Below are 41,054 nucleotides of genomic sequence, written 5' to 3' on the forward strand. Positions count from 1 at the left end.
ACCTGGACGATCTCCAGGCGGTCGGGCACCGGGTGGTGCACGGCGGCGCCGAGTTCACCGGGCCGACGGTGATCGACGACGAGGTGGTCGCCGCGATCGAGCGGCTCGTGCCGCTGGCGCCGCTGCACAACCCGCCCGCGCTGGCCGGGATCGCGGTGGCGCGCAAGCTGCTGCCCGGGGTCGCGCAGGTCGCGGTCTTCGACACCGCGTTCCACGCGACGATCCCTCCGGAGGGCGTGACCTGGGCGATCGACGCGGAGCTCGCGGCGCGATGGCAGATCCGGCGGTACGGGTTCCACGGCACGTCCCACGCGTACGTGTCCCGGCGCACCGCCGAGCTGCTGGGGAAGCGTCCCGGCGAGGTCAACGTCATCACCCTGCACCTGGGGAACGGCGCCAGCGCCTGCGCCGTGGAGGCGGGCCGCAGCGTCGCCACGTCGATGGGCATGTCACCGCAGGGCGGGCTGATCATGGGCACCCGCAGCGGCGACCTCGATCCGACCGTGATCTTCCACCTGCACCGGGTGGCCGGCATGCCGCTGGACGAGATCGAGCGCTCGCTCACCCGGCAGGCCGGGCTGCTGGGTCTGACCGGCGACAACGACATGCGGGCCGTCCAGCGCCGCCGCGCCGAGGGCGACGAGGCCGCCACCCTCGCCTTCAACGCCTACGTCCGGCGCATCCGGGAGTACGTCGGCGCCTACGCGGCCGTCCTCGGCCGGGTGGACGCGGTGACCTTCACCGGCGGCGTGGGCGAGAACAGCCCCCAGGTCCGTGCCGCCGCCGTCGCCGGCCTGACCACCCTGGGCCTGTCGCTGGACGAGGCCCGCAACGAGGCCGGCGACGAGATCATCTCCGCCGACGGGTCACTCGTCGCGATCTGTGTGGCCCGCACCGACGAGGAGCGGGAGATCGCCACCCAGACGCGCGCGGTAATCGGCGACCGCTGACCAGAACGACTCGTCCGGCGCCTCCGGCGCGAAGAGCCACATCAGGTCCCGGTAGGTGGGGTCGCCCTTGATGGCGCGGGCGTCGCGGTACGGCACCTCGTCGGTGATGTGGTACCAGTGGTAGCCGTGCGGGGCGAGCGCCTCCATCAGCCGGTCCTCCCCACGGCCGTGCAGCACCTCGCACAACACCCACGGCTGGTGCTCGCGCAGCGTTCCGGCCGCCCCGAGCAGGACGTCGGGCTCGGTACTCTCGGTGTCGATCTTCAACACGGCCGGGACGATGCCGGTCCGGCCGACGTACGCGTCCAGGGTCTCCACCGCGACCTCGATCTGCCGGGTCGACTCGCGGAAACCGGCCGCCAGCGAGTTGGAGCTGTCCGAGGAGTCCGACAGGTAGAAGGTCGCCTGCCCGCAGTGGTCGCTCAGCGCGATCGACTCGACCCGGATGGTCAGGTCGTTGTCGGCGGCGACCCGCTCGACCACCTCGGCGAGGACCGGGAAGGGTTCGAACGCCACCGTGTCCCGGCCGGTCACCCCGGCCGCCAGCGCGGCGTACAGGCCGACGTTGGCGCCGATGTCGAGCACGGCACCCGGCCCGGCCGCGCCGATCGCCGCGAGGAAGCATGGGACGGCCGACGACTCGTACCCGGCCAGACCATGCTCGGCCAGCTTGCGCGGCACCAGCAGATCGGCCGGCGCGGTCATCGTCAGTGTCCGCGGCGGCGTCACCGGCAGCGGGATCGGCACCGTCCGGTGGCCTGCAACCGGCCGAGCCGGTGCCGGGGTGCGCCGGCGGTCCCGCCAGATCGCGGCCACGTTCCGCGGCACCTCGCGGGGGTGCTTCACGCCGTCGACGAGGGCCCGGGTCAGGCGGTACGAGGCCGAACCCTCCACCGCCGACATCCGCTTCCGGGCCCGGGCCAGTTTCGTCCGCGCCGCCGCGGCCTCCGCCCGCGCGGCGGCGAGATCGGCGGCCAGCCGGGTGGCCCGGTCGCCGAGCGCCTGCGCGCGGTCCCGCAGCGGGAGGGTGACCAGGTCACCGAGGACGAGCTGATTGGCGATCCAGAGCCGGGTGGCGACGGTGTCGGCGCCGGGCACCTCCGACTCGACCTCCGCCACCCGCTCGGCGATCAGCGCGGTCCGGATGCCGTACCGGCCGGAGTGGTCGACGGGCAGCGCATGGCTCAGCCGGGCGAGCCCGAGGTTCAACTCCTCCAGCACCTCCCGGCGCGAGACGGCGTCCCCGCACAGGATGAGCGCCTCCGTACCCAGGGGAAGCGCCCGCAGCAGGTCGCCCAGGCCGGGGCCGGTCGAGCAGAGCACCAGGGTGCCCGGCGTGACCTCGGCGTCGGCAGTGGCGAACGGCACAGCGTCCGGCACCATCAGGTGCCGCCGCAGGTCCTCCGGGCCGGCCGTCGCGTCGACGATCCGTTCCACGCCCGTGAACAGGGAAAACAGGTCACGTACGAGCATGGAGCGAAGGTCCTCTCAGGGGGTCGACGCTCCATCAACCGCTGAGGTGGGCCGGGGGTTACCGGTTCAGGGCGTGTCCTACAGCGCGAGCCAGAGGATGAGGGCGATCACGGCGGCGAGCAGCACGACGCCGCCGAGGATCAGCGGGAGCTTGGAGGCGGCGGGCTGCTCCGGCTCCTGCGGGGTGTTGGTGAAGGCGCGGAACGCCTCGGTGTTGCCACTGGGATCAATGGTCTCGTCAGGCATGCGCGACACCCTAGCGAAGCTGCGCATCCGGCGTCACGACCTCGGCGTCCGTACGGGACGTCCGGACATATGCGGCGGATATTCCCCCCTTCGTGGGCGTGTCGGCTTACCGTCGAGTCATGGGACGGATGGTGATCACCGCGGCACTCTGTGCAGTTCTGGGGCTCAACGCCTGCGCCGACGCCCCGCCCGGGTCGGCGCAGGCGTCCCCGATCTCATCGACCATGGCAGCGCAACCGGACGCGACCGCACCCGGGCGTGTTCCGGTGGGTGTCCGGGAGGTCACCTGGCACCGCGGCAATCGCCCGCTGCGCACCCTCCTGCTCTTTCCGGCCGTGAACGCACCCGGCAATCCGGTCCCCTGCCCCGCGCCCGCCCGGATCACGCCCCAGGCCGGCGCCGCGCCACGTACCGGCAGCTACCCGCTGGTGCTCTTCAGCCACGGCCTGCACGGTTCCCCGGAGGGCTACACCCCGGCCGCCGCGAGCTGGGCGTCGGCGGGCTTCGTGGTGGCGCTGCCGGCCTACCCGTTCACCAACGGCAAGGCGGACCCGTACGTCCGCCGGGACATGGTCAACCAGCCGGCCGACGCGGCCTTCGTGCTCAGCAAGGTGATCGCGCTGGACACCACGACCGGCGACCCGCTGGCCGGGCACATCAACACGACCCGCATCGCGGCGGTGGGCCACTCGGCCGGCGGTTTCACCACGACCGGGCTGTTCCGTGCGGGCCACGACCCGCGGCTGGTGGCCGGCGTGGTGATCGCCGGGTGGATGGCGCCCGGGAGGTTCGGCGGCCCGCCGGCCCGGCTGCTGTTCCTGCACGCCGACAACGACAAGGTCATCCCGATCGGCGACGGGCGTGCCGCGTACGACCAGACGCCCTGGCCGAAGACCTTCGTGGCGCTGCGGGGGGCGACGCACGCGGCGTTCATGCGCCCGGACAAGCCCGGCTACGCCGACATGGACCGCGAGGTGACCAGCTTCCTCCGCAGAACCCTCCAGCAGTTCGACCCGACCTGACCCCGCGCCGCCGCGATCGTCATCCCGGCCTTCGCCCGCCGGCTCGCCGCCTGACCTGACCCGCGCCGCCGCCGCAACGACCCGACCGGGCACGACCGCGCCGCCGTCATCGGGCGAGTCGGCCGGGCACAATGGGCCGGGTGCCCCAGCGTTTCCTGCTCGCCCTGACCGTGATCGTCGCCCTGGTCGCCGGCTGCTCCTCAGGGAGCCGAGAGACCACTGCCCCGGACACAGCTGCCCAGAGCACGATCGTCCCGGGCACGACCGCGCCGGGCGCCACCGCCCCGCCGCCCCCCGACAAGTCGGATAGATCGGGCACTGCCCCGACGGCCGAGCTCCCGATCACCTCGCGCGAGCTCGACTTCGCGCGCGGCAAGGACCGCCCCCTTCCGACGACCGTCTGGTATCCGACCGAGGGCGAGAAGCCGTTCCCGCTGGTCGTCTTCAGCCACGGCCTGACGTCCGAGCCGGAGGCCTACGCGGCGATCCTCAAAGCCTGGGCGAAGGCCGGATTCGTGGTGGCCGCCCCGAAGTTTCCTCACACGAAGTACCAGGCCAGGGACTACGACCCGGTCGACGTGATCAACCAGCCGGCCGACGCCTCCGAGGTGATCACCCGGATGCTCGCCTACGGGAAGAAGCACGGCGACCTGATCGACCCCACCCGGATCGCCGCCGCCGGCCACTCCGCCGGGGGCATCACCACCATCGGCCTGCTCAGCGCCAACCGCGACGACCGCCTCACCGCGGCCGTCGTGCTCTCCGGCCGCCAGGTCCTGCCGATCCCCTTCCAGGGCGACGCGGTGCCGACCCTCTTCGTGCACGGCAAGCTCGACAAGACCGTGCCCTTCAAGGACGGCAAGGCGGCCTTCGACGCCGTGCGCTGGCCGAAGGCCCTGCTCACCGTCACCGAGGGCGGCCACGTCGCGATCACCAAGGAGTTCCCCCCGGTGATCGCCACGACGACCGACTTCCTGCGCTACGCCCTCTACGGCGACGCGACCGCCCGCGGCCGCCTCGAGAAGGACGCGACCAAGGGCGGCCTGGCCACCCTGACCGACCGCCTCTGACCCCGGCGCTCTCAGGTCAAGACGCACGGGCCGACACGGCGCGCGGGTCAAGGACGCGCAGGTCAACAACGCGCGCAGGTCAACAACGCGCGTGGGTCAACAACGCGCGTGGGTCACCAACACGCGTGGGTCAACCGCGTGGGTCAACAACGCACGGGCCGACAACGCGCGGGCCGACAACGCGCGCGGGTCAAGGACGACGACCTCAGCGCGTGTGGTCGAGGACGACCTTGCCGAAGACCTTGCCGGAGTGCAGGTGCTCGAAGGCCTCGGCCGCCTCGGTGAAGCCGTAGGTCGCGTCGACCACCGGCCGCACGTCCTGCTCGGCGAGGAACGCCAGCAGCGACCGCAGGTCGTCCGCCGTGCCCATCGTCGCGCCCAGGATCTCCAGGCGCATGGCGAACACCCGGCGTAGGTCGACCGTGGCCTGGTGGCCGCCGGTCGCCCCGCAGACCACGATGCGCGCCTCCGGTTTCGAGCTCTTCATCGAGTGCTCGAAGGTGGGCGAGCCGACCGACTCGATCACCACGTCGACCCGCTCCGGCAGCCGCCCGCCGGGCTCGACGGCGGTCGCACCGAGCGCCGTCACCCGCTCGCGTTTCCACTCCTCGCGACTGGTCGCATAGACCCGCTTGCCCAGCGCCACCGCGAGGACCACCGCCGCGGTCGCGACCCCACCACCGGCGCCCTGCACCAGCACCGCCTCGGCGTCGGCCACCCGGCCCCGCGCGGTGAGCATGCTCCACGCGGTGAGCCAGGCGGTCGGCAGGCAGGCCGCCTCGAGGAAGGTCAGCCCGGCCGGCTTGGGCAGCAGGTTGGCCGCCGGCACCGACACTCGCTCGGCCAGCGTGCCCGGGAAGTGCTCGGAGAGCAGCGAGATGGCGCGCGGGTCGGCCGCGTCGGGGACGACGGCGTGGATCACCACCTCGTTGCCGCTCGGGTCGACGCCGGCCGCGTCGCAGCCCAGCACCATCGGGAGCCGGTCGGCGGGCAGGCCGACGCCGCGCAGCGACCAGATGTCGTGGTGGTTGAGCGAGCTGGCCCGCACGTCGACGGTCACCCACCCGTCCGGCGGCGTGGCCTCCGGCAGGTCGCCGACGGTCAGCGCGGACAACGGGTCCTCGGGATTCGCCTTCGTGGCGTACGCAGCTCGCATGCCTTTGAACTTAGACCGGTTGGGCGGCGACCTGCTCGATGCCTGTGGACAACCGGCGGGCCACGCCGTCACGCTCAGCGGCCGCCGCGACCGCTGCCGCCACCGCCGGAGCCACCCGCGGGTCGAGCGGCGACGGCACGATCGCGTCCGGCCGCAGCTCGTCGGCGACCACCTCGGCGATCGCCTCGGCCGCGGCCACCTTCATGCCCTCGGTGACCGTGGTCGCCCGGGCGTCCAGCGCACCCCGGAAGATGCCCGGGAAGGCCAGCACGTTGTTGATCTGGTTGGGGAAGTCGCTGCGCCCGGTGGCCACGATGGCCGCGTACTTGTGGGCGACGTGCGGCAGCACCTCGGGCGTGGGGTTGGCCAGGCCGAAGATGATGCCGCCGCGGGACATGCCGGCCAGCGCCTCCTCGCCGATGGTCCCGCCGGAGACGCCGATCAGCACGTCGGCGCCGATCAGGGCCTCGCCGATGCCGCCGCTGCGCCCGGAGAAGTTGGTCAGGGCGGCCAGCTCGGCCTTGGCCGGGTTCAGATCCGTACGCTCCGCGTGCACGATGCCGCGCGAGTCGCAGACGATCAGGTTCGCCCCCGGCACCCCGGCCGCCACCAGCACCTTGGCGATGGCCACGCCGGCCGCGCCCGCGCCGCTGATCACCACGCGCAGGTCGGCGAAGCTCCGCCCGAGCAGCTTGGTGGCGTTGCGCAGCGCGGCGAGCACCACGACCGCGGTGCCGTGCTGGTCGTCGTGGAAGACCGGGATGTCCAGCGCCGCGTCCAGCCGCCGCTCGATCTCGAAGCAGCGGGGCGCGCTGATGTCCTCGAGGTTGATCCCGCCGAACGACGGCGCCAGGGCCTTGACCACGGCGATCAGCTCGTCGACGTCCTGGGTGTCCAGGCAGATCGGCACCGCGTCGACGCCGCCGAACTGCTTGAACAGCACCGCCTTGCCCTCCATCACGGGCATCGCGGCGCGCGGGCCGATGTTGCCCAGGCCCAGCACGGCCGTGCCGTCGGTGACCACGGCGACGGTGTTGCCGGTCCAGGTGTAGTCGTCGGCCAGGGCCGGGTCGGCGGCGATCGCCTCGCACACCCGGGCGACACCCGGCGTGTACGCCAGTGACAGGTCGTCGCGGCTGGCCAGCGGGACCGTCGCCGCGATCGCCATCTTGCCGTACTGGTGCAGCTCGAAGACGGGATCGGCGGCCAGGGCGGGGTCGAGCTCGAAACTGAAGTAGGACACGGGGACTCCCCAAGAGGCATCGTCAGAAGATGAGCATCCGGTCGGCGCGCGAGTCTGCGCGGGAACCGGCATGCGATGCGGGGGTCACCCGGTGGTGTTCCGCCGACCACGGTGTGCGGCGGATTCATCGGACCTTACTGGAGTCGTCCGGGGCGCGGCCAGTAACGCCACAAAACCCTCCCGATGACATCCGCCACTCCGTACGCCCGTGAGTCGTCGGTCACGAACTCGTTGTCGCCCCTTACCCACCAGCCGCCGTCCTGCTCGTGCACCGCCCGCTTGACGACCAGCAGGCCGGGCTTCGACCGGAACTCGGCGACCACGACGTCACCTGCGCGTACGCGGCCGCCGCGGCGTACCAGCAGGGCATCTCCGTCGCGCAGCGCGGGCACCATCGACGGACCGCGGACGAGTGCCGCGAACAGTGGTAGTTGCAACCTCACGGCATCAGTCTTCCGTCGCGTTAGGCACGTTCCGTAAGGGGTAGTGTCGTTCCCGGATCATCGCAAATTCCAAATGGAGGGCTCCTGATGCGACTTCCGCGTTTCCTCATGCCTCGCACCGTGGTCAGCGCCCACTGCGACCTGCCGTGTGGGGTCTACGACCCGGCGCAGGCTCGGATCGAGGCCGAGTCGGTCAAGGCGATCGCTGAGAAGTACCAGGCCAACACCGACCCGGAGTTCCGTACCCGGGCGATCCTGATCAAGGAGCAGCGGGCCGAGCTCGTCAAGCACCACCTCTGGGTGCTCTGGACCGACTACTTCAAGGCGCCGCACTTCGAGAAGTACCCGAACCTGAACCAGCTCTTCAACGAGGCCACCAAGCTGGCCGGCGCCTCCGGCGTGAAGGGCTCGCTCGACCCGGCCGTCGGTGACCAGCTGCTCGGCAAGATCGAGGAGATCTCCAAGATCTTCTGGGAGACCAAGCAGGCCTGAGGTACAAACAGCCTCAAGATGGGCGCGACTCCTCGCGGAGGACGCGCCCATCTTTACGGGCCTGCCGCCATCGGACGTTCAGCGGCTAGAGTCTCGTCCATCGGGAGGATGGGTACGGTGACTCAAGCGACTCAAGCACATCAGGGGCCGGCGATCGGGGACGACGTCGTGCTGCTCACGGTGCCCGCCGACGGTGGTTATCTCGGGGTGCTGCGCACCGCGACGGCCGGGCTGGCCGCGCGTCTGCATTTCGCCCTGGACGAGATCGAGGACCTGCGGATCGCGGTGGACGAGGCGTGCGCCATGCTCCTCGCGATCGCCACCCGGGGCGCCGAGCTCGAGTGCCGCTTCGCGGTGACCGACGACGCGCTGGCCGTCGAGGTGGCGGTGAGCACCGTCCGCGGCGCGCGGCTGCCGTCCGAGTCGTCCTTCGCGTGGAAGGTTCTGACCGCGCTGACCACGTCGGCCGAGGCGGAGACCAACGGGCAGCAGGCGACGATCCGGCTGCTCACCCGGCGTACCGAAAACTAGGTCTCAGAGCAAACCAGGTCTCAGAGCGAGGCCACGAAATCCAGGTGCCGCCGCGCCGCGCCGGTCGCACCCTCGGGGTCGCGTGCCTCGATCAGCGCGAGCAGCTCCCGGTGGTCCGCGTCGATCCGCCGCCAGTACCCGTCGGGCGCCGCCTCGATCAGCTCGGAGCCGCACTCGACCTGGTAGAGCGGGCGGGTGACCAGCTCGAAGAGCGGGTTCGCGGTGGCCTTGGCGACGGCCGCGTGGAAATCGGCGTGCGCCTGGATCATCACGCCGACCTCGTCCAGGCCGGGGTCGAAGAGCGTGGCCCGGATCTCGGCCAGATGCTGGTCGGTGCGGCGAGCGGCGGCCAGCCCCGCGGCCGGCACCTCCAGCGCCCGGCGCAGCTCCAGCAGGTCGGCCAGCCCGATCTCGGCCGCGTTGTTGAGCAGCGTGAGCCCGGTGGTCAGCGAGTCGGCCAGCTGTGCGGCATCCGGATGCGCGACGAAGCTGCCGCCGGTCACCCCGCGGGTGGTCACGATCAGGTGCTGGCTGGCCAGCAGGCGTAACGCCTCGCGGACGGTGCTGCGGCTGACGCCGGTGCGCACGCACAGCTCCGGCTCCGGTGGGAGCCGTTCGCCGGGCTGCAGCCGGCCCGAGGTGATCTCGTTACGCAACTCGTCCGCCAGCTGCTGATATGCGGGCGGCCGTACCGTGGATCCGGTCACTCGCTCAGGGTAAGACCAAATCGGCGCCGTGGATGCGATTAGGTCGTGTTTCAAAACCCGACCTAATCGACGCCAAGTGCACGAGTGCTTGCCGGGAGCATGGTGAGCACCCCGACCAGGAGGCCGAAGGCGATCAGCAGCCAGCCGGCCCAGGCCGGACTGGTCTGTACCAGGAAGCCGCCGGACGCGATCACGAAGAGCTGCACCACGATCGCCGGTCCACGCGCGCCGCGGGCCCGCCGGGACAGCCCCCGGGCGACCAGCACGATCGCCGCGGCGCCCAGCGCTGCCATCACGATCAGCGCCACCGCCACACCGACATGCACGTCCTCGGTGGTCAAGAGCCTGACGACGAGGTACGCGGTGAGCACCGCGAGTCCGGCGGCCTGTAGGTAGAGCAGCCGAACCGCCCAGGTCAACGTGGTCACCGGTGCACGATACCGACAGCCGCCCCGGCGCTCGCGATGTACAGTGCCGCCCATGCGAGCGTTACTGGTGGTTAATCCCAAAGCCACCACGACCAGTGAACGCAGCCGCGACGTTCTGGTACGGGCGTTGCGCAGCGCAGTCGACCTCCAGGTGGAGTACACGCTCCGCCGGGGTCATGCCACCGCCCTCGCCCGTGCGGCCGCCGAGAGCGGCGTCGATGTGGTGGTCACGCTGGGCGGCGACGGCACCGTCAACGAGGCGGTGAACGGGCTGATGACCGCCGATCCGTCGCTGAGCGGTCCGGGCGCCGCGCCGTGTTACCGGCTGCCCGCCCTGGCCGTGGTGCCGGGCGGCTCGACCAACGTCTTCGCCCGCGCGCTGGGCCTGCCCTGGGACTGGGCGGACGCGACCAGTGTGATCCTCGACGGGCTGCGCGACGGACGGCACCGGGTGATCGGTCTCGGCCGGGCGGACGACCGCTATTTCACGTTCTGCGCCGGGATGGGTCTGGACGCCGCCGTGGTGCGCCGGGTGGAGCAGGCCCGCCGTCGCGGTCGTACGTCGACACATTCTCTCTATGTGCGTTCGATGATCGCGCAGTTCCTGGCCGGCGGGGACCGCACCACCCCGCCCCTGGCGGTGGAACGCCCCGGCGAGGAGACGCAGTCCGAGATGAGCATGGTCATCGTGCAGAACACTGCACCGTGGACATACCTGGGCGATCGTCCGATCAACCCCAACCCGGACGCGTCGTTCGATCGGGGCCTTGACGTGATGGCCCTACGACACCTCTACGTCCCCAGCACCGTACGCACAGTGACGCAAATGGCTTCCCGCAAGGGCGATCCGCACGGCAAGCAGGTCCTCAAGCTGCACGACCAGGACGAGTTCACCGTGCTCTCCAGCAGGCCACAACCGTTCCAGCTGGACGGTGACTACCTGGGTGAGCGCCAGAAGGTGCACTTCGTGTCCGTCCCCGAGGCTCTGCGTGTGATCTGCTGAGATCGGGGTACCGAGGAGTAACGAAATCGATCGATCATCACGATCCGTTACAGAAATTCGGTCGAACACTCGGCTTTGGGGCCCGGACCGTACTACATTGATGGAGGCGGTAGTCATCCGGTCCTGCGGAAAGCGCGCAGAACCGGACATAGGGGTTGTGGTTCAGCTCACCCGCTCGGAGAATTTTCCGGCGCTACCCTTGACATCGCGAGAGTTCGTGAAAGCATTCACAAGCGATAAGAAGTAACCGGCTACCGCTCGCGCGCGTTCCTAATCAAGAAGCGCAGCAACGGGAGTCGAACCCAAAGCTTGCTAACGCATGGGTGATGAGGCGGATGCAGTCCGTCGGGTCACCAAACGCGTACGCATAAGAGTAAGACCGCACCGCATTTGTTTTCCCACCCACGCGAAACAAGGAGTGTTGCCGCCATGGACTGGCGTCACCATGCGATCTGCCGCGACGAGGACCCGGAGCTGTTCTTCCCGATCGGGACGTCTGGCCCCGCACTCCTGCAGGTTGAGCAGGCCAAGGCCGTCTGCCGGCGGTGCACCGTGACCGAGTCGTGCCTTTCTTGGGCGCTCGAGTCCGGTCAGGACGCCGGCGTTTGGGGCGGTATGAGTGAAGACGAGCGGCGTGCCGTGAAGCGTCGCGGCGGCCTTCGGGTCGGCGCTCCCACCGCCTGAATTCCCTACCCTCACAGCATTTGCGCCCCGGGCCGATCGGTTCCGGGGCGTCTTGCTGTTTACGGACCCGTGCCGTGCGTGACTGCTCCACTGCGGAGAAATTCGATCACCTAAAGGTTCGCGAAATGATCTCGATAAAGCCCGCGAACGCGTTTAGTTTCGATACGCGCACCGTCCGGAGTGGATCCTGAGAGGAAGATGGGAACATGACCTACTCCCCCGGCGAGGCGGCTGAGAAGACCGGCTTCAGCATCGACACGCTCCGCTACTACGAACGTATCGGTCTGTTGTCCCACATCGGCCGGACGCCCGGCGGCCGCCGTGCCTTCACCGACAACGACATCGAGTGGCTGGGCACCCTCCGCTGCCTGCGTGACACCGGCATGCCGATCGCCCGGATGCGGCGCTACGCCGAGCTGACCCGGATCGAGCGCACCGAGGCCGAGCGGCTGCGCATCCTCGAGGAACACGACGCCGAGGTCACCCGCCGCATCTCCGAGCTACAGGAACAGCGCCAGTACATCCGCAACAAGATCGCCTGGTACCGCGAGACCGCCGAGCCGTTCCCCCGCGAACAGCTCTCCCAGTCCTAGAGGTCCTAGAGCACCCGGGCTAGTTCGTCCAAGGTCTCCGGCGCCGCAGGGATCAGCACGACGCTGGTGGCACCGGCCGCGTGCCGGGCCACGATCTTGGTGCGCACCTCGTCCGCCGTGCCGGCCAAAGCCAGCTGATCCACCCACTCGGCCGGCATCGTGGCGGCGAACTCCTCCCGCGAGGAGCACCGGGCCCGGAACGACGCGAACTCGTCGGCGAACGGCAGCGGCGCGATGTGCGGGGCCCAGTCCGGCTCCCCGACCCAGGCGAGCCCCGGCCGGGCCCGCTCCCGGGCGGCCCGTCCGTCGGCGTCCACGATGGCCGCGTCGTACGTGATGACCTCCGCGTGCTGCCCGCACGCGGCGATGTAGGCCGGGCGGCCGGCTCCGCGAGCAGTACCCCGTCGGCCGTCTCGGCGGCCACCGCGAGCGATTTCGGCCCGCGGACGCCGAGCACCACCGGCGGCACCACGTCCGGGTGCTCGGCGATGACGACACCCTCGACCGACACGTAACGGCCGGCGGCCGGGCCGGGCTCGCCGCGCAGCAGCGTACGAACCGCCGTGGTGTATTCCCGCAGCAGCGTGAGCGGGCTGGCCGGCCAGGCACCCACCGACCGCATCCAGCCGGGCATCCCGTGCCCCAGCCCGGCGACCACCCGCCCCGGGAACAGCTGCGCCAGGGTGGCCAGCTCCATGGCCGCGAACGCCGCGTTCCGTGCCCCGGCGGGCAGGATCCCGATGCCGACCACGATCCGCGAGGTGACCGCCAGCACGGCTCCCGCCTGGGCGATCCCACCCCGGAAGCCGAGATCCTCGACCACCCACAAGGAGTCGAATCCGAGTTCCTCCGCCCGCCGCGCAAACGGCAGCACGTCGGAGGCGGGCAGATCGCGGGGCAGCATCACGCCGACAGTCATGCGACCACCCTAAGCGGCCATCAACCCTTCGGAGAGGGCCGAGAACACCCGCCGGCCGACGAGCTCCACGATCTCCGGCGCGTCGGTCAGCGGCGGCGCGGCGGCCACCGCACCGGCCTCCAGGGCCGCCGCGACGGCCTTGTCGTGGAGCAGGCCGGGCGCGAGGAAGTACGACGCCACGCCGACCCGGCCGGGGCCGAGGGACCGGACCGCGACGTCGGCCGTGGGTGCCGAGGCCGAGGCGTACGCGACGGTGCACGGGATGCCCAGCCGGGCGCCGAGGGCGGCGGCCGCGTCCGAGACGGTCGTGCGGGCGGCGGCGTCGCGAGTTCCCGCCGCCGCCAGCACCACCGCGTCCAGTTCCGCCGTCGGCAACCGCCGGACCAGACCATCAACGAGCAGATCGGACACCGGCCCGAGCACATCCGAGAGCGAGACGTCCAGATCGAGGGACGAGGCGTCCCGCAGCACCACGGGGATGTCCACCTTGCCGTGGTAGGCCGCCGTCAGCAGCAGCGGCACGACCACGGCCCGGCGGGCGCCCGAGCGCGACAGCCGGCGCAGCACGTCCAGCGGCCGCGGCCCGGCATGGTCCAGATAGGAGGCGTGCACCTCCCACGACGGATGAGAGGCCGCGACCGCCGAGGCCAGCGCCGACGTGGCCGCCGCCGCCCGCGGATCCCTCGAGCCGTGAGCGACGAGCACCACGCCCACTTCCGATTTCGGCCCGCGGCTCGGCGTGGCAGAAGGCGGGCGCCCTAAACGTGAAGTCCGCATTCCGTCTTCTCGAACATCGCCCAGCGACCGGCCCTGGGGTCCTCACCAGCCGTCGTCCGGCGGGTGCACGGCCAGCAGCCGATCGACCCGTACCCCTTCTTGAACAGCTCGTTGACCGGCACGTCCCAGCGGGCGATGTACCGATCCACGTCCTGCTGGGTCCAGGTGGCGATCGGGTTGACCTTCACCTTGCCCTTGCGCGCGTCGAACGCCACGACCGGCGTGTTGGCCCGGGTCGGCGACTCGTCGCGGCGCAGCCCGGTGGCCCAGGCGTCGTAGTCGGACAGGGCCCGCTCCAGCGGCTCCACCTTGCGCATGAAGCAGCACTCGTCGGGGCTGCGGGCGAACAGCCGGGGGCCGTACTCGCCGTCCTGCTGGCCGACGGTCTGCCGCGGCCGGATCGAGCGCACGTTGACGTTCATCGTGCGGGCGACCGTGTCGCGCACCTTGAGCGTCTCGGGGAAGTGCAGGCCGGTGTCCAGGAAGACGACGTCGACGCCCGGCGTGACCCGGGAGAAGAGGTGCGCCACCACGGCGTCGGCCATCGAGCTGGTCACGCAGAAGCGCGCGCCGAACGTGTCGGTCGCCCACTTGGCGATCTCCTCGGCCGGCGCGCCCTCCAGGCGAGCCGCGGCGTCGAGAGCGATGCGCTCCAGCGAGGGGGCGGCAGGAGCTCCCAGTGACACCAGGCCGAGGGAAGTAGCGGTCACGACCGTCATCGGTTCACACCCTTAGATAGCAACCCGTTGAACTTGACCGTGAAGACTCGCGCGCAGGAATGGCACTCCCACGCACCGTGCGACGCCTCGTTGGGCCGCAGATCCTCTTCCCCGCAGTAGGGGCAGTACAGGGGCGCCGATCGCGCGTCGCTCATTTGAGGAGCTCCTCGTCGGCCCGGACGACCCAGTTGGCGAACGTCTCGTCCTTCGACGACCGTCCGTCCAGGTAGTGGCGAGCGAGCTTCTCGACGTACCCGGGAAGCTCCTCTGCTGTGGTCTTGAGGCCGCGCACCTTGCGGCCGAAACCGGCGGTCTGTCCCTGCGCCATGCCGAGGCCGCCGCCGAGGTGGACCTGGAAGCCCTCGACCTGCTCGCCGTGCGCGTTCATCACGAGCTGACCCTTGAGGCCGATGTCCGCGACCTGCGTCCGCGCGCAGGCGTTGGGGCAGCCGTTGATGTGGATCGAGATGTCCGCGTCGAAGTCGGCCAGCCGATCTTCCATCCGTGCGACCAACTCCTCGCCGCGGGCCTTGGTCTCGACGATCGCGAGCTTGCAGTACTCGATGCCGGTGCAGGCCATCGTGCCGCGCCGCCACGCTGAGGGCCGTGCCTCCAGGCCGATCTCGCGCATCCCGCGGATCAGCCCCTCGACGTTCTCGTCGGCCACGTCAAGGACGAGGAGCTTCTGGTACGCGGTGAGCCGGACCCGATCGGAGCCGGCCGCCTCCACCAGGCCGGCGAGCCTGGTCAGCTGCGTGCCCGAGGAGCGACCGACAACCGGGGCGGCGCCCACGTAGTTGCGCCCGTCCTGCTGCTTGTGCACACCGATGTGGTCGATCGGCTTGGCCGGCAGCTCCGGCGCCGGCCCGTCCACCAGCGCCCGGCCCAGGTACTCCTTCTCCAGCACCTCGCGGAACTTGGCCACACCCCAGTCGGCGAGCAGGAACTTCAGCCGGGCCCGGTGGCGCAGACGCCGGTAGCCGTAGTCGCGGAAGATCCCGACGACGCCCTCCCAGACGTCCGGGATCTCGTCCAGCGGCACCCACACGCCGAGCCGCTCGGCCAGCCGCGGGTTGGTCGACAGCCCGCCGCCGACCCAGAGGTCGAAGCCCGGGCCGTGCTGCGGGTGCACGACGCCGACCAGGGAGAAGTCGTTCGACTCGTAGGGCGAGTCGGCCAGCCAGCCGATCGACGACTTGAACTTGCGCGGCAGGTTGGAGTACCGCGGGTCACCGATGTAGCGGCGCAGGATCTCGTCGATCGCCGGGGTGCCGTCGAGCACCTCGTCGGCCGAGACACCGGCGACCGGGCTGCCCAGCACCACGCGCGGACAGTCGCCGCAGGCCTCGGTGGTCTGCAACCCGACCGCCTCGAGCCGGCGCCAGATCTCCGGCATGTCCTCGACCCGGATCCAGTGCAGCTGGATGTTCTGCCGGTCGGTGACGTCGGCCGAGTCGCGGCCGAACTCGGTCGAGATCTCACCGATGGTGCGCAGCTGCTCCAGGTTCAGGGCGCCGCCGTCGATGCGTACGCGGAGCATGAAGTACTCGTCCTCGAGCTCCTCCGGCTCCAGCACCGCCGTGCGGCCGCCGTCGATCCCGGCCTTGCGCTGCGTGTAGAGGCCCCACCAGCGGAACCGGCCACGCAGGTCGGCCGGGTCGATCGAGGCGAAGCCGCCGTGCGCGTAGATGTTCTCGATGCGGGCGCGAACGTTGAGCGGGTTGTCGTCCTTCTTGCTGCGCTCGTTCGGGTTCAGCGGCTCGCGGTGACCGAGCGCCCACTGCCCCTCGCCCCGGGCCTTACGTGGCCGGGCAGCGGGTCGTGCCGGGGTGCTGTCGATCGCCATTCTCGGCGTTCCTCCTGCTGTGGGTGGGCGCGGCGGAACGCTGCACGGCCACTCGCAGGGAGGCTCGCGACATCAATGTCAGGAGAAGGCCGGCGCGTCTATCGCGCCCGACGAAAAAGGTCGGGGCGTCAGGAAGCCGGACAGATGGCGCTGCGGACGCGGCCGTAGTCGACGTGGCGGCGTGCCACGAAGCGGCGGTCAACTGCAGCGGTCATGGGCCCCAGCCTGCCACGCGAAGCCAATCTAGGCCAGGGCAGTCCAGATTGCGGGAGTGTAAGTCGCGTCTCAGTGACTCACCGTTTACCAAGGGGCACCACGAGCACGGCCTCGGTGCCGCCACCAGCCCGGTTGCGCAGCTCGATGGTGCCGCGCAGCTCCCCGGTGGCCAGCGCACGGACGATCTGCAGGCCGAGCCGTCCGCCGGCGTCCGGGCTGAAGTCGTCCGGCAGGCCCCGGCCATTGTCCGCCACGGTCACGTGCAGCTGCTTGCGGAACCGGTGCACGGTGACCACGACCTCGGCGCTCTCCGGCAGCGGACCCTCACCCTCCTCACCGAAGCCGTGCTCGACCGCGTTGATCAGGATCTCGTTCAGCACCATCACCAGCGAGGTGGCGATCTCGGCGGGCAGCACGCCGAAGGTGCCCTCGCGGCGCATCTTCACCGACATCTCGGTGGCGGCGACCTCGGTGGCGGCGGTGGCCACCCGGTCCAGGATGCCGTCGAACTCGACCGCCTCGTCGCTGGACATCGAGAGGGTCTCGTGGACCAGGGCGATCGACGCGACCCGGCGTACCGACTCCTCCAGCGCCGTCTTGGCCTCCGGCATGTCCACCCGCCGGGCCTGCAGCCGGAGCAGCGCGGCGACGGTCTGCAGGTTGTTCTTCACCCGATGGTGGATCTCCCGGATGGTGGCGTCCTTGGTCATCAGGGCGCGGTCCCGGCGGCGCACCTCGGTCACGTCCCGGACCAGCACCAGCGCGCCGATCGGCACCCCGGCCGGGAGCAGCGGCAGCGCGCGCATCAGCACGGTGGCGCCGCGCGCCTCGACCTCCTGCCGCGGCGGCGACTCGCCCCGCAGCGCGGCCAGGATGCGCTCGGACGCGTCGTTGCCCTCCAGTGGGTCGGCGGCCACCCGGCTGAACAGCATCGCCATCTCCTCGCCGACCAGGTGGGCGTTGAAGCCGAGGCGGCGGTACGCCGACTGCGCGTTCGGGCTGGCGTAGGTGACCTTGCCGGCCGCGTCCAGCCGGATCAGGCCGTCGCCGACCCGGGGCGCGGACGTGGTCTCGCCCGGCACCCGCGGCGGCGGGAAGGTGCCGTCGGAGACCATCTGAGCCAGGTCGTCGGCCGTGGTCAGGTAGTTGAGTTCCAGCTGGCTGGGCGTACGCGCGGTGGACAGGTTGGTGTCCCGCCCGATCACCGCGATCACCTCGGGGTAGGTGTCGGGTTCCACCGGTCCGTACCGGCGCACCGGGATCGCCTCGTGCCGGGCCGGGGTGTCGCCGTACCAGACCGGGTCGCCCTCCCGCCAGATCCGCCCCTGGGTGAACGCGATGTCCAGGTGCGCGACCTCCGGCCCGCCGACGATCTTGCCGACCTGGTCGTCCTGGTACGCGGTCGGCGCGGTGACCGGACGCACCTGGGCCACGCAGAGGAAGGAGCGCGGCCCGCCGTCCGAGCGCACCGGCACCCACAGCAGCAGGTCGGCGAAGGACAGGTCGGACAGCAGCTGCCAGTCGCCGGCCAGGCGGTGCAGCTGGTCGATGTCGGCCGGGCCGAGGCCGGTGTGCTCCTCGGCCAGATCACGCAGGGTGGACACCCGCCCACCTTGCCACGTGGATGTTTCTAGAGCGTCGCGGTGACCTTCTTGAGACCGCGGGGTGCGTCCGGGTCGCCGCCGCGGGCCAGGGCCAGGGCCAGGGCCAGGCGCTGGAGCGGCAGGATGTCGAGCAGCGGCGCGTAGCGCTCGTCGACCGGCGGCACGGCGAGCCGTCCGGAGGCGCCGGCCACGTCCTCGGGACCGACGGTCACCACGTCGGCCCGCCGCTCGCCGAGCCGGTGCACCACGTCGGCCATCGCCCGCCCGCCCGGCCCGCTGCCGACCACGGCCAGCACCGGCACGTCCGGGTCGGTCATCGCGAGCGGGCCGTGCAGCAGGTCGGCGCCGGAGAAGGCGAGTGCCGGCAGGTAGGACGTCTCCATCAGTTTGAGGGCGGTCTCGCGGGCGGTCGGGTACGCGTACCCCCGGCCGGTCGTGACCAGCCGGGACGCGAACCGGTAGCGCTGCGCCAGGTCGTCGGCCCCCCGGTCGGCGAGCACCTGCTCGGCCAGCCCGGGCAGCTCGCCGATGGCCTTGCGCTCCTCGGCGGGCAGGGTGCCGTCGCCGTTGCGGACGCCCTCGACGAGCAGCAGCAGGGCGAACAGCTCGGCGGTGTACGTCTTCGTCGCCGCGACCGCCCGCTCGTGCCCGGCCGCGACGTCGAGGTGCAGCTCGGCGGTGGTGGCCAGCACCGACTCGGCGTTGTTGGTGACCGCCAGGGTCAGCGCGCCGGTCTCCCGCGCGACCTTGAGCACCCCGGTCAGGTCGGGCGAGCCGCCGCTCTGGCTGACCCCGATCACCAGCGCGTCGGAGAGGTCGGGCCGGGCGCCGTAGAGGGTGACCGTGCTCGGCGAGGCGAGCCCGACCGGGATGCCCAGCCGGATCTCGGTCAGGTAGGCGCCGTAGAGCGCGGCGTGGTCGGAGGTGCCCCGGCCGACGAAGACGACGTGCCGCGGACGGCGCTCGGCCACCCGCGCCGCGACCTCGGCGATCGCCGCCGCGTGGTCGCCCTCGAGGAGCCGTGCATACCCCTCCGGCTGCTCCGCGATGTCGGCGGCCATGCCTGCGCCACGCTCTGCCACAACGTCCTCCTCAAGCACGTCCTGCTTATTCCATGCGCAGTTTTGCACGAAGCAGCGCTGAAACACAACGTTTCGAGCAGCTCTGCGCACGCAACGGGGACTGACATATCGAGGATCGTCGCCTAGGCTTCGCACGGGCGCGTGGCGGCGCGCAACTTGCACGCTTTGGCACATGACCCCGGAGGGAAGGCCAACGACCGACATGGAGGAGCCCCGGCGTTCCGCCGACCGCGATCTGGAGCAGGCGCGCGCGGCGATCGAGCGCGGTGAGATGAGCCACGCCGCCGACCATCTGGCCGGGGCCATCGCGCATGCTCCCACGCTGCCGGAGACCCATGAGCTGCTCAGCCACCTGGCCGCCCGGTCCGGTGGCGCGCTCGAGCTGTTCCCGCTGGAACACAACGCCTTCGTCGGCACCGTGGTCGCCCGCGCCCACCTGCTGGCCGCCGCCGGCCGCCCCGAGGACGGCCTGCCGCTGCTCTTCGCCGCCAGCGGGCACACACCCGGCGTGAACTGGGCCGGCGTTCCCTGGGTCACCGAGCCCTCGCTCGGGGTCAAAGTCGAGCCCGGCCTGCTCGCCCGCAACGTCATGCAGCTCTGCACCGTGATCGGCGACCCGGACGCGGAGGCCGCCCGCTCGGTGCTGCGCCCCTACCTGACGGTCGTCCGGCACGCGATCGCCGCCCACCCCGAGCACGCGCTGCTGCTGGGCGCGGGGTCGGCGCTGGCCCGCCGGGTGGGCGAGCCGGAGACGGCGGTGGACTGGGCCCAGCGCGGCGCCCGGGCCCGGCCGTCCAAGCTCGCCGAGATCTGGCTCGGCTACGCCTATCGCAGCGCCGGCCGGATCGGTGAGGCCTTGGCGGCGCTGCGCCGGGCCGTCACACACGACCCCGAGGACCTTTCGGTGTACGCCGACATCGCCGCCACGCTGGCCGACGCCGGTCGCATGGAGGACGCCCTGTCCTGGGTCGAACGCGCCCTGGCCAAGGACCCGTCCTTCGACTGCGCCGTGCACACCGCGCACCGGCTGCGGTTCCGCGCCGACGGCAAGCTCGCCCACCTGGTCGACCTGGCCGACTTCGCCGCCGACAACCCGGACGACACACACGAGCACACCGACCTGGCCGAGTGCTGCGCCGGCACACCCTGGCTGGGCGGGGTGCCCGAGGCCGCCCGCGGCACCGACGACCCGCGCCGCCGGGCGCCGTCGACCGAGCAGCCGTCGACCGCGTCGGTGGAGCGGTTGCTGCGCGTCGCCCGGCCGGCCTGGCCGCACCCGCCGGCCGCCTACGACGCGGCGCTGGGCCTGGTGCTGGTCACCGGGGAGCAGTTGCTGGCGCTGCTGGCGCATCCGCCCGGCGACGACGAGTACGCGCGCCGCGCCGCCCGCGTCTGGGCCTGCCTCGGCCTGCTGCACCACGACACCGACGAGCCGTGGATGGTCTCCACCCGCCGCCGCCGGCTGGTCGAGCTGGCCGTGGGCGGCACCGACGCGGTCACCGAGGCGGCGATGTTCGCGCTGATCGCGTACGCCTGGGTCGATCCTGCCGCGCGCACCGACGTGGCCGGCCTGATCACCGGGCGTCTGATGAACCTGGCCGGGCCCGCCCGGCGCAACCGGCCGCCGATCGCCTGGTCGATCGCGCAGCTCGCGCTCGCCACGCCCGACCTGCGCGAGGAGACCCGGGAGATCGCCGAGGCCGTCGCGCAGACCGAGGAGGCCCGCAGCCGCCCGCGCATCCCGCGCCAGCGCACCCGCAAGCCCAAGCGCGTCCGCCGCCAGCTCCTCCGCTGGCTCACCCGCTGACGTGGCAGGCAGATCGGGCATCCGGCACGCGGATGCCCGATTCGCCTACCACTGCTAGCCCTCGATCACCGCGATCAGGTCGCCCTCCTGGACCACGTCGCCCTCGTTGACGGCGAGCTTGGCCAGCGTGCCGTCCGACTCGGCCAGCACCGGGATCTCCATCTTCATGGACTCCAGGATCACCAGCGTGTCGCCCTCGCTGACCGAGTCGCCCGCGGCGGCCACGACCTTCCACACGTTGGCCACCATCTCGGCGCGGATCTCCTCAGCCATGGCGATGCAACTCCTTCGTCGGCGATCGTCAGTCCGGAGTATCCCATCACGATCCGGGTGGGCGGGGCGACTACCATCGTCGGGTCGAGAGGAGTCACCCATGGCTAAGAAAGCTCGTAAGAAGAAGGCGCGCAAGAAGAGCAGCGCCAACCACGGCAAGCGTCCCAACAGCTAGATACAGATCGAGCCCGGTCCGACTCGGACCGGGCTCTTTCCTTACCGGGCTCAGATCTCCTTGGAGACCTCGAGCAGCTTCGCGCGGAGGCGGGCCCGCAGCTCGGCCGGCGCGGTCTCCTCACCGCAGCAGCGGCCGACCAGCGCCTTCACCTCGTACTCGATGTCGTACTCGTGGAAGCAGTCGGTGCAGTCGTCCAGGTGCTGCTTGATCAGCGTCCGCCGGGTCTCGCTGCACTCCAGGTCGAGGTAGAGGTACACCTCGCCGAGGACGGCGCCGCAGTCGGCCTTCTTCTCCTCGTCGCCCATCGCGGTCACGCCTCCTGGGGTTCCGTCGCGGTCCGGGTGATGCCCCGGTCCACGGCGTAGTTCTCCAACAGCCTGCGCAAGCTACGCCGACCACGGTGCAGGCGGGACATGACCGTGCCGATCGGCGTACCCATGATGTCGGCGATCTCCTTGTAGGAGAACCCCTCGACGTCGGCCAGGTAGACGGCGAGCCGGAAATCCTCCGGCAGCGACTGCAGAGCTTCCTTGATGTCGCTGTCCGGCAGGCGGTCGAGCGCCTCCGTCTCGGCCGAGCGCAGCCCCGCCGACGTGTGCGACTCACTGGCGGCGAGCTGCCAGTCGGTGATCTCCTCGGTCGGCGCCTGCACGGGCTGCCGCTGCTTCTTCCGGTACGAGTTGATATACGTGTTCGTCAGGATGCGGTACAGCCAGGCCTTGAGGTTCGTACCCTCTTCGAACTGGTGGAATGCCGCATACGCCTTCAGGAACGTCTCCTGGACCAGATCCTCGGCGTCCGCCGGATTGCGGGTCATCCGCAGGCCGGCCGCGTAGAGCTGGTCGACGAACGGCAGCGCGTCCCGCTCGAAGCGGGCGCGGCGTTCGTCAGTACGTTCTTTTTGGGCCACGCGTTCCTCTCCCCTCGACCGCTGCGCCGAGGATACGGCTAGTGCCCCAGGAAGCGACTCGAAACCCGCGGGTGTGCTGACGCTCACCGTCCGCTGCTCCGCGGCCGGCCACGCCGGGGACCTCAGAAGGTCTCGCACCCGGTTCACTTCCCGGCCGTCCCGATCGAGCTCAACCATTCCGGCTGGCACCCCATCACCTCTTCCGACGTAGGGTCGTCCGGGTGTTGTAACGGCAGGACACCGGCCGGCATTCCGCTACCTTGCCCATCCCTTCCCGGTCAGCCACCGGAGCACGGCCTCGCCCGTTCCCGGCAGGCCTTTGCGCAGGTCATGGGTCGCTCCAGGCCGGACTGTGACCTCGATCAACCCCGATGCCACGGGTACGCCGAACGGATCGCAGTCGCCGTTGACGACCAGGGTCGGCAGGTCCTCGGGCAGCTCATCCGCCCGTGACCGCTCGGGCTTGCCGGGCGGATGCAGCGGGAACGCCAGACAGAGGACGCCCGCCGCGCCCAGATCACCCGCCGTCCGGCAGGCGACCCGCGCCCCGCTCGATCGCCCGCCCACCACCAGCGGAAGTCCGTCGGCTATCTCGCGTACGCAATGGGTCCAGGCCTCGTCCAACTGACCGGCCGGCGCCGGCGCACGCCGCCCGGCCACCCGATAGGGCTGAGTGACCAGCGCGACCCGCACTCCTGCCGCGACCGCGACGTCGTGCACGCGGGTCAGATCGGGGGCGTGCACACCGCCCCCGGCGCCGTGGCCGAGGACCAGCATGCTGACGGGCGGGCCGGCAGGGTCGGTGATCTCGACCTCCGCCGGCCCACGCGGCGTTTCTATCGTGAGGCTGCGCACAGCCCCCATCCTGCTAGCTGTTCAGCGGAATCAGCGTCAGGAGCTTGCGATCCTCCTCATCCGGTCCGTCGTCGACCGGCTGGCCGTCGGGCTGGACGCGCTCGCGCCAGGCCACCAGCATCGCCCGGCGCTCGCGCGGCGTGGTGCCGCCCCAGACGCCATGGCAGTCGCCCACCTGCAGCGCCCATGCCAGGCATGGACCCTGCACATCGCAGGTGCCGCAGAGGGTGACTGCGCTCTCGGTCGGCTCGTTGGGAGCCGGGAAGAACGTTTCCGGATCGACGTTGCGGCAACTGCCGCGGATACGCCAGGCCTCATCGGCCCTGCGCTCCTCAATGGCCCCAAGCAGCCTCGGGTCGCTCCTCGCAATGGCGACCTCGTGCGGACGCGGCATACGTGCCCGTGTCATCAGCCCACCTCCCCCGTGGGACCGGTTTAACTCGCGGTAACACCGTCCACCCCGTGCGAACGGCACCACAACCGGCACGGGTTTGTATCCCGAGACACAAGATCCAGGCAAGGGTTCGTGTCTATCTCGAAACAAACTTCACAGTAAGCCGGGGCGACATATCGCGATCAATGCCGCGAATCGGGAGTCAGAAGAGTGTCGGGATTTTCGGTTCTTGCAGTTGGCGCTCAATCAATTGAGGGCCATTGTTCTGCACCTTCCCGACATCCGGCCCAACCGGGCGGATCTCAAGGAAACCGAGCTCGTCGGCACCCATCGGACTCACACTCGGGGAGTCCCCTTCGAGCCATTCCGCCCACCGGTCCGCAGGCAGGATCAACGGCATCCGATGGTGTACGCCGGCCAGCGCACCGACCGCGGCCGTGGTGATGATCGCGCTGGTCAGGACCTCGCCACGCCACATGCTCCACAGCCCCGCGAAGGCCAGCACCGACCCGTCCTCCGGGGTCATGTAGAACGGCTGCTTCCGCTTTCCGTCCCGCACCCATTCGAACCAGCCGTCGGCCGGAACAAGACACCGCCGCCGCGCGAAGGACGGCGCGAAAGCAGGCGAGGTCGCCACCGTTTCCGCCCGAGCGTTGATCATGCGCGATCCGGCGCGCTGATCATCCGCCCAGGAGGGGACGAGTCCCCATTTTGCGCGATCCAGCACCCGGCCGGCATTCCGCTGCGAGACCCGCACCACAGGCACCGGATCGGTGGGCGCCACGTTCCAGCTCGGATCGAAGCCGTCGGTCACATCGTCGGCCTCGAAGAGCAGCGTGAGATCGGCGTCACTCCTCGCCGTCGCATACCGCCCGCACATGAGCTGGACAGTACGCCTGTGGCGACTCTCCGTGGGGGCACGACCTGGAGGGCGGGCGAGGCCGTCCTCACCCTTCCTCCGCCGAGGTTGGTGGTAGAGCAAGGCGCGCTCGGCTACCACTGTGAGCGCGGTCGGGCTCCTACTGCCGCGGATCGTTCGGCCCGCCACAGCGCAGCCGCCCGGCGGGCCTGGCGCGCCCAGCGCACAACAGCCCACGGATCCGCCCGGCCCGCCAGGCCCGCCACAGCTCGGCCGCCGACAGAACGCCCGACGTGCCCAGCCCAGCCGCCCACAAACCGCCCGACGCACCCAGCCCAGCCGCCCACAAACCGCCCGACGCGTCCAGCGACCAGGACCGCACTAGCCGCAGGCCGGTCGCGGGGTCGCGGGGTCGCGGGGTCGCGGGGTCGCGGGGTCGCGGGGTCGCGGGGTCGCGGGGTCGCGGGGTCGCGGGGTCGCGGCCGATCCTGCCGCCGCGCCCGGCGACGCAGACGCGACACGGACGCAGACACAGACGCGACACGGACGCCGACGCCGACGCCGACGCCGCAAAATCGCAGGTCGCGGCCGACTCTGCCGCCGCGCGGACGCGGCAAAAATCGCGGGTCGCGGCCACCGCCGCCGCCCCCGCCCTGTGGGTGGGCGGGAAACGTACCGCGAGAGAGTGACCCTGGCCGCGTTATCCACAGGCCATCCGGTGTGATTCCCGACCAACGAGATTCAGATCGCCGCGCCGCGCCGCGTCCCCGGCAGAATGGGCCGCGTGACGTCATGGACCGCACCGCACAGTGAAGGCCCGGTGACCGCCTCGGTGCGGCTTCCCGGCTCCAAGTCGATGACCGCCCGCGCGCTCGTTCTGAGCGCCCTAGCCGACGGGCCTTCCCGGATCGTGCGGCCGCTGCGGGCGAACGACACGACCAACATGGCCGCGAGCCTGACCGCGCTCGGTTCGGCCGTCGACACCGGCGACGACGAGGTGTGGACGGTCCGGCCGGGGCCGCTGCGGGGGCCGGCCACGATCGACGTGGGCCAGGCCGGGACCGTGATGCGCTTCGGGTCGCCGCTTGCCGCTCTGGCCGAGGGCACCGTGGTCGTCGACGGTGACCCGCAGGCCCGGCGGCGGCCGCTGCGGCCGATCGTGGACACCTTGCGGGCGCTGGGCGTCGATCTGGATGCCTCGGCGGCCGGTGGGCTGCCGTTGACGATCCGTGGGACGGGGCTGGTCGAGGGCGGCGAGGCGGTGATCGACGCGTCGGGGTCGAGTCAGTTCGTGTCGGGGCTGTTGTTGTCGGCGCCTCGGTTCACGAAGGGGCTTCGGCTTCGGCATGAGGGTCCGCCGGTCCCGTCGGCGCCGCATCTGCGGATGACCACGCACATGCTTCGGGCGGCCGGCGCCGTGGTCGACGAGAGTGTGTCCGATGTCTGGGTGGTGGAGCCGGGTCCGCTGCACGGCCACGAGTGGGTGATCGAGCCGGATCTGTCGGGGGCGGCGCCGTTCTTCGCGGCTGCGCTGGTCACCGGCGGCACTGTCACGGTGGCGGGGTGGCCGGCGGAGAGCTGGCAGCCGGTGGGGCGGCTGACCGAGCTGGTGGGCATGATCGGCGGCAGCGTGACCCTTGACGGGCGGGGGCTGACCGTTCGCGGAAGCGGCGGCGGCGAGTTGCACGGGTTCGACGCCGACCTGTCCGAGGTGGGTGAGCTGACGCCGGTGCTGGCGACGCTCGCCGCGCTGGCGGACGGGCCTTCGCGGCTGCGCGGGGTGGCGCACATCCGCACCCACGAGACGGACCGGGTGGCGGCGCTCGCCACCGAGCTGAGCAAGGCCGGCGCCGGGGTGGTCGAGCATCCGGACGGGCTGGACATCACGCCGGCGCCGCTGCGGCCGGTCACGTTCGCGACGTACGACGATCACCGGATGGCGCACGCGGCGGCGGTTCTCGGCCTCGCCGTGGAGGGCATCACCCTTGACGACGTAAGTTGTACGGCGAAGACGCTGCCGGAGTTCCCGGAACTGTGGACGAACCTGGCGAGGGCGAAATAGGGCGGGAAGCTGAGTAAGCGGGAGTACGACGAGGACGACGTCCGGATCCGTCCGGGCCGGTCGTCGCGCCCGCGTACCCGGACGCGGCCGAAGCACGAGGACGCGGTGGACGCCCTGGTGATCACCGTGGACCGCGGCCGCTACGGCTGTGTGCCGGTGGATTCCGGGGACGACGAGATCGTGACCGCGATGCGGGCCCGCGAGCTGGGCCGCAAGTCGGTGGTGGTGGGCGACCGGGTGGCCCTGGTCGGTGACACGTCGGGCTCGGCGGGGGCGCTGGCCCGGATCGTCCGGATCTCCGGCCGCACGTCGGTGCTGCGCCGGACGGCGGACGACGACGACACCACGCCCGAGGGCCGGCTGGAGCGGGTGGTGGTGGCCAACGCCGACCAGCTGGTGATCGTGAGTGCGCTGGCCGACCCGCCGCCGCGGACCGGGTTCATCGACCGGTGCCTGGTGGCGGCCTACGACGCCGGCATCGAGCCGCTGCTGTGCCTGACCAAGGGGGACCTGGCGGGTCCGGAGCAGGTGCTGGGTTACTACGCCGAGCTGGATCTGCCGTACGTGCGGCTCCAGCCGGACAGTGACCTCGCCGATCTGCGTAATCGCCTGGCCGGGCGGATGTCGGTGATGGTCGGTCACTCGGGCGTCGGCAAGTCGACCCTGGTGAACCGTCTGGTCCCGGACGCCTTGCGCGCGGTCGGCGTGGTCAGTGCGATCGGCAAGGGCCGGCACACCTCGACGAGCGCTGTCGCCCTGCGCCTTCCTCGCTTGAAGGGCTCCAAGAAGCAGGATCCCGGCTGGATCATCGACACGCCGGGCATCCGCAGCTTCGGCCTCGCGCACGTCAGCGCCGAGAGCCTCCTGCACGGCTTCCCCGACCTGGTCGAGGGCACCCTGGAGGACCAGCCCAACTGCGACCACACCGGAGCCGACTGCACGCTCCAGAAGTGGGTGGATGACGGAAACGCCGACCCGCGCAGGCTGGCGTCGTACCGCCGGTTGCTCGCATCAAGGGCCGGAGACACCCAGGCGACGGAGATCAGCTAGGTTGCCGGACATGGCCGGTTATGCGGACGATCTCGCGCTTGCCCACCTGCTCGCCGACACGGCCGACTCGATCTCGATGGCCCGCTTCCGGGCGCTGGATCTGAAGGTGGAGTCCAAGCCGGATCTGACCCCGGTCTCCGACGCGGACACCGCGGTGGAGAAGGCGATCCGGGCGACGCTGGCCCGGGCCCGGCCGCGGGACGGTGTGCTCGGCGAGGAGTACGGCATGTCGTCGCCGGCCAAGGGCACCCGGCACTGGGTGATCGACCCGATCGACGGCACGAAGAACTTCGTCCGCGGCGTACCCATCTGGGGAACCTTGATCGCCCTGATGGACGGCGACGTGCCGGTTGCCGGGCTGGTTTCCGCCCCGGCGCTGGGCCGGCGCTGGTGGGGCGCGGTCGGTCACGGCGCGTGGGCGGGCAAGCACCAGCGTGCCGCGACCCGGATCTCGGTGTCGGCGGTGAACTCCATGGCCGACGCCAGCTTCTGTTACTCCAGTCTGACCGGCTGGGCGGAGAGCGGCCGGCTCGAGCCGATGCTGGACATCATCCTTCAGGTGTGGCGCAGCCGGGCGTACGGCGACTTCTACGGCTACATGCTGCTCGCCGAGGGCGCCGTGGACGCGATGGTCGAGCCGGAGTTGTCGCTGTGGGACGTGGCCGCGCTGATCCCGATCGTCACCGAGGCCGGCGGCACGTTCACCGATCTGGACGGCGTGGCCGGCCCGGGTGGCGGCAGCGCGATCGCCTCGAACGGTCTGCTGCACGACGAGTTGCTGAGACGTCTGACGGACCGGAAGGACGGCTGACCGCTACCCGGCTGGTCTATCCTCGCTCAGGTGATGTCCCCGGGCTGGTTCTTCCTCGCCGCGATGATCGCGGCGTACGGAGTCGCCAACCTGTTGCAGTCGAAGGCGATCGCCCGCACCACGGTGCACCACACGTTCGACCCGGGGCTGCTGCTCCGGCTGGCCGGCCACCGCACCTACCTGCTCGGTCTCGGCTGTCAGGCGCTCGGCTTCCTCTTCGCCTTCCTGGCCCGGCGTGATCTGCCCTTGTTCCTGGTGCAGGCCAGTGTGGCGGCCGGGCTGGGTGTGACGGCCCTGCTCGGTGTGCTGGTGCTCAAGTGGAGACTGCCGAGGGCCGAGATCGTGCTGCTCGGGCTCCTGCTGGGCGGGATCACCGCGCTGGTGCTGTCGGCCAAGCCCGCACATTCGAGACCGATGGGGACCGCGGGGGTGGTCGCGCTCGCCGTCGCGATCGCGGTGATCGCGGGTCTCGGTTTCTTTGCGGTACGCCTGCACGGCGCGATGGGCTCGGTCGTGCTCGGATCCATCGCCGGGCTGGCCTTCTCCGCCGCGGCGATCGCGGCCCGCCCGCTGGCCGGGGAGCACTCGATCGGCGGATTCTGCACCAATCCGCTGCTTTATCTCCTCATCGCACACTCGATCATCGGCCAGCTGCTGCTGGGTCTGGCGATGCAGCGTGGTTCGACGACGGCGGCCGTGGCGGCGATGGACGCGGCGGGCGCGGTCCCGGCGGCGATCGTCGGCCTGCTCTTCCTGGGTGATCAGATCTTCCCGGGCCGCGAGTGGCTGGCCGGCGTCGGTTTCGTGGCGACGCTGGCCTCGGTGATCGGCTTGACCCGGTACGCCGAGCCGCAGCATCACCATGCCACGGTCCCGGCCGGCAAGCACGAGGCCCGCCGCGCGGACTCCCCGGCGCCGCTGAGCCCGGCCCGCACCTCCCGCTGAGCCCGCCCGCACCTCCCCGAGGGCAGCGTTGCGGAAAGCGCCGCGCATGAGGTCCCGCCGAACGGGTATCTGCTGATCGGATCGATCTGCGTTTTCCAGTCAATTGGCCGATAACGCACATAATGGGCTAAATGGTCGAGGTCGCCCGCTGTGAACATGCGGGAAGGAGACACCGTATGCACAATGGAGCGATCATGCCGAGCGAGGTTGCACACCTGGTGGACACCGATCAGACATTTCCGGTGATCCGGCTCTCCGGGATGCTCGACCCGGCCGCCGCGCCCGCCGTGCGATCGGCGCTGCTGGAGGTGCTCGCCGCCCAGCCCGAGGCCCTGATCGTCGACGTCGCCGACCTGCGACCGGCCGATCGCGGGTCCGCCGGTGTGCTGGCCGAGGTCGCCGCCGAGACCGCCGAGTGGCCCGCCACCCGCATCGTCCTGATCACCGCGGACGGCGACGCCGGCTGGGCGAGAAGCGGCCTTCCCCACTTCGCCGACCGGGCCGCCGCCCTGGACGCGCTCGGCCCGGCCCACCCGGACGACCACCGGGAGCTGGCCCTGGAGCCGGTGGTCGGCGCCGCCCGCCGGGCTCGCGAGCTGGTCACCGCCTCGTGCGACCGCTGGGGCCACGACGAGCTGGCCGGTTCCGCCACCATCGTGGTGACCGAGATGGTCAACAACGTGGTGGCGCACGCCCGCACCGAGATGACCGTGCTGCTGTCCCGGCGTGACGACACCGTCCGGGTGGCCGTCCGCGACCGCTCCGGCACCACGCCCCGCTTCACCGGCCCGGTGGCGCCCACGTCGTACGGCGGCCGTGGTCTGCTCTTGATCGACTCGGTGGCGGACAGCTGGGGCAGCCTGCCCGTTCCCGGCGGCAAGATCGTGTGGGCGCTGCTGTCCGCGGCCGGGACAGGCATACCGACGCCGCCGCGGGGGTAGGTTTCGGTCATGCGAGACAACGACTACCCCGCCGAGGTGACCGATCCGGAGGCCTCGGGCCTGCCGGACACCGCGGATGACGATTCGAGCGCGTACGACGAGGTGGAAAGCCCGCGCTGGGCGGACGGCGCCGATCCCGCCGCGCTGGCGGGCGTGGGCCCGGGCGGCTCGAACCGCTTCGGCGACACCGCGGAGGAGGCCCTCCAGGGCGAGTCGCTCGACCGCCGCCTGCGCCAGGAGGAGCCGGACGTCGGCGTCGAGGACCCGATCCCGGCACGCCGCGACCCGTACGACGAGACCGTCGACAGCTCCGAGCAGCGCGATCTGGACGCCGACGTGTGGGGCCAGAGCCCGACCTCGGACCCGGATTCGCCCGTCTCGCTCTACGACGACGGCCAGCTCGACGGCGACAGCCCGCGCCCGGTCGGCCGCCTGGTGGCCCCCGACGAGGGCGGCGGCATCGACGACGAGGAGGACAGCGTCGCGTACGACGCAGGCGCTGCTGGTGGTGGCGCATCGGCCGAGGAACTGGCCATCCACGAGACCAACCCACCGAACTACCGACCCTGATCCGGCGGCCCTGATTTCGGCGGCCCTAGTCCAGGCCTTTCTCTATCGCGTAACGGGTGAGCTCCACTCGATTGTGCAACTGGAGCTTGCCCAGCGTGTTCTGCACGTGGTTCTGCACGGTGCGGTGGCTGAGCACCAGACGTTCGGCGATCTGCCGGTACGAGAGCCCCTTGGCGACCAGGCGCAGGACCTCGGTCTCGCGCTCGGTCAGCCTCGGGGCGCCCGGCTCCGCCGACGTGCCCGGGTCGACGGCCAGCCTGCGGAACTCGCCCAGCACCAGCCCGGCCAGCCCGGGTGTGAAGACGGTGTCCCCGGCCGCCGTCCGCCCGACCGCGTCCAGGAACTCGGCCAGCGCCGCCGACTTGAGCAGGTAGCCGCGGGCGCCGGCCTTCACCGCGTCGAGCACGCTCTGCTGCTCGCCGGACGCCGACAACATCAGCACGCGTACGCCGGGCACCTCGGCCAGCAGCCCGTTGATCACCTCGACGCCGGAGATGTCCGGCAGCTGAAGGTCGAGCACCACCACGTCGGGTCGCGCCGCCCCGGCGATGCGCACCGCCTGCCGGCCCTCGCCGGTCGCGGCGACCACGTCGTACCCGGCCGCGGTCAGGTCCCGGCTGACACCTTCCCGCCACATCGGGTGGTCGTCCACCACCATGACCCGCACCGCCGCCGCCTCCTCGCTCACGCCCCCACCCTAGGCGCGCGGGGGACCACCATCTCCACCTCGGTACCGGACTCCCCGGTCGTCAGCGTCGCGTGCCCGCCCAGCGCCGCGACCCGGCCCTTGATCGACTGCGCGACCCCCAGCCGGCCCTGCGTCTCCGCCTCGGCGAGCCGGTCCGGCGGGATCCCGCACCCGTCGTCGCGCACGCTGACCGTGACGGCCGCCGGCTCGTCCTCGATCAGCACCCAGGCCCTCGTTCCCGGCGGGCAGTGCCGGGCCACGTTGTCCAGCGCGGCGCCCACGGCCGCGGCAAGCTCCTGTGCGACCTTTCCGGGCAGCCGTACCGGCTCGGCCGGCGCCGCCACCGACACGGTCGTGGAGGCGTGCTCGGCGAGCAGGGTCAGCAGATCGAGGTCCTGCGCGGAGGCGACCGACGGGGCGGTGACCAGGGCGCGCAGCGCGACCTCCTGCTCGCCCGCGAGCCGGGCCAGTTCGCCGGCCTCGCCGTCCAGGCCCGCTCCACGCCGTTTGACCAGTGCCAGCACTTGCAGGACCGAGTCGTGGATGTCGCGGGCCAGCCGTTCCCGCTCCCGGGTGGCCACCTCGAGCTCGATCGCCCGCTGGAGCCGCGCGTGCGACTCCTCGGTGACCCGCACCAGGTAGCCGACCGCGATCGCGGCCATCAGCATCAGCGCGGTGCCGGTGAACGCCTGGTTGTGAGGCGCCCGGACCAGCAGGTCGACGCCGCCCATGGCGAGCGCCGCCGCGATGCCCGGCCGGCGCCCGCCGGCGATCGCCCAGGCGAGGACCGGCGCGGTCTGCCAGGCCACCGCCAGCGTGGCGGAACCGGCGCTCAGCGCTACCGGCCCGACGATCCAGTAGCTGGAGATCAGCACGGCCATGGTGAGCAGCAGGTCGGCGGTCAGCAGCGGGGTGCGGCGGCGGGCCGGGTCGGCGTACGCGTAGGTGGTGACGATCGTCCACGCCGCCGTGACGGCCAGCACGGGCCAGGCGAGCATCGGCCGCGCGTACTCGGAGAAGTTGTTGACCACGATCCCGGCGACGTAGACCAGTGACGCGATCCGGAACACCGCGAGCGCCCGCCAGAGCGGCGACAGCGGGCTCCTCGGGCGGGTCTCCGCAGCGCTCATGCGCCGACCTTGCCACAGCGCAGTCCTGCGGATTGATCAGCGCCGCACTACGGTCGGATGCATCGGTGCCGAGATCCTCCTCTCCGAGAGCTTCGACCGCGACCGCGTGACCGGCCTGCGGCATGCCCTCACGTCCTGCGCCGGGGCGGCCGGCCTCTCCGGGTCACGGCTGGACGACTTCGTGGTCGCGGTGAACGAGCTTCTGACCAACGCCGTGCGGCACGGCGGCGGCCATGGTCACGTTGCGTTGTGGTGGGAGGCCGGCTCCGTGGTGTGCGAGGTGACCGACCAGGGCCCGGGGATCCCGGTGCCGAGACAGGCTCACCCGCATCGTCCACCGGCCGGCGAACCGGGCGGCTGGGGCCTCTGGCTGGCCGCCGAACTGACCGATGACCTGCGACTGAACACGAGTCCAGATGGGACGACCATTCGCGTCTCGAGCCGCGCTTCTTAAGGGATCTTTAAGTCTCCGGGGCGAGCTTGCGCGGCGGCCCGCCAATATCCGAAAGTTTCTCTGCCTTTCCTGAAGGCCGCCGACAAGGAGGCACTTCGTCCGATGCAACGAGCCAGGCACTTCGCCCCCCGCCACTCCGCTCCGTCTCGCTCGCTCCGCACACGTTCCGTGGTGACGCTCGCCGTCGCGGCGACCGGTCTCGCGACGGCCGTCTGGCTGCCCACCCGCTTCGACCGGGCCGAGGCGAACGAGTCGTCGCCGACGCTCGAGCAGGTCTTCGCCGACGAGTTCGACGGCTCCCGTGGCGACGACCCGGATCCGGCGAAGTGGTCGACGGACGGCCAGGGCGTGCGGCTGGACGGCGACGGGAACGTCGCGATCTTCGCCCGCACCGAACGGCGTGAGCGTGAGGCCGACGCGGGCGTGCAGACCAAGCAGACCTTCACGTCGACGGCCGGCAAGGTCGAGGCGCGAGTGCGGGTGGCCGACGGCGAGTCGGTGCGCTCGGTCTTCCGGATGCTCGGCGCGGACGACAGCAGGCTGAACGTCGCCGACAACCGCGGCAACCGTTCCAAGGTGCTGCGCGCGGCGCTCGGCAAGGACGTCAACGGCCAGTTCGACTCGCCGCAGTCGCTGGCGGCCGATTTCCACACGTACGCGGTCCGCTGGCAGCCCGGCCAGGTCGTCTGGACGGTCGACGACCGGGAGTACCTGCGCACCGAGACCGACCTGGACGAGCCGTTCGCGGTGGCGCTCGAGGTGACCGCGGGCCCGGCCGACCAGGACCGCACCGCGCGCCGGATGCTGGTCGACTTCGTCAGGGTGTCGACCGCGAAGGAAGAGGAGCCGCCGGCGGAGGAAGAGCCGCCCGCGACGACCCCGCCGACCGAGGCCCCGCCCAGCGAAGCCCCGCCCAGCGAGGAACCCCCGGCCGAGGAACCCCCCGCCGAGGAGCCCCCGGCTGAGGAGGCGCCGCCGGCAGCCGAGGCGTGGGAGCCGTTCACGCTCTACACGACCGGCCAGAAGGTCGCCTTCGACGGCGTGACCTACGAGGTGCTCGGCACTCACACGTCGCTGCCGGGCTGGGAGCCACCAGGCATTCCGGAGCTTTTCAAGCCCGTCTAGCAGTTCCGGCACAGAGGTGTCTTGACTGATGGTGGTCGATTTATTAAGACTGCTAAAAGTAAGTACACCTCTCCCCCGGAGGCATCCCCATGCGCAGGACACGGCTCTTGCTCGCCGTCGCGACAGTGGCGGTCACACTCACGGGCGGACTGATAGCGACCTCGCGCAACGACGTTGCCGACGCCGCCATCGGACCGGTCACCTGGCAGGACGAGTTCAACCAGCCCGCCGGCACCCCGCTGGACCAGTCGAAGTGGAAGTTCGACATCGGCGGCGGCGGCTGGGGCAACAACGAGCGCGAGTACTACACCAACTCCACCAGCAACGTGGTGCACGACGGTCAGGGCAACCTGGCGATCACCGCGCGCCGGGAGAACCCGAACAACTACCAGTGCCACTACGGCACCTGCGAGTACACCTCGGGCCGCATCCTGACCGCGGACAAGTTCAGCCAGGCGTACGGCCGCTTCGAGGCCCGTCTCAAGATCCCTCGCGGGCAGGGCATCTGGCCGGCGTTCTGGATGCTCGGCGGCGGCAACTGGCCGACCGACGGCGAGATCGACATCATGGAGAACGTCGGTTTCGAGCCGAACACCGTCCACGGCACCGTGCACGGCCCGGGTTACTCCGGCGCCGGCGGCATCGGCGGCGGCCGCACGATCGGCGCCCCGCTGGCCGACGACTTCCACCAGTACGCGGTGGAGTGGTCGCCCAACCTGATCATCTGGTACCTGGACAACTCGGAGTTCTACCGGATCACCCCGTCCAACATCAACGGCAACCCCTGGGTCTTCAACCACCCGTTCTTCATGATCCTCAACGTGGCGGTCGGCGGTTACTGGCCGGGCTACCCGGACGCCAGCACGGTGTTCCCGCAGACCATGCTCGTCGACTGGGTGCGCGTCTCGGCCTGGACCGACGGCGGCACCCCGACCGGCAACGGGCTGCGCTCGACCTTCAGCAACCGCTGCATCGACATCCCCGGGGCCAACCCGGCCGACGGCGCCCGGCTGCAGACGTACGACTGCAACGGCAGCGCCGCGCAGCAGTGGACGTTCAACGGCGACGGCACGCTGCGCGCGATGGGCAAGTGCATGGACCCGGCCGGTGGCGCGCTCGGCAACGGCACGCCGATCCAGCTGGTCACCTGCAACGGCAACCCGGTGCAGCGCTTCACCCTGTCGGGGGCCGGTGACCTGGTGAACATCTCGGCCAACCGGTGCGTGGACATCAAGGACTGGGTCAACGGGAACGGCGCGCAGCTCCAGCTGTGGGACTGCGCGGGCACCACGAACCAGAAGTGGACCCGGACCTGACCGGCCGGCTCAGCGGATCGCGAACTTGTCCCCGTACACCTTCCAGGTCAGCGGGGTGTTCAGGTCCAGGTTGCCGGCCTTGAGGAAGACCCGCTGGGCGGTGTCCACCCGGCTGGTGTCGCTGTGCGCCTCCTCGGTCTTCATCGCCCGCACCCGGGCGTTGAGGAAGGCGTTCAGCCAGGCGATCTCGTCGCCGCCCTGCTTCGGCGTCTTCGCCGTCCGCAGGGCGGCCTCGCGGATGCCGCGCAGGCCGGACACGCCGTGCATGACGGCCGCGTCGTAGTAGGCGAACTGCCCGAGCGCGCGCACGCCGTCGGTGCGGGCCAGCGTCACGGCCGGCCCGAAGTACATCCGGTCCCGGGCGTCCTCCTGGGTCTTCTGGAAGACCGGGTCGATGCCGGCCCGTTTCCAGGCGGCCGGGAAGCCCGGGTCCAGGCCGGCGTGCGAGTCCGAGCCGTCGACCGCACGCAGCGCGGGCAGATAGCGGGCGAGCGGGTTCCGAGGCTTCCGGCGGGTGTACTCGGTGACCAGTGCGAGCATGTCCGACGTGCCGGAGGTGAACCCGACGATCCCGCCGGTGTAGCCGCGCCCGTCCCCGATGTCCTGGAGGTAGCCGTACTGACCGCGCCAGTTCAGCGACGAGTTCTCCGCCGAGGAGACCAGCTGCTGGGCGACGTCCTTCTTCCGCACCTGGGTCAGCGGCGCGGCGGCGATCGACGTCACCAGGCCCGGTTCCACCGCCGCACGCGCTCCGGCGGCCGGGCCGGGCCCGTACACCTGGATCTCCCGCAGTGAATAGCCGGACGATGTGCCCGGCTGCATGGCGAGCACCCGGACGTAACGCCCGGTGCCGCTGAGCTGTTTGAGGTCGTCGGCGCCGCCGTCGCCGGCCCGCACCGAGATCAGGTCGGTCCAGGAGGCGGCGTCCGCCGAGACCTGGACGCGGTACGCCGACGCGTACGCCCGGTCCCAGAGCAGCCGCACCCGCGCCACCCGGAGCGGGGCACCCAGATCGACCCGCACCCACTGCGTGCCGGGCATCGCCGGGCTCGCCCACCTCGTGCCGGCGTCGCCGTCGACCGCCCCCGAGGCCTCGAACCCGGCGCTCGTGGCCAGCGAGGCCAGCGCCGGACGGTCCCGGGAGAGCAGCATGTCGCTGGCGGCGTCCGCGGTGACCGTCACGACGAGCGGGACGGTCAGCAGCGCGGCCACTCCGGTCCCGAAAGCGACCGCACCGGCTCTGATCCCCACGCGTTCCACGCTAGGACGCCGACCGGTGGCGCCGCCCGGGTTCGCCGAAATCAGCGCTCACGACGCCGGGAGAGACAAATCAGTGCTCACGACGCCGGGAGAAACGAAATCAGCGCTTACGACGCCGGGAGATGAGAACCACCGCGAGGACGATGCCGCCCACCACGACGAGGCAGCACACCAGACCGAGGATCGAGCCGAAACCGAACCCGCCACGACGCCGCGATCGCGCCGCCTCGACGGCCACGTCGGTCACGCCGTTGCTCGCCGCCCAGGCGTGCACCGGGACGACCACCGCGAAAACCATGCCGGTCACGGCCGCGACGGCCCGCGACCACCACTTCAGAGGAGCAGACATGCGGCCCATGGTGAACTGTCCGGTCAAGCCCTGAGAGGGTAGGGGTCATGGATGTGGAACTGACCTCACTCGCTCACGCCCACGGGGTGGCCACCTCGTACGAGGATTGGCACCGCGAGGAACGGGAGGTCTCCCCGGCGTCCGTGGTCGGGGTCCTGGGCCTGCTCGGCGTCGACGCCACCTCCCCCGCCGCGATCCGGGCCGCGCTGGCCGCGGTCCCCGCCGCACAGGACCTGCCGGGCACCGTGGTGGTCCGCACCGGCACCACCCGCCCGCTGCCCGGCCCGTCGCGGATCACCCTCGAGGACGGCACCGTCCGCGAGGTCGCCGAGATCCCCGCCCAGATCCCCGCCGACCTGCCGCTGGGCTGGCACCGGCTGCGCCACGGCGATCGCGAGGTCACCCTGGTCGTGGTGCCGGTCGAGCTGCCCGAGCCGCCGGAGACCTGGGGCTGGATGCTCCAGCTGTACGCGCTGCGCTCGGCCGGCTCGTGGGGCATGGGTGACCTGGGTGACCTGCGGACGTTCGTCAAGCACAGCCACGGCGCCGGCCTGGTCCTGCTGAACCCGCTGCACGCGATCACCCCGACGCTGCCGGTGCCCTCGTCGCCGTACTCGCCGTCCAGCCGCCGCTTCGCCAACCCGCTGTACCTGCGGATCGCCGACACCGCCGAATATCAGGGCGCGAACGCCGGGACCAGGGACCGGATCGACGCCCTGCGTCCGCCGAACCGGGATCTGATCGACTACACCGAGGTGTGGCGGGCCAAGCTCGCCGCGCTGGAGCTGCTCTGGCCGCTCGCCACGCCGCCCGACCGGGCGTCCGACCCGGGACTCACCGACTTCGCGGTGTTCTGCGCGCTGGCCGAGAAGCACGGCCCGAACTGGCAGGAGTGGCCGGCCGAGCCGGGCGAGCCGGACGACGACCGGGTCGCCTTCCACGTCTGGGTCCAGCACCTGGTCGAGCAGCAGCTGGAGGCGGCCAAACAGGCCGCGGCGGACATGTCGATCGGCGTGGTGCTCGACCTGGCGGTGGGCATCGACCCGAGCGGCGCGGACGGCTGGCTGCTCCAGGACGTGCTGGCCGCCGGGGTGCACGCGGGCGCGCCGCCGGACGCGTTCAACCAGCTCGGGCAGGACTGGGGCCTGGCCGCCTGGCGCCCGGACAGGCTGATCGAGACCGGCTACGCGGCCTACCGGGACATGCTGCGGCGGATCTTCCGGCACGCCGGAGGGCTTCGGGTGGACCACGTGGCCGGGCTGTGGCGGCTGTGGTGGGTGCCGCCGGGCATGGGCCCGGCCGAGGGCACCTACGTGCACTACGACCCGGAGGCGATGCTCGGCATCCTGGCGCTGGAGGCCCACCGGGCCGGCGCGGTGGTGATCGGCGAGGACCTCGGGACCGTGTTGCCGGAGGTCACCGAGGGCCTGGAACGGATGAACATGCTCGGCTCGGCGGTGCTCTGGTTCACCCGGGACTGGGACGCGCCGGGCGGCCCGTACATCCCGGCCGCCGACTATCCGCGCAACGCGCTGGCCAGCGTCTCCACCCACGATCTGCCGACCGCCGCCGGCTTTCTGGTGGGTGAGCAGGTCCGGGTACGCGCGAGGCTGGGCCAGCTGGCCGGCAGCGTCGAGGACGAGCGCCGCACCGCCGACGCGGACCGGGCACAGCTGCTGGCCGCGCTCACCGCCGAGGGCCTGATCACGCCCGAGAGCACGCCCGAGGACATCGTGGTGGCGATGCACGAGTTCCTCGCCCGTACGCCGTGCCGGCTGGTGACCGCGTCGCTCTACGACGTCCTCGGCGTGCTTGACCAGCCGAATCTCCCCGGAACCACGGATCAGTACCCGAACTGGCGGATGCCGATCACCACTACCCTGGAGCAGATTCAGGTGGACCCGAGGGTGGCGCGGATCGCCGCGCTGCTCGGCGCACGGAAAGGCCAGAGCTGATGAGCTTCCTGGACAAGGCGAAGGAGTTCGCCGACAAGCACGACGACAAGGTCGACCAGATCCTGGAGAAGGTCGGCGACGAGGTCGACAAGCGGACCGGGCACAAGTACACCGGGCAGATCGACCGCGGCGTCGACGAGGCTCAGAAGCGCACCGGCGACGGCGACACGCGCGCCTGACCCCGAGCTAGATCGACCGTGGCGGGGGCGGCGGGTCGTCGTCCACCGCGAACAGCATCGGGTGCGCCGCCGGCCCCTGCCCGCGCTCGCGGCACCGGGTCGGCGGCAGCAGTGACGAGCGGTGCTGCGGGTGCTCGCCGCAGTGCCGCAACGCCCGGGTGATGGCGTCCGGGTGGTGCCGGCCGCCGCCGTATTCACCACAGCGGACGCAGTCCCAGCGCCAGTAGGCGGGCCCCTCGTCGGAGTCGTGCCGGCGGATCTTCAGCGCCGGCCGCGACCGGCTGTGCTCGGCGGCCGCCGCGGCCAGGATTTCGGCCATCGCGCCCGCTCCCGGCGGCCCGGCCGGACGCCCGGTGAACTCGGCGAGCACACTGCTGGAGCTCGACACGGCGGCATCCTCCGTTCCGCCCGTCCACGGCGGACGGGTCCCGTGTGGCCAGTGTGGCGGGGCGATCCGGGCACTATGGGCGTTTTGCCGAAAGCCACCGCGCATTCACCCGCATCGGTCACCGGCGGTGATCTCGTCGTTCGCCGGTGCTACCGTTGTCGCGCGGAGGTGCCTGACGTGCACATTGATACATCGAACCGCGTCGCGCGCCCTCTCGAGCGCTCCCCCCGGACGACGCAGGACGACGTGCAGTTCACGCACTCGGCGTTTCTCTACGACTCGATCGACGACTACCGCGATTTCCTCGTCCGGTTCATCCGCGAGGGCGTGGAGCGCGGCGAGGCCATCGCCATGGCCGCCGGCACCGACCGGGTCGACCTGTTGCGCGAGGCTCTCGGCGACGATGCCGGCCAGGTGCGTTTCCAGCAGACCGAGGAGTGGCAGATCCGGCCGGTCCGGTCGATCGGCGTCTGGTCGCGGCTGCTCCGCACGGCGGCCACCGCGGGCCGCCCGTCCGCACGGTTGATCAACGAGATCGACTTTCAAGGCCAGACACCTTCTTGGGTACGCGCGGAGTCCGCGTGCAACGCCTCCCTGGCCGGGCTCAACGGCCATCTGCTGTGCCCGTACGACCGCAGTGCCCTGCCTGCCGAGCTGGTCACCGACGCCCGGCGTACCCATCACCGTGTCCACGACGGGGTGTGGCAGCGCAGCGACGAGTTCGTCGAGCCGCGCACCCTGCTGGCCGCGATCGAGGAACCGCCGTTCCCGGCCGTCGGCGACCCCCTGGTCGACGTGCCGGTCACCGAGTCGGTCGCCGACCTGCGCGCCCGTCTGCGCAACCGGGCCACCGCCGAGGGCTGGCTGCCGCCCGACCGGGTGGAGGTGCTGATCCTGGCCCTGAGCGAGCTCGTCACCAACGGCATCCGGCACGGCGGCGCCCACCGCGACCTGCGCGTCTGGCTCAACCCGGGCGCGGTGGTCTGCGAGGTCACCGACGACGGCCCGGACCCGCCCGGCCCGCTGGCCGGCTACCTGCCCCCGGTGCCCGGCATCGTCGGCGGCATGGGCCTCTGGCTGGTCGGCCAGATCTGCGACGCCCTCTCGGTCACCACGTCCGGCGGTGTCACCCGGGCCCGGTTCGCCCTGCACCGATGAAATAGACCGGCCTCCCAGGTGGGGGAACCCGAGAGGCCGGTCAGCTCGTACGCAAGGGTCTAGCAGCAACGTCGTTCAGTTAAGGCTCTGTGGTGGTGGTCAAGGGTCGGGAATGATGATGGCGATGCTGGTGGTGGCTTGGTAGCTGCGCCGGTTGATGTTTGGTCCGCGGGCTTGGTATTTGCTGTTTGAG

Annotated in this window: 46 protein-coding genes and 1 pseudogene (1 of these 47 running past the window's edge); 22 read left to right on the forward strand and 25 right to left on the reverse strand. The window is 71.3% G+C overall.

Annotation, left to right across the window (positions count from 1 at the left end; translation table 11 throughout):
* On the forward strand, nucleotides 1-950 hold the 3' portion of the coding sequence (locus tag QSK31_RS30740; RefSeq protein ID WP_285688021.1) for an acetate/propionate family kinase. 160 nt of this gene lie to the left of the window's left edge; 950 of the gene's 1,110 nt are visible here — the last part of the coding sequence; its start codon lies off the left edge, out of view; it ends in the stop codon at nucleotides 948-950.
* Here QSK31_RS30740 and QSK31_RS30745 read toward each other — a convergent pair.
* Entirely contained in the window at nucleotides 867-2,423 is a 1,557-nt protein-coding gene (locus tag QSK31_RS30745) for an FkbM family methyltransferase (protein WP_285688022.1), read from the reverse strand. The two genes, QSK31_RS30740 and QSK31_RS30745, sit on opposite strands and share 84 nt — an antisense overlap.
* 78 nt (nucleotides 2,424-2,501) lie before the next feature.
* A complete protein-coding gene (locus tag QSK31_RS30750; protein ID WP_285688024.1) occupies nucleotides 2,502-2,669 on the reverse strand; it encodes a hypothetical protein in 168 nt (55 codons plus the stop codon).
* A 119-nt stretch (nucleotides 2,670-2,788) separates the two neighbouring features.
* Between QSK31_RS30750 and QSK31_RS30755 the strand changes: the two genes are divergently transcribed.
* Both QSK31_RS30755 and QSK31_RS30760 read left to right on the forward strand, forming a co-directional pair.
* Nucleotides 2,789-3,691 carry an alpha/beta hydrolase family protein gene (locus QSK31_RS30755; protein WP_285688025.1) on the forward strand — a complete coding sequence of 301 codons (903 nt, stop codon included), beginning with the start codon at nucleotides 2,789-2,791 and terminating at the stop codon, nucleotides 3,689-3,691.
* A 140-nt stretch (nucleotides 3,692-3,831) separates the two neighbouring features.
* On the forward strand, nucleotides 3,832-4,761 hold the full coding sequence (locus QSK31_RS30760; RefSeq protein ID WP_285688026.1) for an alpha/beta hydrolase family protein: 930 nt from the start codon (nucleotides 3,832-3,834) through the stop codon (nucleotides 4,759-4,761).
* A gap of 205 nt (nucleotides 4,762-4,966) precedes the next feature.
* Here the strand turns inward: QSK31_RS30760 and QSK31_RS30765 are convergent, their stop codons facing one another.
* The 3 genes from QSK31_RS30765 to QSK31_RS30775 form a co-directional block, all read right to left on the reverse strand.
* A complete protein-coding gene (locus QSK31_RS30765) occupies nucleotides 4,967-5,917 on the reverse strand; it encodes a zinc-binding dehydrogenase (protein ID WP_285688027.1) in 951 nt (316 codons plus the stop codon).
* A 10-nt stretch (nucleotides 5,918-5,927) separates the two neighbouring features.
* On the reverse strand, nucleotides 5,928-7,085 hold the full coding sequence (locus QSK31_RS30770) for an NAD(P)-dependent malic enzyme (RefSeq protein ID WP_285688065.1): 1,158 nt from the start codon (nucleotides 7,083-7,085) through the stop codon (nucleotides 5,928-5,930).
* Nucleotides 7,086-7,294: 209 nt separating this feature from the next.
* On the reverse strand, nucleotides 7,295-7,603 hold the full coding sequence (locus tag QSK31_RS30775; RefSeq protein ID WP_285688028.1) for a S26 family signal peptidase: 309 nt from the start codon (nucleotides 7,601-7,603) through the stop codon (nucleotides 7,295-7,297).
* Nucleotides 7,604-7,690: 87 nt separating this feature from the next.
* Here QSK31_RS30775 and sodN point away from each other — a divergent pair, with 87 nt between their 5' ends.
* Nucleotides 7,691-8,095 (forward strand): superoxide dismutase, Ni, encoded by a 405-nt coding sequence (gene sodN / locus QSK31_RS30780; protein ID WP_285688029.1) that lies wholly within the window; start codon nucleotides 7,691-7,693, stop codon nucleotides 8,093-8,095.
* A 117-nt stretch (nucleotides 8,096-8,212) separates the two neighbouring features.
* Nucleotides 8,213-8,626, forward strand: a complete 414-nt coding sequence (locus QSK31_RS30785; protein WP_285688030.1) for an ATP-binding protein — start codon at nucleotides 8,213-8,215, stop codon at nucleotides 8,624-8,626.
* 20 nt (nucleotides 8,627-8,646) lie between these two features.
* On the opposite strand, the gene QSK31_RS30790 is transcribed toward QSK31_RS30785, so the two are convergent.
* Together QSK31_RS30790 and QSK31_RS30795 are read right to left on the reverse strand one after the other, a co-directional pair.
* Nucleotides 8,647-9,333: a FadR/GntR family transcriptional regulator gene (locus tag QSK31_RS30790; protein WP_285688031.1), complete on the reverse strand. Its 687-nt coding sequence runs from the start codon at nucleotides 9,331-9,333 to the stop codon at nucleotides 8,647-8,649.
* Between the two features lie 62 nt (nucleotides 9,334-9,395).
* On the reverse strand, nucleotides 9,396-9,761 hold the full coding sequence (locus QSK31_RS30795; protein ID WP_285688033.1) for a hypothetical protein: 366 nt from the start codon (nucleotides 9,759-9,761) through the stop codon (nucleotides 9,396-9,398).
* Between the two features lie 52 nt (nucleotides 9,762-9,813).
* On the opposite strand from QSK31_RS30795, the gene QSK31_RS30800 reads away from it, so the two are divergent.
* From QSK31_RS30800 to QSK31_RS30810, 3 genes are all read left to right on the forward strand, one after another.
* A complete protein-coding gene (locus QSK31_RS30800; protein ID WP_285688034.1) occupies nucleotides 9,814-10,764 on the forward strand; it encodes a diacylglycerol/lipid kinase family protein in 951 nt (316 codons plus the stop codon).
* Nucleotides 10,765-11,193: 429 nt separating this feature from the next.
* Nucleotides 11,194-11,448 (forward strand): WhiB family transcriptional regulator, encoded by a 255-nt coding sequence (locus QSK31_RS30805; RefSeq protein WP_285688035.1) that lies wholly within the window; start codon nucleotides 11,194-11,196, stop codon nucleotides 11,446-11,448.
* 206 nt (nucleotides 11,449-11,654) lie between these two features.
* The gene (locus QSK31_RS30810; protein WP_285688036.1) at nucleotides 11,655-12,041 is read left to right on the forward strand and encodes a MerR family transcriptional regulator; all 387 of its coding nucleotides are present in this window, start codon (nucleotides 11,655-11,657) and stop codon (nucleotides 12,039-12,041) included.
* 5 nt (nucleotides 12,042-12,046) lie between these two features.
* Here QSK31_RS30810 and QSK31_RS30815 read toward each other — a convergent pair whose 3' ends face one another.
* From QSK31_RS30815 to QSK31_RS30845, 7 genes and pseudogenes are all read right to left on the reverse strand, one after another.
* Nucleotides 12,047-12,358, reverse strand: a complete 312-nt coding sequence (locus tag QSK31_RS30815) for an LLM class oxidoreductase (protein WP_285688075.1) — start codon at nucleotides 12,356-12,358, stop codon at nucleotides 12,047-12,049.
* 128 nt (nucleotides 12,359-12,486) lie between these two features.
* A pseudogene (locus tag QSK31_RS30820) lies at nucleotides 12,487-12,960 on the reverse strand (LLM class flavin-dependent oxidoreductase); the annotation flags it as partial.
* Nucleotides 12,961-12,969: 9 nt separating this feature from the next.
* The gene (locus tag QSK31_RS30825; RefSeq protein ID WP_285688037.1) at nucleotides 12,970-13,668 is read right to left on the reverse strand and encodes a sirohydrochlorin chelatase; all 699 of its coding nucleotides are present in this window, start codon (nucleotides 13,666-13,668) and stop codon (nucleotides 12,970-12,972) included.
* A 50-nt stretch (nucleotides 13,669-13,718) separates the two neighbouring features.
* Complete coding sequence (locus QSK31_RS30830) at nucleotides 13,719-14,456, reverse strand: phosphoadenylyl-sulfate reductase (protein WP_285688038.1); 738 nt, start codon at nucleotides 14,454-14,456, stop codon at nucleotides 13,719-13,721.
* 151 nt (nucleotides 14,457-14,607) lie between these two features.
* A complete protein-coding gene (locus QSK31_RS30835; RefSeq protein WP_285688039.1) occupies nucleotides 14,608-16,302 on the reverse strand; it encodes a nitrite/sulfite reductase in 1,695 nt (564 codons plus the stop codon).
* Between the two features lie 293 nt (nucleotides 16,303-16,595).
* Complete coding sequence (locus tag QSK31_RS30840; RefSeq protein ID WP_285688040.1) at nucleotides 16,596-18,122, reverse strand: PAS domain-containing sensor histidine kinase; 1,527 nt, start codon at nucleotides 18,120-18,122, stop codon at nucleotides 16,596-16,598.
* A gap of 26 nt (nucleotides 18,123-18,148) precedes the next feature.
* A complete protein-coding gene (locus tag QSK31_RS30845; protein ID WP_285688066.1) occupies nucleotides 18,149-19,183 on the reverse strand; it encodes an SIS domain-containing protein in 1,035 nt (344 codons plus the stop codon).
* Between the two features lie 223 nt (nucleotides 19,184-19,406).
* Between QSK31_RS30845 and QSK31_RS30850 the strand changes: the two genes are divergently transcribed.
* Nucleotides 19,407-21,011: a tetratricopeptide repeat protein gene (locus tag QSK31_RS30850; RefSeq protein ID WP_285688067.1), complete on the forward strand. Its 1,605-nt coding sequence runs from the start codon at nucleotides 19,407-19,409 to the stop codon at nucleotides 21,009-21,011.
* 54 nt (nucleotides 21,012-21,065) lie between these two features.
* Here the strand turns inward: QSK31_RS30850 and QSK31_RS30855 are convergent, their stop codons facing one another.
* Entirely contained in the window at nucleotides 21,066-21,290 is a 225-nt protein-coding gene (locus QSK31_RS30855) for a biotin/lipoyl-binding carrier protein (protein ID WP_285688068.1), read from the reverse strand.
* Between the two features lie 94 nt (nucleotides 21,291-21,384).
* On the opposite strand from QSK31_RS30855, the gene QSK31_RS49270 reads away from it, so the two are divergent.
* Nucleotides 21,385-21,459 carry a 50S ribosomal protein bL37 gene (locus QSK31_RS49270; RefSeq protein WP_369752275.1) on the forward strand — a complete coding sequence of 25 codons (75 nt, stop codon included), beginning with the start codon at nucleotides 21,385-21,387 and terminating at the stop codon, nucleotides 21,457-21,459.
* A 50-nt stretch (nucleotides 21,460-21,509) separates the two neighbouring features.
* On the opposite strand, the gene rsrA is transcribed toward QSK31_RS49270, so the two are convergent.
* The 5 genes from rsrA to QSK31_RS30880 all read right to left on the reverse strand — a co-directional run bounded on the left by rsrA (nucleotide 21,510) and on the right by QSK31_RS30880 (nucleotide 24,501).
* On the reverse strand, nucleotides 21,510-21,767 hold the full coding sequence (rsrA, locus tag QSK31_RS30860; RefSeq protein WP_285688069.1) for a mycothiol system anti-sigma-R factor: 258 nt from the start codon (nucleotides 21,765-21,767) through the stop codon (nucleotides 21,510-21,512).
* A gap of 5 nt (nucleotides 21,768-21,772) precedes the next feature.
* On the reverse strand, nucleotides 21,773-22,561 hold the full coding sequence (locus QSK31_RS30865; protein WP_502873030.1) for a sigma-70 family RNA polymerase sigma factor: 789 nt from the start codon (nucleotides 22,559-22,561) through the stop codon (nucleotides 21,773-21,775).
* Between the two features lie 66 nt (nucleotides 22,562-22,627).
* Nucleotides 22,628-23,236, reverse strand: a complete 609-nt coding sequence (locus tag QSK31_RS30870) for an alpha/beta hydrolase family protein (RefSeq protein WP_285688042.1) — start codon at nucleotides 23,234-23,236, stop codon at nucleotides 22,628-22,630.
* A 4-nt stretch (nucleotides 23,237-23,240) separates the two neighbouring features.
* Nucleotides 23,241-23,636: a WhiB family transcriptional regulator gene (locus tag QSK31_RS30875; protein ID WP_285688043.1), complete on the reverse strand. Its 396-nt coding sequence runs from the start codon at nucleotides 23,634-23,636 to the stop codon at nucleotides 23,241-23,243.
* Nucleotides 23,637-23,823: 187 nt separating this feature from the next.
* Entirely contained in the window at nucleotides 23,824-24,501 is a 678-nt protein-coding gene (locus tag QSK31_RS30880) for an SOS response-associated peptidase (protein ID WP_285688044.1), read from the reverse strand.
* A 754-nt stretch (nucleotides 24,502-25,255) separates the two neighbouring features.
* On the opposite strand from QSK31_RS30880, the gene aroA reads away from it, so the two are divergent.
* The 6 genes from aroA to QSK31_RS30910 all read left to right on the forward strand — a co-directional run bounded on the left by aroA (nucleotide 25,256) and on the right by QSK31_RS30910 (nucleotide 30,859).
* The gene (gene aroA / locus QSK31_RS30885; protein WP_285688045.1) at nucleotides 25,256-26,542 is read left to right on the forward strand and encodes a 3-phosphoshikimate 1-carboxyvinyltransferase; all 1,287 of its coding nucleotides are present in this window, start codon (nucleotides 25,256-25,258) and stop codon (nucleotides 26,540-26,542) included.
* Nucleotides 26,543-26,551: 9 nt separating this feature from the next.
* Nucleotides 26,552-27,592, forward strand: a complete 1,041-nt coding sequence (gene rsgA, locus QSK31_RS30890) for a ribosome small subunit-dependent GTPase A (protein ID WP_285688070.1) — start codon at nucleotides 26,552-26,554, stop codon at nucleotides 27,590-27,592.
* Nucleotides 27,593-27,602: 10 nt separating this feature from the next.
* Complete coding sequence (hisN, locus tag QSK31_RS30895) at nucleotides 27,603-28,403, forward strand: histidinol-phosphatase (protein WP_285688046.1); 801 nt, start codon at nucleotides 27,603-27,605, stop codon at nucleotides 28,401-28,403.
* A 63-nt stretch (nucleotides 28,404-28,466) separates the two neighbouring features.
* A complete protein-coding gene (locus QSK31_RS30900; RefSeq protein ID WP_285688071.1) occupies nucleotides 28,467-29,348 on the forward strand; it encodes a hypothetical protein in 882 nt (293 codons plus the stop codon).
* A gap of 194 nt (nucleotides 29,349-29,542) precedes the next feature.
* Nucleotides 29,543-30,289, forward strand: coding sequence for an ATP-binding protein (locus tag QSK31_RS30905; RefSeq protein WP_285688047.1), 747 nt, complete (start codon nucleotides 29,543-29,545; stop codon nucleotides 30,287-30,289).
* Nucleotides 30,290-30,298: 9 nt separating this feature from the next.
* Nucleotides 30,299-30,859 carry a DUF5709 domain-containing protein gene (locus QSK31_RS30910; RefSeq protein WP_285688048.1) on the forward strand — a complete coding sequence of 187 codons (561 nt, stop codon included), beginning with the start codon at nucleotides 30,299-30,301 and terminating at the stop codon, nucleotides 30,857-30,859.
* Nucleotides 30,860-30,884: 25 nt separating this feature from the next.
* On the opposite strand, the gene QSK31_RS30915 is transcribed toward QSK31_RS30910, so the two are convergent.
* Together QSK31_RS30915 and macS are read right to left on the reverse strand one after the other, a co-directional pair.
* Nucleotides 30,885-31,517 (reverse strand): response regulator, encoded by a 633-nt coding sequence (locus tag QSK31_RS30915; RefSeq protein WP_285688072.1) that lies wholly within the window; start codon nucleotides 31,515-31,517, stop codon nucleotides 30,885-30,887.
* 26 nt (nucleotides 31,518-31,543) lie between these two features.
* Entirely contained in the window at nucleotides 31,544-32,677 is a 1,134-nt protein-coding gene (gene macS / locus QSK31_RS30920; protein ID WP_285688049.1) for a MacS family sensor histidine kinase, read from the reverse strand.
* On the opposite strand from macS, the gene QSK31_RS30925 reads away from it, so the two are divergent.
* The 3 genes from QSK31_RS30925 (at nucleotide 32,676) to QSK31_RS30935 (ending at nucleotide 35,572) form a co-directional block, all read left to right on the forward strand.
* A complete protein-coding gene (locus QSK31_RS30925; RefSeq protein ID WP_285688050.1) occupies nucleotides 32,676-33,131 on the forward strand; it encodes an ATP-binding protein in 456 nt (151 codons plus the stop codon). The two genes, macS and QSK31_RS30925, sit on opposite strands and share 2 nt — an antisense overlap.
* A 171-nt stretch (nucleotides 33,132-33,302) precedes the next feature.
* The gene (locus QSK31_RS30930) at nucleotides 33,303-34,256 is read left to right on the forward strand and encodes a carbohydrate-binding protein (protein WP_285688051.1); all 954 of its coding nucleotides are present in this window, start codon (nucleotides 33,303-33,305) and stop codon (nucleotides 34,254-34,256) included.
* Between the two features lie 89 nt (nucleotides 34,257-34,345).
* Complete coding sequence (locus QSK31_RS30935; RefSeq protein WP_285688052.1) at nucleotides 34,346-35,572, forward strand: family 16 glycosylhydrolase; 1,227 nt, start codon at nucleotides 34,346-34,348, stop codon at nucleotides 35,570-35,572.
* A gap of 9 nt (nucleotides 35,573-35,581) precedes the next feature.
* Here QSK31_RS30935 and QSK31_RS30940 read toward each other — a convergent pair whose 3' ends face one another.
* On the reverse strand, nucleotides 35,582-36,823 hold the full coding sequence (locus QSK31_RS30940; protein ID WP_352244512.1) for a chitosanase: 1,242 nt from the start codon (nucleotides 36,821-36,823) through the stop codon (nucleotides 35,582-35,584).
* Between the two features lie 109 nt (nucleotides 36,824-36,932).
* The gene (locus QSK31_RS30945) at nucleotides 36,933-37,181 is read right to left on the reverse strand and encodes a hypothetical protein (RefSeq protein ID WP_285688053.1); all 249 of its coding nucleotides are present in this window, start codon (nucleotides 37,179-37,181) and stop codon (nucleotides 36,933-36,935) included.
* Between the two features lie 47 nt (nucleotides 37,182-37,228).
* On the opposite strand from QSK31_RS30945, the gene malQ reads away from it, so the two are divergent.
* Nucleotides 37,229-39,136 (forward strand): 4-alpha-glucanotransferase, encoded by a 1,908-nt coding sequence (malQ, locus tag QSK31_RS30950; protein ID WP_285688054.1) that lies wholly within the window; start codon nucleotides 37,229-37,231, stop codon nucleotides 39,134-39,136.
* Nucleotides 39,136-39,315 carry an antitoxin gene (locus tag QSK31_RS30955; protein WP_502873031.1) on the forward strand — a complete coding sequence of 60 codons (180 nt, stop codon included), beginning with the start codon at nucleotides 39,136-39,138 and terminating at the stop codon, nucleotides 39,313-39,315. The genes malQ and QSK31_RS30955 overlap by 1 nt, the downstream gene beginning before the upstream one ends.
* Nucleotides 39,316-39,322: 7 nt before the next feature.
* On the opposite strand, the gene QSK31_RS30960 is transcribed toward QSK31_RS30955, so the two are convergent.
* Nucleotides 39,323-39,703 carry a hypothetical protein gene (locus QSK31_RS30960; RefSeq protein ID WP_285688055.1) on the reverse strand — a complete coding sequence of 127 codons (381 nt, stop codon included), beginning with the start codon at nucleotides 39,701-39,703 and terminating at the stop codon, nucleotides 39,323-39,325.
* Nucleotides 39,704-39,949: 246 nt separating this feature from the next.
* Here QSK31_RS30960 and QSK31_RS30965 point away from each other — a divergent pair, with 246 nt between their 5' ends.
* Nucleotides 39,950-40,861: an anti-sigma factor RsbA family regulatory protein gene (locus tag QSK31_RS30965; protein ID WP_285688056.1), complete on the forward strand. Its 912-nt coding sequence runs from the start codon at nucleotides 39,950-39,952 to the stop codon at nucleotides 40,859-40,861.
* The last annotated feature ends 193 nt before the right edge of the window (nucleotides 40,862-41,054 follow it).

The organism is Actinoplanes sp. NBRC 103695, from assembly GCF_030269485.1.
Taxonomy (GTDB): domain Bacteria; phylum Actinomycetota; class Actinomycetes; order Mycobacteriales; family Micromonosporaceae; genus Actinoplanes.

Excerpts from the sequence above, each read along its gene's own strand:
- QSK31_RS30805 (WP_285688035.1), top strand. The coding sequence starts at position 11,194 with ATGGACTGGCGTCACCATGCGATCTGCCGCGACGAGGACCCGGAGCTG.
- QSK31_RS30955 (WP_502873031.1), top strand. The coding sequence starts at position 39,136 with ATGAGCTTCCTGGACAAGGCGAAGGAGTTCGCCGACAAGCACGACGAC.
- QSK31_RS30875 (WP_285688043.1), bottom strand. The coding sequence starts at position 23,636 with ATGACACGGGCACGTATGCCGCGTCCGCACGAGGTCGCCATTGCGAGG.
- hisN (WP_285688046.1), top strand. The coding sequence starts at position 27,603 with ATGGCCGGTTATGCGGACGATCTCGCGCTTGCCCACCTGCTCGCCGAC.
- QSK31_RS30935 (WP_285688052.1), top strand. The coding sequence starts at position 34,346 with ATGCGCAGGACACGGCTCTTGCTCGCCGTCGCGACAGTGGCGGTCACA.
- QSK31_RS30755 (WP_285688025.1), top strand. The coding sequence starts at position 2,789 with ATGGGACGGATGGTGATCACCGCGGCACTCTGTGCAGTTCTGGGGCTC.
- QSK31_RS30870 (WP_285688042.1), bottom strand. The coding sequence starts at position 23,236 with ATGGGGGCTGTGCGCAGCCTCACGATAGAAACGCCGCGTGGGCCGGCG.
- QSK31_RS30800 (WP_285688034.1), top strand. The coding sequence starts at position 9,814 with ATGCGAGCGTTACTGGTGGTTAATCCCAAAGCCACCACGACCAGTGAA.
- QSK31_RS30810 (WP_285688036.1), top strand. The coding sequence starts at position 11,655 with ATGACCTACTCCCCCGGCGAGGCGGCTGAGAAGACCGGCTTCAGCATC.
- QSK31_RS30765 (WP_285688027.1), bottom strand. The coding sequence starts at position 5,917 with ATGCGAGCTGCGTACGCCACGAAGGCGAATCCCGAGGACCCGTTGTCC.
- QSK31_RS30770 (WP_285688065.1), bottom strand. The coding sequence starts at position 7,085 with ATGGCGATCGCGGCGACGGTCCCGCTGGCCAGCCGCGACGACCTGTCA.
- rsrA (WP_285688069.1), bottom strand. The coding sequence starts at position 21,767 with ATGGGCGACGAGGAGAAGAAGGCCGACTGCGGCGCCGTCCTCGGCGAG.
- QSK31_RS30835 (WP_285688039.1), bottom strand. The coding sequence starts at position 16,302 with ATGGCGATCGACAGCACCCCGGCACGACCCGCTGCCCGGCCACGTAAG.
- QSK31_RS30845 (WP_285688066.1), bottom strand. The coding sequence starts at position 19,183 with ATGGCCGCCGACATCGCGGAGCAGCCGGAGGGGTATGCACGGCTCCTC.
- QSK31_RS30945 (WP_285688053.1), bottom strand. The coding sequence starts at position 37,181 with ATGTCTGCTCCTCTGAAGTGGTGGTCGCGGGCCGTCGCGGCCGTGACC.
- sodN (WP_285688029.1), top strand. The coding sequence starts at position 7,691 with ATGCGACTTCCGCGTTTCCTCATGCCTCGCACCGTGGTCAGCGCCCAC.
- QSK31_RS30915 (WP_285688072.1), bottom strand. The coding sequence starts at position 31,517 with ATGGTGGTGGACGACCACCCGATGTGGCGGGAAGGTGTCAGCCGGGAC.
- QSK31_RS30910 (WP_285688048.1), top strand. The coding sequence starts at position 30,299 with ATGCGAGACAACGACTACCCCGCCGAGGTGACCGATCCGGAGGCCTCG.
- QSK31_RS30750 (WP_285688024.1), bottom strand. The coding sequence starts at position 2,669 with ATGCCTGACGAGACCATTGATCCCAGTGGCAACACCGAGGCGTTCCGC.
- macS (WP_285688049.1), bottom strand. The coding sequence starts at position 32,677 with ATGAGCGCTGCGGAGACCCGCCCGAGGAGCCCGCTGTCGCCGCTCTGG.
- QSK31_RS30830 (WP_285688038.1), bottom strand. The coding sequence starts at position 14,456 with ATGACGGTCGTGACCGCTACTTCCCTCGGCCTGGTGTCACTGGGAGCT.
- QSK31_RS30850 (WP_285688067.1), top strand. The coding sequence starts at position 19,407 with ATGGAGGAGCCCCGGCGTTCCGCCGACCGCGATCTGGAGCAGGCGCGC.
- aroA (WP_285688045.1), top strand. The coding sequence starts at position 25,256 with ATGGGCCGCGTGACGTCATGGACCGCACCGCACAGTGAAGGCCCGGTG.
- malQ (WP_285688054.1), top strand. The coding sequence starts at position 37,229 with ATGGATGTGGAACTGACCTCACTCGCTCACGCCCACGGGGTGGCCACC.
- QSK31_RS30925 (WP_285688050.1), top strand. The coding sequence starts at position 32,676 with ATGCGCCGACCTTGCCACAGCGCAGTCCTGCGGATTGATCAGCGCCGC.
- QSK31_RS30900 (WP_285688071.1), top strand. The coding sequence starts at position 28,467 with ATGATCGCGGCGTACGGAGTCGCCAACCTGTTGCAGTCGAAGGCGATC.
- QSK31_RS30905 (WP_285688047.1), top strand. The coding sequence starts at position 29,543 with ATGCCGAGCGAGGTTGCACACCTGGTGGACACCGATCAGACATTTCCG.
- QSK31_RS30880 (WP_285688044.1), bottom strand. The coding sequence starts at position 24,501 with ATGTGCGGGCGGTATGCGACGGCGAGGAGTGACGCCGATCTCACGCTG.
- QSK31_RS30745 (WP_285688022.1), bottom strand. The coding sequence starts at position 2,423 with ATGCTCGTACGTGACCTGTTTTCCCTGTTCACGGGCGTGGAACGGATC.